The following is a 56,651-nucleotide window of genomic DNA, read 5'->3' on the forward strand; positions in this document are numbered from 1 at the left end:
CCGGCGGCGTGGCCGCGCTGCCGCTGCCCGGCGACGCGCAGGCCGCGCGTTTCCTCGCGCAGGCCGGCTTCGCCGCGAGCGAGACCGACATCGCCGCGCTGAAGTCCATCGGCTACTCGGCCTGGCTGGACCTGCAGTTCATCGCGCCGCGCACCGAGACGCACTGGGACTGGGTCGTGCGCAACGGCTACGCGGTCGACGCCAACAAGTACTACTACTACAACGGCTTCTACAACAGCGTCTGGCGCAAGTTCATCGCCTCGCCGGACCAGCTGCGCCAGCGCATGGTGCTGGCGCTGTCGGAGATCTTCGTCGTCTCCGCGCTGGGGTTCGACTTCGGGTGGCGGACGATGGCGATGGCCGCCTACGCCGACGTGCTCGAGGAAAACGCCTTCGGCACCTTCCGCGGCCTGCTGGAGGCGGTGGCGCTGTCGCCGGCGATGGGCGCCTACCTGGCGATGCGCGGCAGCAAGAAGGAAGACGGCAAGGGCCGCCAGCCCGATGAGAACTTCGCCCGCGAGGTGATGCAGCTGTTCACGCTCGGCCTGGTGAAGCTGAACCTGGACGGCAGCGTGCAGACCAGCGCCGGCCAGCCGGTCGAGACCTATGACCAGGCGACCGTCACGCAGATGGCGCGCGCCTTCACCGGCTGGGACTTCGACGCCGCCGGCAACGCGGGTGGCGCCGAGTACGGCGTGATGCGCCGCCCGATGGTGCACAACGCGGCCAACTTCTCCAGCGGCGCCAAGACGGTGCTCGGCACGACGATCCCGGCGAGCGCCGACGGCCCGGCCGCGCTGCGCCAGGCGTTGGACGTGCTGGCGAATCATCCGAACGTCGGCCCGTTCTTCGGCCGGCAACTGATCCAGCGCTTCGTCTGCTCGAACCCGAGCGCCGCCTACGTGCAGCGCGTGGCGCAGGCGTTCAACGACAACGGGCAGGGCGTCCGCGGCGACCTGAAGGCCGTGCTGCGCGCGGTGCTGCTGGATCCGGAGGCGCGGCTGGTCGACGCCGGCGCCGGCAACTCGGGCAAGTTGCGCGAGCCGGTGCTGCGTTTCGTGCAGGTGGCGCGCAACGTGGCGCTGAGCTCGGCCGGGCAGTGGACGATCTTCGAGACCACCGACGCGGAGACGCGGCTCGGCCAGAGTCCGTTCTTCAGCCCGTCGGTCTTCAACTTCTTCCGGCCGGGCTACGTGCCGCCGAACTCGGCGATGACCGCGGCCGGCGTGACCGCGCCGGAGTTCCAGCTGGTCAACGAGGTGACCGTCACCGGCTACCTCAACTTCATGCAGAAGCTGCTGACCGACGGCCTCGGCGACGCGAAGCCGGATTTCAGCGCCGACCTGGCGCTGGCCGGCGACGCCCGCGCGCTGGTGGCGCGCCAGGCCTTGCTGCTGGGCGGCGGCGGCGTGTCCGACGCGACGCAGCAGCGCATCGCCACCGCGGTCGGGACCATCCCGGCCGCCAGCGACGCCGGCAAGCTCAACCGCGCCCGCGCCGGCTGGATGCTGCTGCTCGCCTGCCCCGAGTACCAGGTGCAGAAGTAGGCCGCGGCATCGACGCGCCGCCTCACCCCTGCCTCACCGCTTCACCGCCTCACCGCCGCCGCGTCGTCCGCGGCGGTCTTCGGAGTCTCCCCGTGGCCCACGTTTCCAAGCTTCCTTCCCTGCATCGTCGCGAGTTCCTCAAGCGCGCCTCGGCGCTGTCGGCCGTCGGCGCCGCCGCGCCCTGGGCGCTGCAACTCGGCGCGATCGGCGACGCCGCCGCCGCGACCACGAGCGGCGGCTACAAGGCGCTGGTGTGCGTGTTCCTGTACGGCGGCAACGACTACGGCAACACCGTGATCCCCTACGACAGCGCCAGCCATCAGGCCTACACCGCCATCCGGCCGTCGCTGGCGATCGCGCGCGACGCGCTCGCGGGGACCGCGCTCGCGCCCTCCGTGGCCTTGCCCGACGGCCGCGAGATGGCGCTGGCGCCGGGCCTGTCGGCGATCAAGCCGGTCTTCGACGCCGGCCGCCTGGCGGTGATGCTCAACATCGGCACGCTGATGGCGCCCACGACGCTGGGCCAGTACAAGGCCGGCGCGGTGCCGCTGCCGCCCAAGCTGTTCTCGCACAACGACCAGGCCAGCCTCTGGCAGTCCTCCCACGTGGAAGGCGCCCGCACCGGCTGGGGCGGCCGCATGGCCGACCTGATGCTGTCGGCCAACGGGCGCTCGGCGCTGACCTGCATCAATGTCTCGGGCAACGCGATCTTCCAGGCCGGCGACAGCGCCTTCCAGTACCAGATGGGCACCGGCGGCAAGCAGGCGATCGCCGGCATCGGCGGCGCGCTGTTCGGGTCGTCGGCCTGTGCCAGCCTGCTGAAGTCGCTGATCACCGAGGACCGCGCCCATGCGATGGAAGGCGAGCTCAACCGCGTGACCGCCCGGTCGATCGACCTGCAGTCGACGATCTCGAGCGCGCTGGCCGGCGGCGCGACGCTGTCGACCGCCTTCGCCGCCGACGCGCTGGCGCAGCAGCTGCGCATGGTCGCCCGGCTGATCGCGGCCCGCTCGTCGCTGGGCACGACGCGGCAGGTGTTCTTCGTCTCGGCCGGCGGTTTCGACCTGCACGACAACCTGTCGACGCGGCATCCGGCGCTGATGCAGCAGGTCGGCGGCGCGATGGCCAGCTTCGACGCGGCGCTGCGGGACCTCGGCATCGCGGACCAGGTCACGGCGTTCACGGCGTCGGATTTCGGCCGCACGCTCAGCAGCAACGGCGACGGCACCGACCACGGCTGGGGCTCGCACCACCTCGTGATGGGCGGGGCGGTCAAGGGCGGGCGCTTCTACGGCACGGCGCCGTCGGTGAGCGTCAACGGCCCGGACGACGTCGGCCAGGGCCGGCTGCTGCCGACGACCTCGGTGGACCAGCTGGCCTCGACGCTGGCGCTGTGGATGGGCGTGCCGGCGACGGACCTGCGCACGGTGCTGCCCAACATCGGCAACTTCGCCGCGCCGGACCTCGGATTCATGGCCTGAGGCGGACGGCGGCGCGCGCCCCGGAAAATCGGCGCGCAACCCGACATGCGCGGCCCCCTAGGGCTGGGGGGCGCCGCGCGGCAAGTTCCGCTACGCAAGTTCCTGACGTTCTCCTAACATCCTCGACAGGCCCCACGCATCCCTCACGGCACGAAGACCGAGGGCGAGACGAGGGCCGCGTTCCCATCGGATCAGCGGAGGCCGACATGGACGGAATGCTGGGGAGGAACCCGGAGCTGGCGCGACTCGTCACCTACCGGGGCCCGGAGCGCCGGCGGGGATCGCCGGACCGGTGGTGGCGCCACGCGCTCGAGGAGATCGACCTGGGGGTCTGTCTCGTCGGCGACGAGGGCCAATTGCTCTACGCCAACAGCACCGCGCGGCGGCAGCTCGACGACACGTCGCCGCTGCAGCTCGTCGACGGCCAGCTGGTGGCGCTGCAGCGCAACGACCAGCTGCGGCTGGAGAGCGCTGGCCGACGTGCAACGCGGGCTGCGGCACCTGATCTGCCTTGGGCGCGGCCCGGGGCGGCTGTCGATGTCGGTGCTGCCGCTGCAGGACGGGCACGGCCGCAGCGCGCAGGCGCTGCTGGTGCTGGGCAAGCGCAACCTCTGCGGCGAGCTGCCGATGCTGGCCTTCGCCCGCGAGCACCAGTTGACCGCCGCCGAGCAGCAGGTGCTGCAGTCGCTGTGCGCCGGCCTGCAGCCGCAGGAGATCGCGCAGCGCCACGGCGTGGCGATCTCCACGGTCCGCACGCAGATCGCCAGCGTGCGCGCCAAGACGGCGACCGAAAGCATCCGCGACCTGGTCGCGATGGTGGCCCAGCTGCCGCCGATGCAGGGCGTGCTGCGCGTGGTGGAGCTGCGCTGAAGTGTCGCGCGCCCGGTGGGCGCGCGAAGGGCTCTCAAAGAATCGCCAGGCGTCGAAGCGACGCCACGAGGCGCTCGATGACCTCCGAGAGAGGACACAAGGGCAGGCGATTCTTCTTCAGGAACGCCAGCCACATGGACGCTTTCACCGGGTTTCGCGCGAATGCCTCGGTCAATCCCGACGGCAGCGCAGCCGACGTCGGATCCGGCGGTGGAGTGCCTCGATTGGCGAAGGTGGCTCGAATGGCCGGATGAAGCGCTCGTATGTCGACCTCGTCGTCGTGAAGCAGGATGTCGAGGTCGTAGTAGTCCTTCATGCGGGTGTTCAAGGCACCGTGCGACCAGATCGCATGCAGCTTCTCCGCGATGGCGGTTGGCTTGGGATACGCCAGGAGTTGAGGCGGCGGAAGATCGCCGAGCAATGGCGGAAAGGTGACGAACATCGGACCGGGCGTGACGGCATCGCCATGGCCGATGTCGATCTGGATCGGGAGCCGAGCGCGGGCCAGGTCGCCCATCAGCGTGATGCGGACGACACCGGCCTTCGAGGTGTTGAGGGCGACACCGCGAACGGAGTCCGGATCGAAAGTGACCCCGTCGTCCGCGGGAACAACGCAGACCTCCTTGAACAACGCGACCAGAAGGTCGACGTCCGTCGGGCTGAAAGCCATGAGGTCAGCGTCGCGCGTGGGACGTCGACGGTCTTGATACCAAAGCGTGAAGAGCAGAGCGCCTTTGAGCAGGAAGGACTGGTTGTGCCGGGAAATCGACAACCGGTAGAGCAGGCGTTCAAGCCCGAACCGGGTCGTGAGGAGATTGAAGTCGGCGGTGGGGCTGATCAGATGCTTGAGCCGCGCACGCACCGAGGCGGCGACATTGCGGCTCATGCGATCAGGCTCTCCATGTAGGGACGCATCACGTTGCCCACGCGGTCGACGAGCGCGCAGTGCCAGAGATCGTCCGCTGTGAAGGCCTTCTGCATCCAGCCATCCTTCAAGGCCTCGATGCCGACATCGAGGCCGACCTTGCTCCGGAACTTGAAGCAGTCGGCGATGGTCTTGGCCACCGAGAACACCGGCACGTTCACGCCGTCGATGTCGTGGGCCACGACGCCTTCGGCAAACGCCTTCTCCGACATGCGCGTGATCCTGATGGACGGCGCGGCAATGCGCGGAGTCGGAGCATTGGAGGGCAGGGCGATCCAGACTTCGAATGGCTGTTGCGATCCGATCTCGTGGAAACGCAGCGCGGACATGAGGCAAACAACCGCGTTCGGCACGCGGGCGCAGACCTCCGCGAGCGACACGTGTTCCGAGTGGTCCCGATCAGGGAGGGCGTAAAGGCCGTGGCTGACGCGTTCGAGTTTGTCGGCTCGCACCATCCGGCTCAACACCATCGACGGAATCCCCTCCTCGACCACCTCGCGGGCGCGCAGCAGCGATCGACGTCGCGCCAGGGCGAGCACGGCCTCTTCATGGGACGGCGGGGGAGGCGGACGACGCGGCATCCAGGTCGGTGTGTTGGAAAAGCAATGCATAAGTCTACAAGTACCTAGAAAACGCAACGACCCGGAGGGCCGTGATGCGATCACGGTGACCGTACTTGTCGGCCGGTTCCCCGGCCATGACTCATTCGCTGGCGATGCGCGCGCGCCTTCCAGCAATTCCAGTGAAACGCTGACCGAACCCTCGGGCCGATCGCCCGCGACACGTCATCCCGACGTCGGCGGCACGCCCTTGGCGATCTCCCGCGGCGTCTGCCCGAGCAGCCGCTTCAGCGAATGCGACAGGTGCGCCTGGTCGGTGAAGCCGAGCTCCGCGGCGACGTGGGACGCGGGCAGTCCCCGGCGCAGCAGCGCCGCCGCCTCGTGCGCGCGGGCGATCTGCTGCAGCGCCTTGGGGCCGAGCCCCGCCACCTCCGCGAAGTGCCGCTGGATGCTGCGCTCGTCGAGCCGCTGCCGCGCGCCCTGCAGCGTGCGCATCACCACCGGATCGCGCTCCAGCACGCCCCGCCGGGCCAACGCCGCGACCAGGTGCTCGGCGTTGTCGAAGGACGGGATCTCGAAACGCTCCTGGCCGATGTGGAAGCGCCCCGCCGCGTCGACCGGGCAGGGCACGCCCTGGCTCACCAGCAGCCGCCCCGGCAGGTGCGGCATGTAGACCTCGGGCCGGAAGGCGATCGACAGGATCTCGTCGCCCGCCCGGCTCTCGACGACCAGCGGCGCCGTGATCTGGCCGGTCTGGATCACCATCGCCGGACCGTCTCCGCGCCGGATGAACAGCAGGTCCCAGGAGCCGTCCGGCAGGGCCATCTCGCAGCCGTCCGCGCGATGGCGGACCCGGCGGATCTTCGCCACCAGGGGCGAGTCCGCCGGTCGTTCCTCCTCAGCGATCGATCCTTCCATCAACGGCCTCTCGCGCGCGCAGCGCGCCGAAGAAGCGGCGGAGATCGTCCACGACCAGTCCGGGATCGGACTCGTTGGCGAAGTGCCCGCCGCGGGGCATCTCCGTCCACTGTACCAACCGGCTGTGCGAGCGCTCCACGAACTTGCGGACCGAGCGGAAGTCGTCCGGGAACACCGCCACCGCCGTCGGCGTCGGGTTGGGCAGGTCGCGATAACCGGCGCCGGTGGCGACGTTGGCGAAGTACATCTCCGCCGCCTGGCCGCCGGTGCCGGTGAACCAGTACAGCGACACATGCGTCAGGAACCGGTCGCGGTCGACCTCGGCCACGCGTTCCCCCTCGAAGCCGAAGAACAGCTCCGCGTTCCAGCTGAGCAGCGCGGCCGGCGAGTCCACCAGCCCGTAGGCCAGCGTGCCGGGGCGCTTGGACTGGATGTCGACATAACCGGCGTACTTGCGGAAGTAGTCCAGCCGTTCGAAACCGGCCATCTCGAAGGGCGTGAGCCCCTCCATCTCGCCGGGCGCGCCGGTGGGGAACGCGAACACCTGCTGCACATGGACGCCGACCAGGCCCTCCGGCGCGAGGATGCCGAGCTCGCGCGACACCAGCGCGCCGCCGTCGCCGCCCTGCGCGCCGTAGCGGGAGTAACCCAGCCGCTTCATCAGCGTGTCCCAGGCCGCCGCGATGCGCGCGGCGTCCCACCCCGCCGACGCCAGCGGCGAGGACAGGCCCATGCCAGGCACCGAGGGGATCACGACGTCGAAGGCCGGGGCGCCGTCCCGGCCATGCGCGCGCGGGTTCGTCAGCGGACCGATCAGGTCCAGGTACTCGGCGGGGGTGCTGGGCCAGCCATGCGTCAGGATCAGCGGGAACGCGTCCGGCTCGGGCGACTTCACGTGGATGAAGTGGACCGGCTGGCCGTCGATCTCGGTCATGAACTGCGGCAACTGGTTGAGACGGGCTTCCTGGGCGCGCCAGTCGAAGCCGTCGCGCCAGTAGTCGGCCAGCTCCCGCACCAGCGACAGCGCCTGCCCGTGGCTGAAGTCCTCGACGACCGGACGCGGCCAGCGCGTGGCGGCCAGCCGCAGGCGCAGGTCGTCCAGCTGGGATTGGGGGATCTCGATCCGGAACGGGCGGATGTCGGTGGTCATCGGGGACTCCTTGCGGGGGTGGTGGTCGATGGACGGACTGTCCAGCAACGCGCCCGCCCGGTCTTGTAGAAAACCGACACGGCGGGCCCGGAACGCCCCGCGCGGGCGCTCCACTACACTTCTCCGCCTTCGCCCCCGACCCACCGCTCATTGCCTCCGCCATGGACAACCATTCGCTGATCGACTGGCATTCGATGTTCATGGGCGTGGCCCTGCTGGCCAGCGCCCGATCCAAGGACAGCCGCAAGCGCAACGGCGCCTGCATCGCGAGCCCGGACTACAAGATCGTCGGGGTCGGCTACAACGGCCTGCCGCGCGGCTGCGACGATACCGATCCCGCCTACTGGTCCGACGACGACGCCGATCCGGCCAATTCGCGCCACAGCTACATCGTCCACGCCGAGGTCAACGCGATCCTCAACTGCGTGGTGCTGCCGCTGACCGGCAGCACGATCTACACGACGCAGTACCCGTGCCCGCGCTGCGTGCAATCGATCATCCAGGTCGGCATCCAGCGCGTCGTCTTCCTGGAGAAGAAGGACCACCAGGTCGGCTTGAACGCGGCCTCGGCCAAGATGCTGGTCGACGCCCGCGTCGACGTGCTGGCGCTGAGCGAGCTCGACGTGCCCGCCGCCGCGTGGTGCAACGAGCTGTCGAGCTTCATCGCCACGCCGCGGCGCTGAGCGGCGCGGCCGATCGCCGGAACTGGGCGGGAAAAGCGGCGCTTTTCCGGCTCAAGTTCCGGGAGTCGCGGTTCATGATCCCGTCCACGCCGACATGAATCGTTCCGAGGCCGCCATGCTGACCACCATCCCGCCGCACCTGATGCCTGAAACCGCGCAAGCCCCCTGGGGCCTGGTGCCGGACCTGGGCCTGACCGTCGCCGGTACCGCCAGCATGGACGAACTGCTGGTGCTGCAGGACCTGATGGCCGACCACGGCCTGACGCTGCAGCCCACCCGCATGCTCTATGACCGGCTGTACGCGCTGGAACGCCTGTCCGCCGCGCACGCCCGGGGCGACGCTCGGCTGCAGGCCGCCGCGCAGGACCTGTTCGACGCCTACCAGCGTCGCGGCGAGTGGATCGGCCTGGTGCACTGACCGGCCCGATGCCCCATGACCAAGGCGCCCCGAGGGGCGCCTTTGTCGTTCCCGCGCGTGGGGCTTTGCGGCCGATGGCTAAGATCGACCGCTCACTTCAGGAGGACCGCATGAATGCTCCGCGCACTCCCCAGGACTTCCCGCCCGGCCTGCACGGCGGGCTCGAGCATGACGACGAGGATCACCGCGTCGGCGAGACCGGCCAGAAGGGGCCGGAGGGCGACGGCGACATCGATCGCGCGCACCACGAGCAGCGCGACCGCGACGACGCGCCGCGCGTCAAGCCGCCGATCCCCGGGCGCTGATTCCCAGGGCTGATCCCCCGGCGCCGATCCGGCGCCAGGCGGCCGCCGTCCGCGCCGCGGGCGAGACGCAAGAGGGCGTCGACCCTCAGTTCCCGCTCGCCGCGCTGGCGGCGTTCGACGCCGCCGCCGGCGCCGCAGCCGACGCGCCGGTCGCCTTGCGCCAGCTCGCCAGCGTGTTGGCGAACTCGATGACCGCCATCGCGTAATAGCTGCTCTGGTTGTAGCGGGTCACCGTGTAGAAGTTCTGCGTGCCCGCGACGTACACCGGCGCGGCGCCGCCCATCTGGAGCTCGATCAGCGCCAGCGGGCCGTTGTGCGCGCGGCCTTGCGGCGAGAGCTGCGCGCCGACCGACTCGAACTGCCGCGCGTCGAGCTGCGGCAGCACGTCGCTGATCAGCAGCTGCGCCCGCGCCGCGGTGTCGTTGGGCACCTGCACCTCGTAATGCGTCGGCATGCCGCGCTGCCAGCCGTGCTCGCGCAGGAAGTTGGCCACCGAGCCGATCGCGTCGACCGGGCTGTTGATCAGGTCCACGTGGCCGTCGCCGTCGAAGTCGATCGCGTAGCGCCGCCAGCTGCCCGGCATGAACTGGCCCCAGCCCATCGCGCCCGCGTAGGAGCCCTTCATCGCCATCGGATCCAGGCCGTTCTCGCGCGCCAGGACCAGGAACTGGCGCAGTTCCTCGCGGAAGAACGGGCTGCGATCGCGCGCGCCGGGCGGCAGCGGCGACGGGTAGTCGAAGCTCAGCGTCGCCAGCGCGTCCAGCACCCGGAAGGTCCCCATGATCCGGCCGTAGAAGGTCTCCACGCCGATCACCGAGGCGATGATCTCGGCCGGCACGCCGTAGGTCGCCTCGGCGCGCGCCAGGGCGGCCTCGTGCGTCGCCCAGAAGGCCAGGCCCGCCTGCAGGCGCTGCGGCTCGACGAAACGCTGCCGGTAGGCGCCCCAGTCCTTCGCCTGTCCGGGCGGCCCCGGCAGGATCAGCCGCTGCACGCTCGGCTGCGGACGCGCCAGCGCCAGCACCGCGCGCAGCTCCTCGCGGCGGTAGCCCAGCGACTCGGCCTGCGCGTCGGCGAAGGCCATCACGTCGGCGCGGTCGCCGTACTCGGGCAGCGGCGCCGCCTTGCGGGCCGCCGGCTTCTTGGCCGAGTGGGCCGGCTTGGCTTTCGCCGCCGGATGCGGCATGCGCGGGGCTTCCGGCGCCTGCGCGGCGGCAGGCGCCGTCGCCAGCGCCGCCATCAGCGGCGCGGCGGCCATCGAGGCCTGCAGCAGGGAACGGAGGAAGACGCGGCGGGGGGAGGAACGGCGGAGGACGGTCATGCGGGCTGGGGCGCGGGCGCCGCGGCGGGAGACGCCGCGGTGCCGGCAAGGCGGTGGAACGGGCGGCCGCTCAACGGGCCAGGGCTTGCCTGAGCGCGGCGCACTGCGTCGCGAACAGGCGCTGCCATTGTGACGTGGCCGCGGCGCGGTCCTGGCGATAGCGCTGCGCTTCCAATTGCAACAGCGCCGCCGCGACCTCGCCGGCCGCGGCGCCATGGCGCTCGACCAGCCGCTCGGCCCAGCGGCGCGGCGTCTCGTCGTCGCGCGTGACCAGGCCCAGGCGGTCGAGCTCGCGGCGCACCCGCGCGCGCTGGCGCGACCACGGGTCGTGCGGGCGCCGCTGCCAGGCCGCCAGGCCGGCGCCGGCCAGCGCGGTGAGGGCCAGCAGGCCGCCGCCCACCTGGCCCAGCGCGGTCCAGTCCGGGTTCTCGAAACCCAGCCGCTTGAGCAGGCTCATCTGGTCGCCGGTGGAGAAGTTCAGGATCGCGCGCTGCCAGCGGCCGTTCATCTGCTCCCAGGCGGCCCGCAGCTCGGTCAGGAGCCCCGGACGCAACTGGTCGAGCGCGCCGGCGAAGACCCCCGGCGGCAGCCGCAGCGGCTGCCCCTGGATGCGCTCGGGCGCCACGGCCGCGGTCGGGTCGGCGCGCTGCCAGCCGCCCGAGGGGGTCCAGAACTCGGCCCAGGCATGCGCCTGGCTCATGCGCACGACCAGGTCGCCGTCCTGCAGTTGCCGGTCGGCCCCCTGGAAGCCGGTGACGATGCGCGCCGGCACGCCCGCCGCCCGCATCAGCACGACGTAGGCGGCGGCGAAGTGCTCGCAGAAGCCGAGCTTGCGGTCGAACCAGAACTCGTCGATCGCGTTCGGCGTGGTCTCGCCATAGGCGCCCGGCGCCAAGGTGTAGCCGAAGTTGCCGCGCCGGATCCGCGTCAGCAATTCGCGGTTGACGGCGGCGGCGCGCGCGTCGTCGTCCAGCGCGGCGAAACGCTCCTGCAGCGATTCGCCGAACGCGCGCGCGCGGGGGTTCAGGCCGGGCGGCAGGCTGAGCGCCTCGGCCCGCTCGGCGCGCCCGAGCCGCGGGCTCCCGTCGACGGCGGGCCAGGCCTCGTTGCGGAAGCGCAGGATCTCGGCCACCGGCAAGGGCACCTGCCAGTGGCCCTGCGGCGCGCGCGTGGCGGTCAGCCGCCCGACGGACAGGCGCGCGCCGGCCTCGCCGGGGCTGTACTCCAGCATCGGGATGACGGTCACGCGCAGCGGCTCCAGCGTGGCCTCGTAGCGATAGGACTTGCCGGTGAGCCGCGGCGGCTCCGGGTTCGTGGCCCAGGTCACGCGCGAGGCGGTCCAGGTCTTGCCGTCGAAGCGGGCCAGCACCTGCGCGCGGAAGTAAAGCTGCGGCTGGGGCGGGGGCGGCCCCTCGAAGCGCAGCCGCATCGCGATCGAGTCGTCGCTGGCGATCTCCGAGAAGGCGCCGAAGCTGATCGAGTCGCCCAGCCCGGTGCGCGCGCCGGCGTCCTTGGGCAGGCCCCACAGCGGCGGGAAACGCGGGAACAGCACGAACAGCGCCACCATCACCGGCAGCCCGATGAGGGTGTTGCGCGCGGCGATGCGGGCCGCCAGCTTCAGGCTGGGCACGCCCTGCGGCATCTGCGCGAGCACCAGCGCCGACAGCAGCGCCCAGACGCAGCCGAGCATCCACAGCGCCACCAGCGGCGACTGCGAGTACAGGAACTGCGTCAGCACCAGGAAGAAGCCGAGGAAGAAGATCACCAGCGCGTCGCGCCGCGCGCGCAGCTCCAGCGTCTTGAGCGCCATCAGCATCGCCAGCATGGTGATGCCGGCGTCGCGGCCGAGGATGGTCTTGTGGGTGGCCAGCGTCAGCCCGATGACCAGCGCGAGCACGGCCAGCAGGCTCCAGCGGCCGGGCAGGGCCTCGCTGCGCCAGGCCAGCCGCGCGCGCCAGCCCAGCATCCCGGCGGTCAGCACGCTGCACCACCAGGGCAGGTGGCCGGCATGCGGCAGCAGCGTGGCCGCGCTGATGGCCAGCAGGAACAGCGTGTCGCGCGCCTCGCGCGGCAGCGGGCTGCGATGGGGCTTCGCGGCGGCGGGAAGGGCGCTCATGGCTGGTCCTGCGCCATCGCCAGCGCCTCCATGCAGGCGCGGAAATGATCGGGGCCGAGGTCGGGCGACAGGGCCACGCCGCGCAGCCGCAAGCCGTAGGGCAGGCCGTCGTCCTCGGCCCGCTGCACCCAGGCCGCCAGGCGCGACAGGCGGGCCTCGAACGGCAGGCCGCGCGTCGCGGCGATGTCCAGCCATTGCTCGCTGGCGCGGCTGCCCAGGCGTTCACGCACCAGCAGCGCCGTGCCGCCTCCGCCGCCCGACGGCGGTCGCGGTTGCGCCAGCGCCAGCGCCGACTTCCTCCACAGGATCTGTCGCGGCGAATCGCCGTGGCGGTAGGGCCGCAGGCCCGGGTCGTCGCCCAGCCCGGGCTGGCCCTGGCCTTGCGGCAGGCCTTCCTCGACCGCGGCGGCGGGCGGCGCGTCGACCTCCGGCGCCGGATAGACCCAGGCCAGCGCCGCCGGGCGCCAGTAGCTCCAGGTCACGAACAGGCCGAGCGGGAAGCGCGATTCGATCCGCAGGCGCGGCAGCGCGTGCCGGCCCCGCGACGGGAAGCTCAGCTGCAGGTGCAACTGCGCATGGCCCTGGGCCGGCGCGTCGGCGAAGGCGGTGTCCGCCGCCTTGCCCTCCGGCAGCCGCACGCCGACGCCGAACCGCGCCTTGCCCGGGTTGTGCAGCCGGATGTCCAGCGTCAGCGGCCGGCCGGCGTGGGTCGGCGCCGGCGTCTTGAGGTCGAGCTTGAGGCCCCGCAGGTTGCCGTGCGTCGTGTGCATCGAGGCCAGCCCCGCGCCCGCCAGCAGGAAGGTCAGCAGGTAACCCAGGCTGAGCTGGTCGTTGATCGACGCCAGCAGCAGCACCAGCAGCGTCGCGACGAACGCCGCGCCGGGGCGGCTGGGCAGGATGTAGAGGTTGCGCTGCGTCAGCGCGGTCGTGTCGCTGGCCGGGTGGCGGGCCTGCCACCAGGCGTCCCAGCGGCGCTGCCACGGCCAGCGCCGGGCGGGCCGCTTCGTCGAGGCGCGGGGCCGGGAGAACAGGGCCATGGCGGCGTCCGGTCGGCGGGGGCGTCGGGGCGGCCGCTCAGGGCAGCGGCACCGCGGCCATCATCGCCCGCACCTGCTCGCGCGCGCCGCGCGCGCTGCCGCCGCGCGGCCGCAGCCGATGGGCGATCGTCTGCGGCAGGATCGCCTGCACGTCGTCGGGCGACACGTAGTCGCGCCCGCTCAGCAGTGCCTTGGCCCGCGCCGCGCGCAGCAGCGCCAGACCGGCGCGCGGGCTCAGCCCTTCCTGGAACCACTCGCCCGAGCGGGTCGCCTCCAGCAGCGCCTGCAGGTAGTCCAGCAGCGCCGGCGAGACATGGATGCGCAAGACCTGGCGCTGCAGCTCGCGCAACTGGTCCGGCGTCATCACCGGGGTGAGCGCGCGCAGCTGCTCGCGGCTGTCCTGGCCCATCAGCAGCTCGCGCTCGGCCTGGCGGTCGGGATAGCCCAGGCTGATGCACATCAGGAAGCGGTCGAGCTGCGATTCCGGCAGCGGATGCGTGCCGAGCTGCTCGCTCGGGTTCTGCGTCGCGATGACGAAGAACGGCAGCGGCAGCGGGTGGGTCGTGCCGTCGACGCTGACCTGGTACTCCTCCATCGCCTCGAGCAGCGCGCTCTGCGTCTTCGGACCGGCGCGGTTGATCTCGTCGGCCAGCAGCACCTGGCTGAACACCGGCCCGGGATGGAACTGGAAGGCGCTGGCGCCGGCCGCCTGCGCGCCCGGCTGGTAGATGCTGACCCCGAGCAGGTCCGACGGCATCAGGTCGGTGGTGAACTGAACGCGCGAGAAGCGCAGCCCCAGCGAGATCGACAGCACATGCGCCAGCGTGGTCTTGCCGACGCCGGGCAGGTCCTCGATCAGCAGGTGCCCGCCGGCCAGCAGGCAGGCCAGGCAGTCCTCCGTCTGCGCCTGTTTGCCCTTGATGATCGTGCTAATCTGCCGCCGCAGGTCGGCCAGCGGCTGGGAGGCGAGGGTCGGGGCGTCGGAACTCATCGGCGCACGATATCCCAGAATCCGCCAGGTCCGACGAGCCCCAGCGCATGCCCCGACCATGTCCACCGCCTTCATCAGCCACCCCGACTGTCATCGTCACGACATGGGCGCCGGTCACCCGGAATGCCCGCAGCGCCTGGGCGCGATCGAGGACTGGCTGATCGCCCACGGCATGGACGCCGCGCTCGACCGCCACGAGGCGCCGCGCGCCGAGCTCAAGGACCTGGAACGCGCCCACTCGGCCCGCTACGTCGCCGAGCTGAAGGCGGAGCTCGAGGCGCTCGAGCAGCAGGCCCGGCAGGGCGTGCCCAACCCGATGAAGGCGCTCGATCCCGACACCTGCGCCAACGCGCACACCTGGTCCGCGGCGCTGCGCGCGGCCGGCGCCGCGGTGCGGGCCACCGACCTGGTGCTGGACGGCGCCGCCGAGAACGCCTTCTGCGCCGTGCGCCCGCCGGGTCACCACGCCACGCGCGAGCAGGCGATGGGCTTCTGCTTCTTCAACAACGTCGCCGTGGCCGCCCGCCACGCGCTGGACGTCCGCGGCCTGGACCGCGTCGCGGTGATCGACTTCGACGTCCACCACGGCAACGGCACCGAGGACATCCTGGCCGGCGACGACCGCGTGCTGATGGTCAGCATCTTCCAGGACCCGCTGTATCCGTACTCCGGCACCGAGCCCAAGGGCGCCAACATGCTCAACGTGCCGGTGCCGCCGTACACGCGCGGGCCCGAGGTGCGCGAGATGATCGAGGCGCTGTGGATGCCCGCGCTGGAGCGCTTCAAGCCGCAGATGGTGTTCGTGTCGGCCGGCTTCGACGCGCACCGCGACGACGACCTGGCGCAGCTCGGCCTGGTCGAGGCGGATTACGAATGGATCACGCTGCGCATCATGGACATCGCGCGCCGCCATGCGAAGGGCCGCATCGTGTCCTGCCTGGAAGGCGGCTACGACCTGGGCGCGCTGGCGCGCAGCGTCGGCATCCACCTGCGCACGCTGGCCGGCATCTGAACCGGGGCGCGACCGCCCCATGACCCCGAACGCCGCGGCCGTCCCGCGGCGCTTTCCTTGAATCGTCCGACGAAGGATCCGCCCTGACTGCCTCGCTGAACCACACGCTGAGCCTCGCTGAACTGCGCGCCCTGGGGTCCGCACTCGCGAGCGTGAACGCGCTCATCGAACTCGTGCTGCTGCTGGCCTGCCTGGGCCTGTCCTGGCTGATCGTCCACAACATCGGCAAGCGCTTTCGCAGCGTCGACCAGCAGCGCTCGGTGCTGCTGGGCCGCCACGTCTTCGACGGGCTGCTGTTCCCGGTCGTGGCGCTGCTGCTGGCGCTCGGCGCGCGGCGCGTGATGCCGCTGATCGAGCTGCCGGCCGCGCTGTTCAAGGTGGTGATCCCGGTGCTGATGTCGCTGGTGGTCATCCGCTTCGTCGCCCGCGTGCTGCGCGCCGCGTTCCCGAGCTCGCTCGGCACCCGGCTGCTCGAACGCAGCGTGTCCTGGGTCGCCTGGCTGGGATCGATCCTGTGGATCATCGGCGTGCTGCCGGTGGTGATGGACGAGCTCGACGACATCAAGCTCGGCTGGCTGGCCCAGAAGGGCACGCGGGCGGCGGACGCGCCGTCGCTGCTGGACGTGCTGCAGGTGGGGCTGCAGGTCGGGCTGCTGATGATCGTGGTGCTGTGGCTGTCCTCGGCGATCGAGTCGCGCATGCTGCGCGGCAAGTCCATCGACCTGTCGATGCGCAAGATCGTCGTCAACATCACCCGCACCGTGCTGCTGGCCGTCGGCGCGCTGGTGGCGCTGAACATGCTGGGCCTGAACCTGAGCGCGCTGTCCTGGCTGGGCGGCGCGGTCGGCGTGGGGCTGGGCTTCGGGCTGCAGAAGATCACCTCGAACTACGTCTCCGGCTTCATGATCCTGGCCGAGCGCTCGCTGCGCATCGGCGACATGGTGAAGGTCGACAACTTCGAAGGCCGCATCAGCGACATCAAGACCCGCTACACCGTGATCCGCGCGCTCAACGGCCGCGAGGCGATCGTGCCCAACGAGTCGCTGATCACCACGCGCGTCGAGAACCTCTCGCTGGCCGATCCGCAGGTCTACGTGCCCACGGTGGTCCAGGTGGCCTACGGCACCGACCTGGACGCGTTGTTCCCGCAGCTGGTCGAGGACATCAAGCGCGTACCCCGGGTGCTGTCCGACCCGGCGCCGTCGGTGGCGCTGAGCAACTTCGCCGCCGATGGCCTGGAGCTGACGATCGGCTTCTGGATCTCCGATCCGCACAACGGGCAAGGCGGGGTGCGGTCCGAGGTGAACCTGGCGATCCTGCGGCTGCTGAACCGGCTCAAGATCGACATCCCGTTCCCGCAGCGGGTGGTGCGCACGGTGGTGGAGACGCCGGCGGCGGAAGGGACACCGGCCTCGGCGGCGGCGTCGGTCGGGGAGTCGCCTTCGGCGCCCGCGCCGACGACGACTGCGGCCGCGCCGCCCGACGCCGCGCCACGCTGATTCCGCCTACGCCGCAGGGAAGCGGATCACGCGATGCGGCGCCGGTTTCTCCGACCGGCGCAGGATCGCCTCGCCCTCTGGCGCGGGCCGCCACCGGGCCTTGCCGAGGAGGGCCAGGTCGTCGTAGCCGCCGAGACGCTCGAAGCGCTCGAAGACGAAGGGCAGGCCTTCTCCGGCATTCGGCGCCGCTTCGTCGCACAGGTGCAGATGCAGGTGAGGGCCGGTGGAATCGCCGGTGAACCCGAGGGCGCCGAGCACCTGGCCGCGCCGGACCCGGTCGCCGGGGCGCACCGTCAGGCTGCCGGGGCGCAGGTGCTCGTAGATCACATGCCGCCCGCCGTCCAGCGACAGCACGACATGGTTGCCCGGCGCGTCGGCCAGCGGATGGCGGGGATTGCCGGCGACCGACGCCGCCTCGGCCATGCCGTCGCGCGCGGCGGTCACGACGCCCGCCGCGACGGCGAGCACCGGCGCGCCATGGCCGAGGTGATGCGCGGGCCGGTCGGGGTCGCCCCGCGCGATGCGGCCGTCCTCGTCGACGCGCACGAAGTCGATCGCATGCCGGCCGGGGATGGTCCAGCGGTCCGCGCGCTGGAAGCCGACGCGTCGGTGACCGCGTGCCCAGGAGGGATCGTGGATCGCGACCCAGAGACCGTCGCCCAGCGGCGCGCCGAAGACCGGCGCGGCGGGGCCGGGAAGCGTGAGCGCCTCGCCCGCGAGGACGCGATCGGCGCGGGCCGCGTCGGTGCCGGCGGCGTCGACGCCCGCCCATAGCACCGGACGCAGGCGGCCTGGCAATGGCCGGCCCGGCGCCGAACTCAACTCCACATGGCACACGAGCCGCTGGCCGTCGATGCGCGCGAGGCGCGGCGCAAGCGCGGTGCCGTCGAACGCTTCGAAGACGTCGCCGCGGTCCTCGTCGAGCAGCCGCAACGCGGTTGGCGGCGCCGAGTCGGCGGGCCAGTCGACGTGGACTTCGGCGACGAGCTCGTCGCGACCCTCCACCAGCACCGGCCCGCCGGCGGCGACCAGTCGTGGCCGCCCGGACGGCGCCGCGGGCGCCTCGCCGCTGGTGGCCCATGAAGCGGGCGGCGTGGCGGCCAGGGCCAGGACGGCTCCGGTGAAACGCCTGCGCGCGAGGGCAGGGCGTGCGTCGGCGGGATCGATCATGGCGGTTCCTTTCCCGGCATCCCGGGCATCGGCGGCTTGAACGGACACTCCGGCGCTCGCCGCTCGCCGCTCGCCGCTCGCCGCTCGGCGCTCGGCGCTCGGCGCTCGGCGCTCGGCGCTCGGCGCTCGCCGCGGCTGTCGGCTTTCGGCTTTCGGCTTTCGGCCGGCGCGGCCGGCGCGGCCTTCGGACCGAGGGACCTTCGGGTCGCGCGCAGTGTCAGCGAGCGGCCGCCACGTCATGGAAGTGCCGGAAGCCATGCGCGGGCGGATGCCGACCTCACCGAGGCACCAAACAGGGGCGTGAATCCCGCACACCTGATCGCTTCACGAACCAGCAATGTTGCTTAACCTTCCCGGCATTCAGCGCCACCACAAGGCGCATCGACCAGGGAGGATTCCATGGGAATCAGTTCGACCGGTCTGGGCAGCAACCTCAATGTCGAGGCGATCGTCCAGAAACTGGTGTCGGTGGAGCGCAAGCCCATCGACAACCTCAACGTGGCCAGCGACAAGATCAAGACCAAGATCTCGGTCTTCGGGAAGATCCAGGCCTCGCTGAGCGCGCTCCGCGACGCGGCGGCCAAGCTCACCAAACCCGACACCTGGCAGGGCGTGACGGCGACCTCGTCCGACACCACCGTCGTGTCCGCCAGCGGCGGCTCCGGCGCGGCCGAGGGCAGCTACGCGATGAACGTCGAGCGGCTGGCCGCGGCGCAGAGCCTGTCCAGCCCGATGTTCAAGAAGGGCGACAAGCTCGGCGGCGGCACCCTCAAGCTGGAACTGGGCGAGTGGAACACCGACCACTCGTCCTTCACCGCCAAGACCGGCAGCTCGCCCAAGACCGTCACGATCGATCCGCCGCGCGATTCGCTCGAGGACGTGCGCGACAAGATCAACGCGTCGGGCGCCGGGGTGGTGGCCTCGCTGGTCAACGACGTCAGCGGCTCGCGCCTGGTGCTGCGATCGCGCGAGACCGGCGCGGAGAACGGCTTCCGGCTGACGGCCACGACCGCCACTCCGCCGGAGGACGGCAAGCCCTCGCTGGCGGACCTGAGCTTCGGCGGCGCCGGGCAGCCGTCGCGGATGACCGAGGACCTGCGCGCGGCCAACGCCAAGCTGACGGTCAACGGGCTGGCGATCACCTCGGCCACCAACACCATCGAGTCGGCGATCGACGGCGTCACCTTCACCGTGCAGAAGACCGGCGCGGCGACGATCACGGCGAGCCAGGACAAGGAGTCGCTGAAGAAGACGGTCAGCGAGTTCGTGACCGCCTACAACGCCGCCATCGGGCTGCTGCGCGACAACACCAAGTACGACGCCGAGAACAAGACCGCCGCCGCGCTGCAGGGCGACAGCACCGCGGTCAGCCTGACCAGCCGGCTGCGCGGCGCGGTGGCCTCGGGCACGACGCTGCCGGGCGCGTTCGCGCACCTGCCCGACATCGGCCTGACGATGGGCGTCAACGGCGCGATCACGATCAACGACACGAAGTTCAACAAGGCGATCGGCCAGCGCGCCGACCTGAAGCAGCTGTTCATGGGCGTCGACAAGGACCATCCGGACAACAGCGGCATCGCGGTGAAGCTGCGCACGCTGACGGACCAGATCCTGGGCATGGACGGCGCGCTGACGACCCGCACCAAGGGGCTGCAGGAAAACCTGAAGACCAACGGCAAGCGGGTGGACGCGCTCGAGGACCGGGTCGCCGCCTACGAGAAACGGCTGCGGCGACAGTACACGGCGCTGGACACCTCGATGTCCGAGCTCGGCCAGAAGCAGGGCATGGTCGACAAGCTGTCGAGGATGTACGGCTGAGGCCTCGACCCAACGCAAGAAGGCCACCTCGCGGTGGCCTTCGTCGTTTGGGGGGCGGGCGTCCGGTCGCCCGGATGCCGGTTGCCCGGTGGCCTGGCCATCGGGGAGCGGCGCGGGCCGCCCGCCGGTCAGCCGGCGGCGACCGGGATCTTGATCGCCTTGCCGGAGGCGATGCGCTGCTGCCACTCGGCCGGGCCGGTGACGTGCGCGCTGGTGCCGCCGGCGTCGACGGCGACGGTCACCGGCATGTCGACGACGTCGAACTCGTAGATCGCTTCCATGCCCAGGTCCTCGAAGCCGACGACCTTGGCCGCCTTGATCGCCTTGGACACCAGGTAGGCCGAGCCGCCGACCGCCATCAGGTAGGCCGACTTGTGGTTGCGGATCGACTCGATCGCGACCGGGCCGCGCTCGGCCTTGCCGATCATCGCGATCAGGCCGGTCTTCTCCAGCATCATGTCGGTGAACTTGTCCATGCGCGTGGCGGTGGTCGGGCCGGCGGGGCCGACGACCTCGTCGCGCACCGGATCGACCGGGCCGACGTAGTAGATGACGCGGTTGGTGAAGTCCACCGGCAGCGGCTCGCCCTTGGCCAGCATGTCCTGGATGCGCTTGTGCGCGGCGTCGCGGCCGGTGAGCATCTTGCCGTTGAGCAGCAGCGTGTCGCCCGGCTTCCAGCTGGCGACCTCGTCCTTGGTCAGCGTGTTCAGGTCGACGCGCTTGCTCTTGTTGTAGTCCGGCGCCCACTTGACGTCGGGCCACAGATCCAGGCTCGGCGGCTCCAGGTAGCTCGGGCCGGAGCCGTCGAGCACGAAGTGCGCGTGGCGCGTGGCGGCGCAGTTCGGGATCATCGCGATCGGCTTGGAGGCCGCGTGCGTCGGATAGGTCTTGATCTTGACGTCCAGCACGGTGGTCAGGCCGCCCAGGCCCTGCGCGCCGATGCCCAGCGCGTTGACCTTCTCGTACAGCTCGATGCGCAGTTCCTCGAGCTTGTCCTTGGGACCGCGCTCGAGCAGCTCATACATGTCGATGTCGTCCATCAGGGCTTCCTTGGCCAGCAGCGCGGCCTTCTCGGCCGTGCCGCCGACGCCGATGCCCAGCATGCCCGGCGGACACCAGCCCGCGCCCATCGTCGGCACGGTCTTGAGCACCCAGTCGACGATGTTCTCGCTCGGGTTGAGCATGTAGACCTTGCTCTTGTTCTCCGAGCCGCCGCCCTTGGCCGCGACGATCACGTCGACGGTGGCGCCGGGGACGACCTCCATGAAGATCACCGCGGGCGTGTTGTCCTTGGTGTTCTTGCGCTCGAAGATCGGATCGCTGAGCACCGAGGCGCGCAGCTTGTTGTCGGGGTGGTTGTAGGCGCGGCGCACGCCCTCGTTGACGGCGTCCTGGATGGAGCCGGGGAAGTCCGCCCAGCGCACGTCCATGCCGATCTTCAGGAACACGTTGACGATGCCGGTGTCCTGGCAGATCGGACGGCGGCCTTCGGCGCACATCTTCGAGTTGGTCAGGATCTGGGCGATCGCGTCCTTGGCGGCCGGGCTCTGTTCGCGCTCGTAGGCGCGGGCCAGGTGCTGGATGTAGTCGGCCGGGTGGTAGTAGCTGATGTACTGCAGCGCGGCGGCGACGCTCTCGACAAGGTCGGCGTAGCGGATCGTGGTGGTCATGGTCGTGGACAGGCTGGTCACGGTAGGCGGGCATTATCCGTTACCCGATGAAATCCCCGTCGCCATCGGCCCTTGGCGGATGCGCAACGCACGCTTGTGCGAGGCGCGCTTTTCCCGGGCGGCGCGCATTCGCTGCGATGATGCGGTTTTCGCGGGAGGACCCTTTCTTGACCCCAGGACTCAAACGCTTCTTCGCCGGCGAATCGGCCGGCGGCATCGTGCTCGCGATCGCCGCCGTCGCCGCGCTGATCCTGTCCAACTCGCCCTGGCGCGAGCTCTACACGGCCTTCACCCGCATCGAGGGGGAAGTGCGCATCGGCGGCGACTGGCTGGTGCTGGCCAAGCCGCTGCTGGTCTGGGTCAACGACCTGTGGATGGCGGTGTTCTTCTTCCTCGTCGGGCTGGAGATCAAGCGCGAGTTCGTCAGCGGCGAACTCTCCGAGCGCTCCCAGGCGGTGCTGCCGATGGTGGCGGCGCTGGGCGGCATGGTTGCGCCGGCGCTGATCTACGCCGCGATCAACCTGGGCGATCCGGTCGGCCTGCATGGCTGGGCCATCCCCGCGGCGACCGACATCGCCTTCGCCATCGGCATCGTCATGCTGCTGGGCAGCCGCGTGCCGGCCTCGCTGAAGGTCTTCCTGACGGCGGTGGCGATCATCGACGACCTCGGCGCCATCGTCGTCATCGCGCTCTTCTACACGAGCCAGCTGTCGCTGACCATGCTGGCCGGCGCCGGGGCCTGCCTGGTCGCGCTGTTCGCGCTGAACCGCGCCAAGGTCACGCGCGCGGACCTCTACATCGTCGTCGGCCTGGTGATGTGGACCTGCGTGCTGAAGTCCGGCGTGCACGCGACGCTGGCCGGCGTCGCCACCGCGCTGTTCATCCCGTCGGACGACGGCAAGGGTCACTCGCCGGCCGAGGACCTCGAGCACGGCCTGCACCCGTGGGTCGCGTTCCTGATCCTGCCGATGTTCGCGTTCTCCAACGCCGGCGTGTCGCTGCTGGGCCTGAACGCCGGCGACCTGCTGCACCCGGTGTCGCTGGGCATCGCGCTGGGCCTGCTGCTGGGCAAGGCGGTCGGCGTGTTCGGCAGCTCCTGGCTGATGATCCGGCTGGGCTTGGCGCAGAGACCGGGCGGTGCCGACTGGACGCAGTTCTTCGGGGTGTGCGTGCTGTGCGGCATCGGCTTCACGATGAGCCTGTTCATCGGCGGCCTGGCCTTCGCCGGCCACGGCCCGGACTACGAGACGCGGGTCAAGCTCGGCGTGCTGGGCGGCTCGATCCTGTCGGGCGTCGCGGGGACGCTGATCCTGCTGCGCAGGCGCGGCTGACCGGTCGCCGTGAAAGCAGAGAAGGGGCCCGCGGGCCCCTTCGTCGTTGCGGCGCGGGTCGGACCGCGCGGCGGGTGGGATCAGTGCTTCTCGGGCGGGTGCGACAGCAGCCGGTCGGTCATCGCGATGGCCAGGGCGGACAGCAGGAAGGCCAGGTGGATGGCGGTCTGCCAGATCAGCGTCTTCTCCTGCAGGTTCTGGACGTTGATGAAGGTCTTGAGCAGGTGGATCGACGAGATGCCGATGATGGCCGTCGCCAGCTTGACCTTCAGGACCGAGGCGTTGACGTGGTCCAGCCACTCGGGCTGGTCGGGATGGCCCTCGAGATGCAGGCGCGAGACGAAGGTCTCGTAGCCGCCGACGATCACCATGATCAGCAGGTTGGAGATCATGACCACGTCGATCAGCGCCAGCACGGCCAGCATGATGATGGTCTCGTTGAGCTTGGTGACCTTGACGCCGGGGTCGTAGCCCACGCTGCTGACCAGCAGCTGCAGGGCTTCCTGGTTGCCGAAGGCGGCCTCGACGAGGTGAACCAGTTCGGTCCAGAACTGGAAGACGTAGACCGCCTGCGCCAGGATGAGGCCGATGTACAGCGGGAGCTGGAGCCAGCGGCTGCCGAACATCAGGTGGGCCAGCGGGTGCATGCGCTTGGGCGTGGCGTCGGCCGGGTCGTTCGGGCGATCGGTCATCGGGGGAGTCCTTCGAGTCGTAACTGGCGGGAACCGCCAAACCGGGCGATTTTAGTGAGAGCATCCGCCCCGGCGAACCGCTGAAGGCGAGGCGCCGAGTTCGGGGGGCACCGGTCCCCCTCGAAGCGAATGCCGAGCGTGCGGAGGCGTCTGAGCGCAGAGGGGGACCGGTGCCCCCGAACGAGCGAACGCCAGGAGAAGCTCTTCTACAAGAGTAAGCACATCGTCAGTGTGAAAGCGGAGAGTTCGCCCGGATTCGAGACCCTGCCTGTACGGAGACAAAGGCCATGAGCGACAAGATCAGCGACAAGATCTACACCCCCCCCGCGTCCGCCGTCCAGGGCGCGCACGTGTCCGGCATGGCCGCCTACGAGGCCTTGTGCAAGGAAGCCGAGGCTGACTACGAGGGCTACTGGGCGCGCCTGGCGCGTGAGCTGCTGAGCTGGAAGCAGCCCTTCACGAAGGTGCTGAACGATGCCGACGCGCCGTTCTTCAAGTGGTTCGAGGACGGCCGGCTCAATGTCTCCTACAACTGCCTGGACCGCCATGTCGAGGCTGGCCGCGGCGACCACGTCGCGATCATCTTCGAGGCCGACGACGGCACCACCACTCGGGTCACCTACGCCGAGCTGCTGGCCAAGACCGCGCAGCTGGCCAACGCGCTGAAGGCGCGCGGTGTGAAGAAGGGCGACCGCGTCGTCATCTACATGCCGATGTCGGTCGAGGGCGTGGTGGCGATGCAGGCCTGCGCGCGCATCGGCGCGACGCACTCGGTGGTGTTCGGCGGCTTCTCGGCGCAATCGCTGCGCGACCGCGTGCAGGATGCCGGCGCGGTGATGGTGCTGACCGCCGACGAGCAGGCGCGCGGCGGCAAGGCGCTGCCGCTGAAGGCCATCGTCGACGAGGCGCTCGCCGACAACAGCTGCCCGACGATCCGGCAGGTCCTCGTCTACAAGAGAACGGGCGGCGCGATCGTCTGGGTCGACGGCCGCGACGAATGGCTGCACGACGCGGTCGCCGGCCAGTCCTCGAGCTGCGAGCCCGAGTGGGTCGAGGCCGAGCATCCGCTGTTCCTGCTCTACACCTCGGGCTCGACCGGCAAGCCCAAGGGCGTGCAGCACAGCACCGGCGGCTACCTGCTGCATGCGGCGCTGACCACCAAGTGGACCTTCGACCTGAAGGATTCCGACATCTTCTGGTGCACCGCCGACATCGGCTGGGTGACCGGCCACACCTACATCACCTACGGCCCGCTGGCGCTGGGCGGCACGGAGATCGTCTTCGAGGGCGTGCCGACCTATCCCGACGCCGGCCGCTTCTGGCAGATGATCCAGAAGCACAAGGTCACGATCTTCTACACGGCGCCGACGGCGATCCGCTCGCTGATCAAGGCCGCGGAGACCAACGAGACCGTCCACCCGAAGAACTACGACCTGAGCTCGCTGCGCATCCTGGGCTCGGTGGGCGAGCCGATCAACCCGGCCGCCTGGGAGTGGTACCACCAGCATGTCGGCGGCGGCCGCTGCCCGATCGTCGACACCTTCTGGCAGACGGAAACCGGCGGCCACATGATCACGCCGCTGCCGGGCGCCACGCCGCTGGTGCCGGGCTCGTGCACGCTGCCGTTCCCCGGCATCACCGCCGCGATCGTCGACGAGACCGGCAACGACGTGCCCAATGGCCAGGGCGGCATCCTGGTCGTCAAGAAGCCGTGGCCGTCGATGATCCGCACGATCTACGGCGATCCGGAGCGCTTCAAGAAGAGCTACTACCCGCCGGAGCTCAAGGGCTACTACCTGGCCGGCGACGGCGCCATCCGCGACGCCGACAACGGCTACTTCACGATCACCGGCCGCATCGACGACGTGCTCAACGTCTCGGGCCACCGCATGGGCACGATGGAGATCGAGTCGGCGCTGGTGAGCTGCACCGAGCTGGTGGCCGAGGCCGCGGTCGTCGGCCGTCCGGACGACACGACCGGCGAGGCGATCTGCGCCTTCGTCGTGCTCAAGCGCCCGCGCCCGAGCGGCGACGAGGCCAAGGCCATCGCTAAGCAGCTGCGCGACTGGGTGGCCAAGGAGATCGGCCCGATCGCCAAGCCCAAGGACATCCGCTTCGGCGACAACCTGCCCAAGACCCGCAGCGGCAAGATCATGCGGCGCCTGCTGCGCTCGGTCGCCAAGGGCGAGAGCGTCACGCAGGACACCTCGACGCTGGAGAACCCGGCGATCCTGGAGCAGCTCGGCCAGGCCTATTGAGCCCGGCCGCGCCGGCGGCGCGGGATGCGCGTGGCATCCCGGTTGTCGGCGGTTCCCTGGACCGTTCTCCTCTGAGCCCCGCTTCGGCGGGGCTTTTTCTTGCGCTCGCGCAAGCCGACAACCGGGCCGGACTGCCTCGACACGGGGAGTTGCTGACCTGCGCTTGGCACAAACCGCGGCAAGCACACTTCCGAGGGTTGTGGAACCTTGGGCGCCACCGGCGAAGAATGCGCGCTCCGCTCCGGTTGGGGGGCGGGCCCGCGTTCATAGAAGGAGTCGCTTGTGGAATATGTGTTCACGCTCAAGTACCAGCTGCCGCCGCAGGAGTGCGAGGAGGAACCGCTGATGCAGCGCCTGGCGTCCGTGGGCTGCCGGGACGCGCGGGTGATGGTGGGCCTGCGCGGCCGGCTGATGCTGAGCTTCGTCAGGGCCGCGGAGCGGGCCGAGCAGGCGCTGCTTGGCGGCTTGCGCGACGTGCGCCGCGCCATGCCCGGCGCCCGGCTGATCGAGGCGGGGCCCGACATGGTCGGCCTGACCGACGTGGCGACGCTGGTGGGCGTGTCGCGCCAGAACATGCGCAAGCTGATGCTGACGCACCCGATGAGCTTCCCGTCGCCGATCCACGAGGGCAACTCGTCCTCGGTCTGGCACCTGTGGGACGTGCTGCACTGGATGCACGGGAGAGGCGGCTACAAGATCGACCAGGCGGTGCTGGAGCTCGCGACGGTGGCCAAGGCGGTCAACCTCGCCCGCGACAGCCGCCAGCTCGACGACCGCCGCCGCGACGAGCTGGTCCAGCTGGTGGCCTGAGCCCCGCGCCTCCGGTGCCCGCGCGCACGGGCCCGGACAAGAAAAAAGGCCCCGGAGGGCCTCGATCGGAGGGGGCGACGAATCATTTCGTCGACATCACCCATTGGGCGAGTTGCTCGGCCTCGGCCGGGCTGACCTGCGTGTTGGCAGGCATCGGGACCGGGCCCCAGACGCCGGAACCGCCCTTGATGATCTTCTCGGACAGCTTCTTCACCGCGTCCTTGTCCTTGGCGTACTTGGCCGCGACGTCCTTGTAGGCCGGGCCGACCAGCTTCTTGTCGACGGCATGGCAGGCCATGCAGTTCTTCTTCTGGGCCAGTTCCTGGCTGGCGAAGGCGCTGGGCGCGGACAACGCGGCCACCAGGGCCGCGGAGACGAACAAGGCGTTTTTCATGGCATCCTTTCAGGTCCTGCCGGGGGAGAATCGGCACCGGCCAGCATCGAGGACCGCCGCGCGAGGCGGCATGTCGGCTGGGGGGTGTCCGGGCTCGGACGATTGTAGTGTTGGGGACCGCGCGAGACGGCGCGGCCAGAGGAGAACGACGATGTGGTTCGTGGTGATCGCGGTCTTGTTGATCCTGCTCAAGCTGATCGAGTTCGGACCGATCGCTGACCTGTCCTGGTGGTGGGTGCTGTCGCCCTTGGTGCTGGCGATCCTGTGGTGGGAATTCGCCGACAAGTCCGGCTACACCAAGCGCAAGGAGATGGACAAGATGGATGCCCGCAAGGAGGCGCGCCGCCAGCGGTCGCTGGAGGCGCTGGGCCAGGGCGAAAAGCAGCGCAAGCGCTGAGCGCCTGGTCGGCGCACGGCGCGCCAGGATGACGAACGGGGCCCGCGAGGCCCCGTCGTCGTTGGTGCCGCCGGCCCGCCGGGCCGGCGTGGCTCACTCGAACTTGTCGAGCACCGCGCCCGAGCTGGCGCTGGAGGCGTTCTTCGCGAACTTCGCCAGCACGCCCCGGGTGTAGCGCGGCGCCGGCTGCCGCCAGGCGGCCTTGCGGCGCGCGAGTTCGGCGTCGTCGACATGCAACTGCAGCACCAGCCGATGCGCGTCGATGGTGATCGAGTCGCCCTCGTGCACCAGCGCGATCGCGCCGCCTTCATAGGCTTCCGGCGCGACGTGGCCGACCACCATGCCCCAGGTGCCGCCGGAGAAGCGGCCGTCGGTGATCAGGCCGACGCTTTCGCCCAGGCCCTGGCCGATCAGCGCGCCGGTCGGCGCCAGCATCTCCGGCATGCCCGGACCGCCCTTGGGGCCGAGGTAACGCAGCACCATCACGTCGCCGGCCTTGATCTGGCCGGCCATGATCGCGGCCAGCGCCGACTGCTCGTCGTCGAAGACGCGCGCCGGGCCGGTGATGACGGGGTTCTTCAGGCCGGTGATCTTGGCGACGCAGCCTTCGGGCGACAGGTTGCCCTTGAGGATCGCGAGGTGGCCCTGCGCGTAGATTGGGTCGGCGACGGCGCGGATCACCTCCTGGTCGGGCGAGAGGTCCGGCACCTCGGCCAGGTTCTCGGCCACGGTCTTGCCGGTGATGGTGATGCAGTCGCCGTGCAGCAGGCCGGCCTTGAGCAGCTGCTTCATGACCGCCGGGATGCCGCCGGCCTTGTGCAGGTCCACCGCGAGGAAACGGCCGCTGGGCTTGAGATCGCACAGCACCGGGATCTTGCCGCGCATGCGCTCGAAGTCGTCGATGGTCCACTCGACCTCGGCCGCGTGGGCGATCGCCAGGAAGTGCAGCACCGCGTTGGTCGAGCCGCCCGTGGCCATGATCACCGCGACCGCGTTCTCGATGGCCTGCTTGGTGACGATGTCGCGCGGCTTCAGGTCGGCCTTGACGGCCTGCACCAGGTAGTCCGCGGCGCGCTTGGTGTTCTCGACGACCTCGTTCTCGACGTTGGACATGCTCGACGAGTAGGGCAGCGACATGCCCAGCGCCTCGAAGGCCGAGCTCATCGTGTTGGCGGTGTACATGCCGCCGCAGGAGCCGCTGCCGGGAATGGCGCGCTTCTCGATCTGGCAGAAGTCCTCTTCGCTCATCTTGCCGGCGCTGAACTGGCCGACGGCCTCGAAGACGCTGACGATGTTGAGGTCCTGGCCCTTGTAGTGGCCGGGCTTGATCGTGCCGCCGTAGATGTAGATGGCCGGCACGTTGGCGCGCAGCATGCCCATCATCCCGCCGGGCATGTTCTTGTCGCAGCCGCCGATGACCATCACGCCGTCCAGCCACTGGCCGCCGACGCAGGTCTCGACGCAGTCGGCGATGACCTCGCGCGAGACCAGCGAGTACTTCATGCCCTCGGTGCCCATGGCCATGCCGTCGGAGATCGTCGGCGTGCCGAAGAGCTGCGCGTTGGCGCCCGCCGCCTTCAGGCCGACCACCGCCGCGTCGGCCAGCTTCTGCAGGCCGGAGTTGCAGGGCGTGATCGTCGAGTGGCCGTTGGCCACGCCGATCATCGGCTTGCCGAAGTCGCTCTCCTGGTAGCCCATGCCGTAGTACATCGAGCGGTTGGGCGCGCGGGCGACGCCCTCGGTGATGTGCTTCGAGCGGCGGTTGGGGGCGTCGTCGTGCGGGGCGTTCTTGGCGTCGGTCATGGCGTCGATCCTGGCGGGGAATGCTTGGAGCGCGCCAGTATGCGCCGCGTGATCTTGCGGGTCCAATATATAGTCGACGTCGTTTTGATTCACGACGTGTATCGATGATCGAGCTCCGCCCCCTGCGCCAGTTCCTGGTGCTGGCCGAGGAACTGCACTTCGGCCGCGCCGCCGCCCGGCTGCACATGACGCAACCGCCACTGAGCCTGGCGGTGCAGAAGCTGGAGGCCCAGTTGGGCGTCAGCCTGCTGGCGCGCGGCGGACGCACCGTCGCGCTGACGGCGGCGGGGCAGGCGCTGGTCGAGGCCGGCGCGCGGCTGCTGGACCAGGCCGAACAGCTGCCCGCCCGCGTGCGCGCGGCGGCCGGTGGCGAGGCGGGGCGGCTGAACCTGGGTTTCGTCTCCACGGTCGGTTATGGCGACATGCCGCGCTGGCTGCGGCTGTTCCGCGAGGCGCTGCCCGACGTGCAGCTCGCGCTGCGCGAGGCGACGCTGGACGTGCAACTGCGGGGCTTCGAGTCGGGCGAGCTCGACGCCGGTTTCGTGATCCACGCGCCCGGCGCCGAGCCGGCCGGCTTCGAACGGCTGATCGTCTCGACCGAGCCGCTGGTGCTCGCGCATGCCGAGGACTGGGGGCTGGACGGCCGCGGCGCGGCGTCGCTCGACGCGGTGCTGTCGCAGCCGCTGGTGGTGTTCCCGCGCGAGATCGCGCCGTCGCTGTTCGATGCGCTGCTGGGCTTCTATCGGGCGCACGGCGCGACGCCGCGGATCGCGCAGGAGGCGATCCAGATGCAGACCATCGTGAACCTGGTCTCGGCCGGCATGGGCGTGGCCTGGGTGCCGCGCTCCGTGTGCGCGCTGCAGCGCCCCGGCGTGCGCTACCGGCCGTGGCCGGCGGTGAAGGTGCCGGCCTGCGACACCAGCCTGATCTGGCGCGCCGACGCCTCGCCGGTCGTGCGGCGCTTCGTCGCCCATGTGCGGGGGCAAGTGCAGACGCCGCGCAGTTCTGCGACCATGCGGCGATGAAAGGAAGCGCCCCGTGAAACCTCCCCGTCACTCCCGCGATGCCGAACGCCGCGGCCGCCTGCGCCGCCTCATCGGGGCGATCTGCGTCGTCACCGGTTTCTCGATGCTGATGAGCGTGGCCTTCGCCACGGCCGCGCAGGCCGCGGTGCTCAAGGACCCGGCGCTGCAATCGCTGCTCGACGCCGGCCGGGCCGACGACCTGGAGAAGCTGGCCGGCCAGCGGCTGCAGGCGAAGCCGGACGATCCGCAGGCGGTCGCCGCGCTGGCGCTGGCGCAGCTCGACCTGGCGGACGCGTCGGTGCTCAAGCAGAACATCCAGCGGCTGGAGCAATGCGTGCAGCGCTCGCCCGAGGACGGCGCCTGCCCCTACGCGCTGGCGCTGGCGCTGGTGATGCAGGCGCGCGGCGGCAGCAAGTTCAAGGCGCTGGGCTCGCTGGGCCGGGTCAGCGAGTTGGCGCAGCGCGCCATGACGCTGCTGCCCGACGCGCCCGAGCCGCGCAGCGCGCTGCAGCAGTACTACCTGGCGCTGCCGAGCTTCATCGGCGGCGGCGAATCCAAGGCGCGCGCGCTGGAGCAGGACGTCAAGGATCCGGCGCAGCTGCACCTGATGCGCGCGCGGGTGGCGGCATCGAAGAAGGACTGGCCGTCGATGGAGAAGGAATTGCGCGCGGTGCGCACGCAGCGTCCGGAGCTGCTGCTGGAGCAACGCGTGCTGTGGAGCGATTACGGCCGCAACCTGATGTTCGGCGATCGCAAGGACAAGGCGGTGCCGTGGTTCGAGGAGCTGCTCAAGCAGCAGCCCGAGCAGGCGATGGGCGCCTACAACCTGGGCCGCGCGTACGACGCGCTGGGGCAGTACGACAAGGCGGTGGCTTCGTTCGAGCGCGCCCGCGGGATGCTGGGCGCGGAGCAACTGGGCCTGGACCGGCGGCTGGCCGGTTCGCTGGCGGCCAAGGGCGACAAGGCGGGCGCGCGCGCGGCGCTGCAGCGCTGCGTGGACAACCGCCGCGGCGGCAACGGCGACATCGAGGACTGCCGCAAGCAGCTGGCGGCGCTGGGTCCGGCGGGCTGAGCCGGCGAGGCGGACCGCCCGTCCCGGCGGTCCGGCCCCTTTATGATTCGCGCCTTCTCCGCGCGGTAACCGTATTCCATGTTGGTCCATCCCAAGTTCGACCCCGTCGCCTTCTCGATCTTCGGCTGGCCCATCCACTGGTACGGGCTGATGTACCTGACGGCCTTCGGGCTGTTCATGTTCCTGGGCAACCGGATGGTCAACAAGCCCTGGAACGCGGCGCGCGGCTGGACCCGCCGCGACATCGACGACCTGCTGTTCTACGGCGTGCTGGGCGTGGTGCTGGGCGGCCGGCTGGGCTACGTGTTCTTCTACAAGCCCTCGCACTACCTGAGCCATCCGCTGGAGATCTTCGCGGTGTGGCAGGGCGGCATGGCCTTCCACGGCGGCCTGCTGGGCGTGCTGGTGGCGCTGGCGTTCTTCGCCTGGCGGCGCGGCTTCCACTTCCTCGAGGTCGGCGACATCGTCGCGCCCTGCGTGCCCACCGGGCTGGCGGCGGGTCGCCTCGGCAACTTCATCAACGGCGAGCTGTGGGGCCGCGCCGCGGACCCCGGCCTGCCGTGGGCCATGATCTTCCCGCAGGCCGGGGACGGCAATCCGCGCCACCCGTCGCAGATCTACCAGTTCCTCGGCGAGGGCGTGCTGCTGTTCATCGTGCTGTGGCTGTTCGCGCGCAAGCCGCGGCCGATGGCGGCGGTGTCCGGGCTGTTCCTGCTGGGCTACGGCGTGGCGCGGTTCGTCGTCGAGTTCTTCCGCGAGCCCGACAGCTTCCTCAAGCTCGACGACCAGCCGCTGCACCTGAGCCAGGGCCAATGGCTGAGCGTGCCGATGATCGTCGCGGGCGCGCTGATGATGCTGTGGGCCTATCGGCGCGCGGCGCGCCTGAAGGCGACGCCGGCCGCCGCGGCCCGCTGATCGCGGGCCGCCTCCGGCGACACAGAGACATCCCGAGACACCGAGACCTCGCCACATGCGTCAGATCTTCTTCGATACCGAAACCACCGGCCTGAATCCCGAATCGGGCGACCGCGTCGTCGACATCGGCTGCGTGGAGATGGTCAACCGTCAGCTGACGGGCCGCCATCTGCACTTCTACCTGAACCCCGAACGCGACATGCCCGAGGAGGCGTTCCGCGTCCACGGCCTGAGCAGCGAATTCCTGGCGGACAAGCCCAAGTTCGCGCAGATCGTCGACGAGTTCCTCGAGTTCATCCGCGGCGCGGAGCTGATCGCGCACAACGCGGCGTTCGACGTGGGCTTCATCAACGCCGAGCTCAAGCGCTGCGCCCGCGCGCCGCTGCACGAATGCGTGGACGGCGTGCGCGACACGCTGCTGATGGCGCGGGACATGTTCCCGGGCAAGGCGAACTCGCTGGACGCGTTGTGCCGCCGGCTGGAAGTCGACAACAGCAACCGCGGCCTGCACGGCGCGGTGAAGGACGCGGAGCTCCTGGCCGAGGTCTACATCCGGCTGACGCGGGGCCAGGACTCGCTGGTCATCGACGACAGCGCCGCGGCCACGCCGGGGCAGGGCGGCGACCTGGCGGTGGCGGCGATCGACTTCAGCGCGTTCGCGCTGCCGGTGATCGCGGCGACGGCGGAGGAACTCGCGCTGCACGACAAGGTGCTGGCGGAGCTGGACAAGGCCAGCGGCGGCAAGCGCATCTGGCAGGTGCCGGCGGCGGCGGACGCCGTGCCGGCGGCGTGAGCGAAGAAGTTCAAAGACTTCTTGAGTCGCGTCAAATCTTCATGGCATAATCTTCGACTTTCCCGGACATCCTGATTGCGGCGCAAGCGGCGGTCGAGGACGACAAGACCGGGCGGTTAGCTCAGCGGTAGAGCACTGCCTTCACACGGCAGGGGTCGCAGGTTCGAACCCTGCACCGCCCACCACAGTCTTGTTGAAGTTCCGAGAGATCCGGCAACCCGGTCCGTATACCGGGCGGTTAGCTCAGCGGTAGAGCACTGCCTTCACACGGCAGGGGTCGCAGGTTCGAACCCTGCACCGCCCACCAGATCAACCCCGTCAGCGCAGGCTGGCGGGGTTTTTTCTTGGGCGCCGGGACGCCCATGGGGTCACGGCTTCAGGTACTTGAACAAGCCGAAGATCAGCGATGCCAGCACGGTGATCGTGGCCGCCTGGCTGCCGACCATCCATCGCACCAGATCGGTCTTGGTGTTGGCGAGTTCCTGCTTGACCTCGCCGCGCAGCAGCGCCATGTCGCCCCGCACGCTGGCGATCTCCTGCTTCATCTCGCTTCGCACGCCGGCGATCTCCTGCTTCATCTCGGCCCGCAGGATGGTGACCTCGCCACGCACGCTGGCGACCTGGGACTTGAGGTCCGCCATGTCGACCTTCAAGGCCTGGAGGTCGGTGAGCCTGGCGTACTGCCCCTGTCGGTCGGTCATGCGTTTCTCCAGCGCGCCGTCGATCGATTCGGCGGCGATGTGGGCTTCGTGGTCGCTGGCGCCGACCTGGCGGAATGCTTGGTGCAAGGCGAGCTTCATCGAGCGGCTCCTTCGCGTCACTGACGGCGTGTTCGTGCTGAACGAGGCGGCGATCATCCTGCGTTCAAGGGGTCTCGTCTCTCGCACATTCCAGTCAATCTCGGGGGAGGCGCCCCGACAATCGCGCGATGCCTTCCCTGCTGCCGCCCTCGCTCGTCGCCGTGATGCCGCGCTGCCTGCAACTCGCGCGGCAGCCGCTGCCGGAGGGGTTGATCCCCCTGCGCCTGGGCGAGGCGACGATCGGCCGCGTGCATCCGATGCGCCAGGTCTTGCTCGCCGAGTGCTGGCCCGAACTCGCGTGGCATGACGGCGCGCTGTGCTGGGACGCCGAGGCCCTCGAGACCGACGTGCGCTCCGAGCGCATCGGCGCCGTCGCGCTGGCGCTCAGGGAACGCGGCGCCATCGCCGGCTGGCGCGGCGAACGCTACGCCTGCGAGCGCCCCGTCGACGACCCCTGCGCCGCGCGCGGCGAGGTGCTGTTCCGGCTCGAGCGCGCCGCGTTCCGCTTCTTCGGGCTGATGAGCCGGGCGGTCCACGTCAACGGTTTCCTGCCCGGCGCGCGGCTGGTCTGCGGCCGCCGTGCGATGACGAAGGCGACCGATCCCGGCCGGCTCGACAACCTCGCCGCCGGCGGGTTGACCGCGGACGAGGACCTCGTCGACTGCGCCCGTCGCGAGTTGCTCGAGGAGGCCGGCGTGCCGATGGCGATCAGCGCGTCGGTGCAGCCGCGCGGCGCGCTGCGCAGCACGCGCATGGAGCCCGAAGGCCTCCACGACGAAGTGCTCCACGTCTTCAGCCTGCCGCTGCCCGCCGGCTTCGCGCCGCGCAACGGCGACGGCGAGGTGAGCGAGTTCCTGACGCTGGACCTCGAATCGCTCGCGCAGCGGCTGGCCGCCGGCGAGTTCAGCCACGACGCCGCGGCCGTCAGCGCGTTCGGGCTCCAGCATCCGCGGGCGCTGGCCGACCTGCGCGGCTGATCCGCCGAACCCGCGCTGCGGGTTCCCCGTAGCGATCGGGGGAAGGGCGCTCGGCACAATCGCCGCCCATGGATCAAGTCGATGCAGTGGTGATCGGGGCCGGCGTGGTCGGCCTCGCGGTGGGACGGGCGCTGGCGATGCGCGGCCTGGAGACGCTGGTGCTGGAGCGCGAGCACGCGATCGGCACCGGCGTGAGCTCGCGCAACAGCGAGGTCATCCATGCTGGCCTCTACTACCCGGCGGGCTCGCTGAAGGCGCGGCTGTGCGTGCGCGGCAAGCAACTGCTCTACGCGTTCTGCGAGTCGCATGGCGTCGCGCACCGGCGCTGCGGCAAGCTGGTGGTGGCGACCTCGCCGGAGCAGGTGGAGGGCCTGCGCGCGCTGCAGCGCAAGGCCGGCGTGAACGGCGTCGACGACCTGCGATGGCTCAGTCGCGAGGAAGCGATCGCGCTCGAGCCGCAGTTGCGATGCGAGGCGGCGCTGCTGTCGCCGTCGACCGGCATCGTCGACAGCCACGGGCTGATGCTGGCGCTGCAGGGCGATCTGGAACGGCATGGTGGCGCGGTCGCCTTCGGCGCGGCGGTGACGGCGGTGCGGCGCGATCGGGACAGCGGCGGCGACCGGCACGTCGTGACGACCGCCGACATGGACCTCGGCGCCCGGATCGTCGTCAACGCGGCGGGGCTGCATGCGCCACTCGTCGCCGCCGCGATCGACGGCCTGCCCACGCCGCCGGCCGCACGCTTTAGCAAGGGCTGCTACTTCGCGCTGCAGGGCCGGGCGCCGTTCTCGCGGCTGGTCTACCCGCTGCCGCAGGACGCGTGGCTCGGCGTGCACCTGACGCTGGACCTCGGCGGGCAGGCGCGCTTCGGGCCGGACGCGCAATGGTTGGATGTCGACCGCCCCGAGGACATCGACTACACCGTCGATCCCGCCCGCGCGGACGTCTTCTACGACGACGTGCGCCGCTACTGGCCGGCGCTGCCCGACGGCGCGTTGCAGCCCGCCTACAGCGGCGTGCGACCGAAGATCCACGCGCCGCATGAACCGGCGCCCGACTTTCGCGTCGACGGTCCCGCGCAGCATGGCGTGCCGGGGCTGGTCAACCTGATGGGCATCGAGTCGCCGGGCCTGACCAGCGCGCTGGCGATCGCGGAAGAGGTCGTCGAGCGCCTGGGCTGACGCACGCCGAGCTCGCCGCCGAACCGGCGCCGAACCGATGCCGAACCGATGCCGAACGCGGGTCTGGCGCCGCTTGTCGCGAGGGCGTCGCCCGAGCGCTCCGGCGCTCAGTCCGCCGGCACGCGCAGCGCGCGTTCGCGCTCCTTGGCGATGCGCGCGGCGAAGTCCGCCGCGCTGCCGCCGGTGGGCAGGTTGCTGACGTCCAGGATCTTCGAGCGGATCTCGGGTTGGCGCAACGCCTCGTTGACCACCGCGTTGATCAGCCGCAGCCGCTCCTCGGGCACGCCGCGCGGCGCGAACAGCCCGAAGGTCGACACCAGGTTCGCCTCCGGGAAGCCGAGTTCCGCCAGCGTCGGCACGTCGGGCAGCACCGGCAGCCGCACCGGCGAGCCGATCGCCAGCGCCTTGAGCCGGCCCTGCCGCACGAACTGCAGTTGCTGCGACGCGACGTTGGACGACAGCAGCTCGAACTGGCCGCCGATCGCGTCGGTGAGCTGCTGGCCGCCGCCCTTGTAGGGCACGTGGATGATGTCGACGCCGGCCGCGGCGCGGACCTGCGCCAGCACCATGTGGCCGACCGTCGCGTGGCCCGAGGTCGCCCAGCGCAGGCGACCCGGCGCGGCGCGCGCGGCTGCGATCGTCGCGGCGAAATCCCGCGGCTTGAACGACGGGTGCGCCAGCACCAGCACCGGCGTGTCCATGATGCTGACCACGGGCACGATGTCGCGCAGCGGTCCGTCGCCGCGCGCGGCCGGCGGCGTCGCGCTCGCCGGCGCCCCGGGCGCGAACACCAACGGCGAGATCGCGCAGTAGGCCAGCGCATGGCCGTCCGGCGCGGCGCGCGCGAGCGACTCCAGCGCCGTCAGGCCGCCGGCGCCGGCGCGGTTCTCGACGATCACCGGCACCTTCAGCCGCGCGCTCATGAACTGCGCCAGGCCGCGCGCGGTCTCGTCGCTGACGCCGCCGGGCGGGTAGGCGACGATCAGGTGGATCGGGCGCGACGGCCAGGGCTCCGCGCCAGACGCGGCCGCCTGCGCCCTGGCGCCGCCGGCGATCGCGGCGCCACCGAGGCCCGCCACCACGCGTGCGCCGGGCGCCGCGATCCTCGCGGCGATCGCGGCGGTGGCGACCCCCAGCAGCGCGCGCCTACGCATCGCGGTGCGCCATCGCGATGCGGCGGGCGAGGGCGAGGAAGGTCGCCATCGGTCCGTCCTGGTCGTGCGTGCGGTAGGCCAGCGTCAGCGGCGCCTCCAGCCGCGCGTGTTTCTCCATCGGCCGGAACACGATCGAATGCGCGTGCACGCCCCGCATCGACGCCGGCACCACGGTGATCCCGGCGCCGGCCGCGACCAGGTTGAGGTTCATCATCATCCGGTCGACCTCGATGAAGCTGCGCGGCTTGACGCCGTCGCGCTCGCACAGCGCCAGCAGGTTGGCGTAGAGGCCGGGCGCGCCGGGGCGGCGCACGAGGATCAGGTCCTCGTCCTCGAGCTCGGCCAGCGGCACCGGCGTCGTCGCCGCGCGCGGCACCGACGCGAGCCGGTGGTCCAGCGGCAGCGCCAGCAGCGCGGGCTCGGTCAACAGCGTCTCGAAGCTGATGCCCTCGGGCCGGGCGACCGGCACGCGCAGGAAACCGCAATGCAGCCGCGCCTTCACGATCGCCTCGATCAGTCCGGCGGCGTGGTTCTCGGTCATCGTCAGCGCGATGCCGGGATGTTCGCCGCGACAGGCGCGCAACACCGCCGGCGTGTAGGCATGCGCGGCCGCCGAGCTGGTGAAGCCGATCGCCAGCAGCCCGTGCTGGCCGCCGGCCAGGCGCTCCATGCGGTCGCGCATGTCGGCGTAGTCGCGCAGCAGGCGCCGGGCCTCGTCCAGGAACTGCCGCCCGCCGTCGGTCAGGCTCACGCCCTTCGGATGGCGATGCAGCAGCGCCAGGCCCAGCTCCTGTTCCAGCGTCTTGATCTGCTGGCTCAGCGGCGGCTGCTGCATCCCGAGCAACGCGGCGGCGCGGGTCATGTGGCCGGTCTCCGCGACCGTCACGAAGTAGCGCAGGTGTCGCAGGTCCATGTCTTGTCTCCAGGTCCGAAGGCTCGCCGCTGCCGTCCCCCGCCGAGGTGAGGAAAGCTACGTACGTCCCATATCGAAAACGTCTCGGACTCCGCGAATCAGTGTATTTGACGCTATGAATCGCCGTCTCTAAGGTCGGCCCCGGATCCCAAGAACCGTCCGAGAACGGTCCGGCGGTCAGTACGACGAACGGTCCCGGCGAGGACACGACAACAACCACACGGAGACAACGTGAAGCAGACGAATCGACTTTCGGGAGCCGCCTCGGCGGCGCGCGCGGCCCTGGCCTTGGGCGCGGCGTTGGGGGCGGCCGGCGCGCAGGCGCAGACGAGCAGCGTGCAGCTGTTCGGGCTGATGGACATCGGCGTGCAGGCGCTCAAGGCCAGCGGCACCGACACCCGCTACCTGGTCAACAGCGACGGCAACACCTCCAGCCGCTTCGGCGTGCGCGGCACCGAGGACCTGGGCGGCGGGCTCAAGGTCGGCTTCTGGCTGGAGTCGGCGGTGGCCGTCGACGACGGCACCAGCGGCGCGACCAGCACCAACAACAAGGACTCGGTCAGCGGCGGGCTGACCTGGGGCCGGCGCGCGACGGTGCAGGTCTCGGGCCACTGGGGCGAGTTGCGGCTGGGCCGCGACTACGTGCCCTCGTTCGGCAACCTGACGACGTCGATGCATCCGTTCGGCACCAACGGCGTGGGCAGCTCGGGGATCATGTTCTATCCGGTGCCCGCCAACGGCACGACGGCGCGGACCAACGTGCGGGCGTCCAACTCGATCGGCTACTTCACGCCCTCGGGCATCAACGGCTTCTACGGCCACGCGATGCTGGCGCTGGGCGAGCAGGGCGCCGGGCCGACGCGCAAGGACGGCCAGTTGACCGGCATTCGCATCGGCTGGCGCAACGAGACCTTCAACGGCTCGGCGGCGATCTCCAAGACCCGCTACGCCACCGGCGACTACACGCAGAGCAACGTCGGCATGTCCTACCAGTGGGGGCCGGCCAAGCTGATGGCGCTGTGGGGCCGCAACGAGGTCGGCATCACCAGCACCACCGCGACGATGCTGGGCACGCAGTGGCAGGTGTGGCCGCAGGGCGAGCTGCGCTTCGCCTACACCTGGCTCAAGGCGAAGAACGTCGCCAGCGACGCCACGCACATCGCCATCGGCTACGTGCACGACCTGTCCAAGCGCACCGCGCTGTACACCAACCTGGCCAAGGTGGACAACAAGGGCCGCGGCACGCGCTTCAACGTCGGCCTGGCGACGACGCAGCCCGGCGGCGACAGCGGCGGCTTCGAGGCCGGCGTCCGCCACAACTTCTGACACGCGCTTCAACCCCCAGCAACGAAGGAGCACGACCATGCCGTCCACCATGATGAAGTTTTCCTGGCGCCTGGCCGGCGCGGTCGCGCTCGCGGCCGCGGCGCTGGCGCCGTCCGGCGCGCGCGCCGAGGCCACGAAGATCCTGTTCGTCGGCAACAGCTACACGTTCGGCCGCATCGATCCGGTGATGAGCTACAACGCCGCCAACGTGCACGACCTCACCGCGTCGATGTACGCCACCAACCCGAGCGGCGCCAACGGCTTCGAGCCCCATCCCTGGGGCGGCGTCGCGGGCATCTTCAAGCAGTTCACCGTGCAGGTCGGGCTGGACTACGACGTGTCGATCTCGGCGCGCAACGCGGCCTCGCTGCGCGGGCAGTTCCTCAACACCAACAACGCCGGCTGGGATCTGCGGGGCAACATCGGCTCGCAGGCCTGGGACAAGGTGGTGCTGCAGGAGCAGAGCGACGAGCCGCTGACCAAGCAGGCCGGGCTGTCGTCCAACCCGGCCTACTTCAACACGTACACCAACCTGATCGAGAACTGGGTCCACCAGGGCAACGCGCTGAGCTACCGCGAGCGCGACCTGATCGGCGGCACCAACGCGAAGTGCGCCGAGATCACCGGCGCGTCGACCGGCACCTGCTCGCTGCTGCGCAACGTCGCGGCCAACGCCAATGCCAACGCGGCGGCCGACGTGTACCTGTACCAGACCTGGGCGCGACCCAACCTGGTCAACGCGCCCAGCACGACGGTGACCGACGAGAACACCGGCGAGATCATCCCGACCGGGCAGCCGGCGCCGTCGTTCTATCCGACGCTGCAGGCGATGACCGACGACCTGAAGCAGGCCTACGCGGCGGCGGCGCTGCTGGCGGGGGCGGACGGCTCGGGCGGCATCAAGGGGATCGCGCCGGTGGGCGAGGCCTTCATGCGGGCGATCGCCGCGGGCTTCGCGACGCCGGACATGTACGCGGCCAACGCGGCCACCGACGGCCTGCTGGACCTGTGGTTCGACGACGGCACCCATGCGAGCAAGTACGGCTCCTACCTGAGCGCGCTGACGCTGTTCGGCACGATCACCGGGCTCGATCCGTCGGTGCTCGGCTTCAACGAGATCGCCGCCCGCGACCTCGGCATCAGCGCGCGCGACGCGCTGCTGCTGCAACGCGTGGCGAGCGAACAGCTCGGCTTCGCCGCCGCGGTGCCGGAGCCAGGGTCGTTCGCGCTGGCCGGGCTGGGCGTGGCGATGTTGTGGATGTGGCGTCGCCGTCGCCACGAGCGCACGGCGACCGCGGGCGCGGTGCCCGCCATGCCGGCTTGACCGCCCTCGCGGACGAGCCGGATTCCTGAAGGGAGATGAGGATGACGATGAAGCAGGGCGCCGCGACTGGCGCCAGGAAGACACGCGCCGGAAAGACCGGTGACGGGAAGATGGGTGCCGGGAAGACGGGCGCGCTGGCGTTCGCCGCGGCGATGGCGCTCGGCGCGCTCGGCCTGATGGCCGGCACGTCGGCGGGCGCGAAGACGCCTGATGGCGCGAAGGCTCCGGAGGGCGCGAAGTTCGACATGGCGGCCGAGGCCGCGCCCGCGACGACGGCCTGCCCATCGGGCGTGGGCGAGGGCGCGCGCTGCCTGACGGGCCAGGACAGCGCGGGCGCGTTCTACATGATCGTGATGCCCAAGGCCTGGAACGGCGACCTGGTGGTGCATGCGCATGGCGGGCCGTTCCTTGGCGCGCCCACGCTCAAGCGGGTGACCGAGGACGTCGAGCGCTGGACCATCATGCCGAGGCTGGGTTACGCGTTCGCGGCGTCGAGTTACCGGCAGGGCGGCGTCGCGGTGACGGCCGCGGCGGAGGACAACGAGCGCCTGCGGCGGCTGTTCATCGACAAGGTCGCCAAGCCCAGGCACGTCTACCTGCACGGGCAGTCGTGGGGCGCGAGCGTCGCGGCCAAGGGCGCGGAGCTGTTCGCCGACGGCAAGCCGTACGACGCGGTGCTGCTGACCTCGGGCGTGCTGGGCGGCGGGACGCGCAGCTACGACTTCCGGCTCGACCTGCGGGTCGTCTACCAATCCCTGTGCCGCAACCACCCGCTGCCCAGCGAGCCGCAGTACCCGTTGAACATCGGGTTGCCGCTGGATTCGACGATGAAGCAGCACGACCTGGCCAAGCGCGTGGACGAGTGCCTCGGGCTGAACAAGCCGGCGGCGGAGCGCACGCCGGAGCAGGCAGCGAAGGTGAAGACGATCGTCGACGTGGTGCACATCCCGGAGCGCAGCATCCAGTCCCACCTGAACTGGGCGACCTGGCACTTCCAGGACATCGCGTTCAAGCGCACCGGCGGCGCGAGCCCGTTCGGCAATGTCGGCGCGGTGTACGCGGGTTCCGCCGACGACGCCGCGCTGAACGCCGGCGTCGCGCGCTACACGGCCGATCCGAAGGCGGTGGCGACCCTGTCGGCGGATGCGGACCTGGGCGGGCGGATTCCGGTGCCGGTGCTGACGGTCCACGCGATCCATGATCCGACGGCGATGGTGGAACTGCAGGAGAGCTTCGGCCGCACGATGGCCGCGGCCGGACGCGGCGACGCGCTGGTGCAGACCTTCACCGGCGACAAGGACCACAGCTACCTGAGCGATCCGACCTACGCGGCGCTGATGTCGGCGCTGTCGACCTGGGCGACGCAGGGAAAGAAACCGACGCCCGAGTCGATCGCCGCCGGCTGCGAGAAGGCCAGGGAGAAGCTGGGGCAGACCTGCCGTTTCGAGCCGAAGTACCAGGTCCAGCCGCTCGAGTCGCGGGTGGCGAAGCGGGATCGGCCCTGATCGTCCCCCGACGGTGTCCCCACTTTGGGAGAAGCCAATCCCCGCTTGGAGGGGAAGAATCGACGGCTCCGATCCAAGGAGCCTGCCATGTTCACCGACCTCATCCGCATCGGCCGCGAGGACGCGCCGCAAGGCAACCGCCGCGATTTCATGGAGGCCGCGGCCGCGCTCGGGCTGAGCGTGATGGCCGGGCCGGTGCTGGCGCAGGCGGGACAGGGCGGCGCGCCTGAGCTGATCCTGCGCAACGGCCGCGTCACGACGATGGATCCCGCCAGGCCCGAAGCCAGCGCCATCGCGCTGCGCGATGGTGTCGTGATGGCCGTCGGCACGGATGCCGAGATCGGCAGGCTCGCCGGCTCGAAGACCCGCATCGTCGACCTCGAGAAGCGCCGCGTGATCCCGGGCCTGACCGACTCCCACATGCACATCATCCGGGGCGGCCTCAACTTCAACATGGAGCTGCGCTGGGACGGCGTGCGCTCGCTCGGCGCGGCGCTGCTGATGCTCAAGGAGCAGGCGGCGCGCACGCCGGCGCCGCAGTGGGTCCGGGTCGTCGGCGGCTGGAACGAGTTCCAGTTCGACGAGAAGCGCATGCCGACGCTGGCCGAGCTCAACGCAGCCGCGCCCGACACGCCGGTGTTCGTGCTCAACCTCTACAACCAGGCCTTCCTGAACCGCGCGGCGCTGCGCGCGGTCGGCTACACGAAGGACACGCCGCAGCCCGCCGGCGCGATCATCGAGCGCGACGCGCGCGGCGAACCCACCGGGCTGCTGCTCGCCGAGCCGAACGCCTTCATCCTCTACAACACGCTGAACCTCGGCCCCAAGCTCGATCCGGAGCAGCAGCTCAACTCGACGCTGCACTTCATGCGCGAGGAGAACCGGCTCGGCGTGACCTCGGTGGGCGACGCCGGCGGCGGCTTCCAGAACTACCCGGACGACTACGCGATCATCGACAAGCTCGCCAAGGAAGGCCGGCTGACGGTGCGCATCGCCTACAACCTGTTCCCGCAGAAGGCGAAGCAGGAACTGGCCGACTTCCAGCGCTGGGCCCGCAGCGGGCGTCCTGGCGACGGCACCGACTTCTACAAGCTCAACGGCGCCGGCGAGATGCTGGCCTTCAGCGCGGCGGACTTCGAGGACTTCCTGGTGCCGCGGCCGGAGATGCCGGCGTCGATGGAAAGCGACCTGGAGGGCGTGGTGCGTTTCCTGGCCGGCAACGGCTGGCCCTGGCGCATGCACGCGACCTACAACGAGACGGTGTCGCGCAGCCTGGACGTGTTCGAGAAGGTCCATCGCGATCACCCGATCGACAAGCTCGGTTGGTTCTTCGACCACTGCGAGACGGTGACGCCGCAGAACCTGGAGCGGATCAAGCGCCTGGGCGGCGGCATCGCGGTGCAGAACCGGATGTCGATGCAAGGCGAGTACTTCATCCGGCGCTACGGGCTGAAGGCGACGGCGGAGACGCCGCCGGTCAAGCGGATGCTGGAGATGGGGCTGCCGGTGTCGCTGGGCACCGACGCGACGCGGGTGAACAGCTACAACCCGTGGCAGGCGCTGTACTGGCTGGTGTCGGGCCGCACGATCGGCGGCACGGTGCTGTATCCGGAGGAACGCCGGCTGGACCGCCTGGCCGCGCTGCGGCTGATGACGGCGGACGGGGCCTGGTTCTCGCGCGAGACCGGGAAGAAGGGCGTGCTCAAGGCCGGGGCGTTCGGCGACCTGGCGGTGCTGGACCGCGATTTCCTGACGGTGCCCGAGGACCAGATCCAGGACATCACCTCGGTGCTGACCGTGGTGGCGGGCAAGCCGGTGCATGGTAGCGGGGCCTACGCGGCGCTGGCGCCGGCGCTGCCGCCGGCGATGCCGGACTGGTCGCCGGTGCGCAGCTATGGCGGCTACCAGGCGCGCAAGGGCTCGACCTCGTCATCGACGAGCGACGCGGAACGCCGCTACCAGTACGCCGCGAGGTGCGGCTGCGCCAGCGCCTGCGGCGTGCACGGCCACGATCACGCGGCGGTGGCCAGCGCCGCGCGCGATGCGTCGGCGGCGCAGGCCTTCTGGGGCGCGATGGGGTGCAGTTGCTACGTGTGAGGGCGCTTCCGCAAGCGCGTCATCAGGGCGAAACCGTCATCCGTGTCTCGCCCGGCCTGAAGTGCCGCAGCAGCTTGCAATCGACGGGGGACGGATGGCAGAGACGGGCCGTGATCGACCGATCCGCTTCCGGGCTGAGCACGAGTTCGTGATCGTGTGGAGCGAAGCTGAGCAACGCCTTCTCGAGCGCGGGCCGGGGAAGGTCCGGCAGCCGTTCAGCGATCCAGTTCAGGTTGACGAGGTGGCCGCTCAGGAGTCCGCCGGGATCGAGCACGGGGACGCCGTCGTGGATCGATAGCGTGGCGCCCGCATGCAGCACCGGCGATTGGGACACCAGCGCGAGGTGGGTACAAGCGGTGCCGCAGCGGCCGCGCACGTCGACCTGGCGGAACGCCAGCGCGCGATCGAGGGATAGACGCGCATACAGCGGGTCGCCGCCGTCGACGTCTTCGAAGTGCACGGTGTCGATGCGCATGTGGGTCTCGAAGAGCCGCTCCAGGCGGCGGATGTCGGCGTCCTTGAGATGACCGTTCCGAATCCAGAGATCTCGATCCTGGATCGTGATGGACACCGAGGAGACGTTGAATGGCGCGAAGGCACGAACGACCAGGAGGATCGCCGTCAGGGCGATGACGAGCAGGACAGTGAGCTTCATGCCGGCAGTCTCCGGGCCGGCTACTCACGAGCGCCTTCAGGGTTTGCGTGACGAATCGCTTTCCCGATGAATTCGATGGGTGGAAGGCGTGGCACGCACTGACCATTGCAAGTGGGATGCGTCCATCGAATCGGCGATCCGCTTCGGACGGCCTTCGGGAATGTCCCAGGCGAATGGCGCATCGGCGCCACGGTCTCAATGACCCGACAAGACACTCCGCCTTGGAACCGAACGTCGAACGTCAGTACGCGTCTTCTGGCGCGCGGTCAGGGCGCGTCGGCGATCCCGAACAGCCTCGCCGCATTGCCCCAGGCGATCTTCCTCGCCGTGTCCGCGGGCAGGTCGCCGAGCCACGTCCGGTACGACGTCATCGTCGCGTCGTAGGCCTGCCAGCGCTGATTCACCCAGGTGTCGGAGCCGATGAGGAACCGGTCCGGATACTTCACGATCAGCGCCCGCCAGTCGGGGCAGAGCCGGCCGTCCTCGCAGGTCAGGCCGGGCCGGTAGGACAACTCGCCCATCAGCTTCGGGTACTTCGCGAGCAAGGCCGCCACGCGCTCGATCGGCGCGCCGTCGATGCCGGTGTGCGCCCAGATCAGCATCGCCTCGCGGCCCTTGCTGGGCGTCGCGTCCATCAGCAGCTCGATCGCCTCGTCGTCCACGTGCGCCAGCACGACCAGCGCCTTCTCTTCCGCGAGCGCCATCAGCTTGCGCGCCACCGGACCGCGTGCATTCGCGCTGTCGTAGAGGTGGAACTCGCCGATCCCGCGGTACGGGCCCGACGCGGTGCCGCGCGCCAACTCCTCCTGGACCATGCGATGGATGCTCTCGTCGCGGAACCAGTTGTCGTAGTCCGCTCGCGTGCGATAGAGCCGGATGAAGGGCACGACCGTCACGCCGGCGGCACGCGTCTCCGCCAGCGATGCCAAGGCGCGCGTGCCGTCGTTGGGACGCGAGTTCGACAGGATCGCCTTCACCCCGTTGCGCTTCATCCGCGCGAGCACGTCCGCCGGCGGATGCGGGCCCTCGCGGCCGTTCCAGGCTTCCTCGTTGTAGTGCAAGTGCGCGTCGAAGATCGGGCCCGTGTACTCTGCGGCTCGGACATCGCGCGCCGCAGCGAGGGACATCGCCATCGCGGCGAGGAACGGCAGCAGCAGACGCGGGGCAGGGCGCATGGGGAGCTCCGGGGCGGTCGGGTTTCGGCAGATTCTGCGCGGGAACCAGCCTTGCCCGCCACGGGCGACATCGCCAGTCGCCTCATGGAGTCTCGTCATGCCTCATTTCCCGCTCCGCAGCCTTCGCCCCGCCGATCTCATCCGTGAATCGCTGATCGCCGGCCTCGCCTCCGGGCTGCTCTCGGCCCTCGCCGTGTCCTGGGGAAGCCGCGCCGGCGGCCATCGCGCCGTGGCCGGCCTCAACGCACCCAGTCATTGGCTGTGGGGCGACGAGGCCCTGGCGTCCGACGAACTGAACCTGCGCCACACCGCCGTCGGCGTGACCACGCACCTGGGCTCGGCGCTGTTCTGGGGCAGCATTTACGCGCTGATGCGCGGCTGGCATCGCCGCCCGACGCCGGTCAACGCCGCCACCGACGCGATCACCCTCACGGGCGTCGCGCTCGTTACCGACTACCTGCTCGTGCCCAAGCGCCTGACGCCGGGCTTCGAGGCGCGGCTCACGCCGCCGCGCCTGGGTGTCGTCTACCTCGCGCTGGCCGGCGGGCTGCTGCTCGGCGCGTTGTGCAGCGAACGGGATTGACCAGGGCGTGACGGCCCGGGCCGTGGCCGTCCCGGCAACCGCGTGGCCGCCGCCGGCCTCAGCGGCCGTGGCGGCGGCATCGGTCGCGCGAAGGATTCACTCGATCGACAGCACGGTCACCGACCGCGCCGGCAGTTTCAGCGTCCGGCCCAGCGTGAGCCGTTCGCCCGACATCACGTCCAGCGCCGACTCGCCGCCGCGCAGCATCTCCGGGAAGCGCGCCAGGTCGAGCTCCCGCGCCTCGCGCGCCTTGTTCATCACCAGCATCACGCGCCGGCCAGCCAGGCCCTTGGCCGCGTCGTAGCGGAACAGCACATAGCTCTCGGCCATCGGCGCGTACTGCATCAGCGCGCCGTCATGCACCAGCCGCTCGCCCTTGCGCCAGTTCAGCAGGCGCTTGAGCCACGCCTGCGCGCCGGCCTGTCGCTCGCCCAGCCCCGCGCCGGTGAACGCGTTGACCGCGTCGCCGGCCCAGCCGCCGGGGAAGTCCGCCCGCACCGCGCCGTCGTCGCGGTGGCGCGGGCTGGTCATCAGGATCTCCGAGCCGTAGAAGAACTGCGGAATGCGCCGCACCACGCCCAGGTAAGCCCAGGCCATCTTCGTCAGGTCCAGGTCCTCGTGCAGGACGCTGTAGGTCCGCGGCGTGTCGTGGTTGCCCTCGAACAGCACCAGGTTGGCCGGGTCCGGATAGACGAAGTCGTGCGCCAGCGCCTCGTACAGCCGCGTGAAGCCGCCGTCGTGCGAGTCCGGCTGGTTCAGCCCCGCCAGCAGCGCCTCCTGCAACGGGAAGTCCATCAGGCTGGGCAGCGACGACACGTAGCCGTCGTGGTTGCGCTTGCCCGCCTGCCAGTACGACACCACCGCGGGATGCGGGCTCCACTCCTCGCCGACGATGTTGAGCCGCGGGTACTCGTCCTTGAGCCGCTTCGACCACGCGGCCAGGAAGTCCTTGTCCGAGTAGCTGTAGGTGTCCGTGCGCACGCCCGCCAGGCCGGCCGTCTCGATCCACCACAGGCTCATCTGCGTCAGGTAGGTCGCCACCAGCGGCTGGCGCTGGTTCAGGTCGGGCATGCCCGGGCTGAACCAGCCGTCGCTGAAGCGCTTGCGGTCGCTCGGCGCCGCGTACGGGTCCTGCAGCGACATCCGCGCGTGATGCGTCTCGGTGTACTGGGGCCAGGTATTGACCCAGTCCGCCGTCGGCAGGTCCGACATCCATGCGTGATGCCCGCCGATGTGGTTCAGCACGATGTCCTGGATCAGGCCCAGCCCATGGCGCTTGGCCTCGGCGGACAGGCGCACGTAGTCGGCGTTGGTGCCGAAGCGCGGATCGATCTTGTAGAAGTCGGTCGCGCCGTAGCCGTGATAACTCCACTGCGGGCTGTCGTTCACCGACAGCGGCGTCGGCCACAGCATCGTGAAGCCCATCGCCGCGATGTAGTCCAGGTGCGCCGTCAGGCCCGCCAGGTCGCCGCCGTGCCGGCCGCCCGGGTCGTCGCGGCGCAGGCCCTCGGCCATGCCGGGCACCTCGTCGTTGCCGGGGTCGCCGTTGGCGAAACGGTCCGGCACCACCAGGTAGATCGCGTCCTTCGGCCCGAAGCTCTCGCGCTGCGCCGATCCCGGCGCGCGCTCGCGCAGCGGGTAGCGGTGCTCGGCGACGAGCTGGCCGTCACGCTTGAAGCGCAGCGTCAGCGTGCCGGGCCGGGCGGTGGGCAGGAGACGCAGGTCGACGAACAGGTAATTCGGGCTGTCCCCGCGCCGCGTGCCCGCCAGCGCCACGCCGGGCACCGGGTCGAGCTCGATCTGCAGCGCGCCGATGCCGGCGCCGTGCAGCATCAGCTGCAGTTCGGGCGACTTCATGCCGACCCACCAGTCCGGCGGCTCGACGCGGTCGATCGTCACCGCGGCGGTGGAGGAGACGGGAGCGGCCGTCGCGGCGGCGGCGGGAGTGTGCGTCATGACGAGAAGGCTCAAGGCGAGGGAAACGAGGGGCAGCGGAAGGCGGGTCAGGGCGGTCATCCTGCACGGCCTTCAGCGAAGACGGAAGACCTGCACCGACTGCGGCGCGACGGTCAGCATCAGGCGGCCCCGCGCGTCGACGACCGGTGCCGCCCCGCGCGACGCGCCCTTGGCGGGGACTGCGCTCGCGGCGGCAGCGCCGACTGTACGGTCCGTGCCGACCGCGCCACCCGTGGCGGCGGCGGTCGAGGCGGCGTGCAGCACGCGCAGCCGCGCCTTCGGCGGCAGCCCGGGCAGTGCGATGTCCGCCGCCTGCTGCCCATAGTTGATGACGACCAGCACGCGCTGGCCCTGGAAGACGCGCTGGAAGCTCAGCACGCGGCCTTGCGCGAGCGGCGCCTCGTAGCGGCCGCGGGCGATCGCCGGCTGGCTGTTGCGCAGCGCCAGCATCGCCTTGTAGAAGTTCAGCAGCGAGCCCGGATCGGCCGCCTGCGCCCGCGCGTTGTGCGTGGCGATGTTGGGCGAGATCGGCCGGAACGGCGTGCCGCCGGAGAAGCCGCCGGCGTCGGCGGTCCAGCTCATCGGCGCGCGCAGCGGCGCGTCGCCGGGCAGGCCTGGCACGCCGGCCTGGCCGATCTCCTCGCCGTAGTAGAGGAAGGGCGTGCCCGGCAGCAGCAGGTAGGTCGCGGCGGCCAGCTTGTAGCGCGCCTCGTCGCCGTCGAACTGGTCCCACGGCCGCTTGCCCGCGAAGATGTCGTGATTGCTCAGCATCGTCGCCATCGACAGCGGCGACTCGGCGAAGAACCGCGCGACCTGCGCCACGGCCTCGTCCGCGCCGTCGCCGCCCTTGGCCGCGTCGATCACCGCGCGCTCCAGCCCGAAGGCGAACGCGCTGCCGCACAGGTCCTGGCGCGTGTAGACCTTGGGCTCCGCGGTCGCCTCGCAGACGACGAAACGATGCGGATAGCGCTTGATCTGCCGCGTGAACCAGCCGGTCAGCGCGCGGCTCTCGGGCTGGTCGTTCCAATCCTTGGCGTTGTTCTCGATCAGGTGCGGCACCGCGTCGAGCCGGTAGCCGTCCAGCCCGCGGTTGAGCCAGAAGCGCAGGTTGTCGGCGTGGTACTTCACCACCGCCGGGTTGCGCATGTCGAAGTCCGGCATGTGCGGCCCGAACGTGGCGAAGTAGCGCGGCGTGCCGGCCGGCGCGTCGGGCTTGGGCGGGGCGCTCGCGCCTTCGGCGACCTCGGGCACTTCCTCGCCGGGCAGGTACCACGGCGTCTTGCCCCAGATGTCCCAGTCCTTGAGCGCGGGCAGGGGCTCGGTCGTCCACACGAACCAGTCGCGCCAGGGGCTCGCCGGATCGGACACCGCGGAGCGGAACAGCGGGTGCTCCCGCGCGCCGTGGTTGATCACGTAGTCCATCACCACGCCGATGCCGCGCCGGTGGGCCTCGCGGATCAATGCGTCGAAATCGGCCAGCGTGCCGTATTGCGGCTCGATGGCGCGGTAGTCCGTCGTCGCGTAGCCGTGGTCGCGGTCGGCGCTGGCGGTGATCGGCATCAGCCAGATTCCCTTGATGCCGAGGTCCTTCAGGTAGTCCAGCCGCTGGGTCACGCCGCGCAGGTCGCCGATGCCGTCGCCGTCGCTGTCCTGGAAACCGCGGACGAAGATCTCCATGAACGCGCCGTGCTGCCAGCCCTCCGGCAGCGTGCCGCGGCCGCGGACCTCGGGCACCGGGGACAGGTCGACCGGCGCGGCGACGCGGGCCGCCGCCGCGGTGGGCGCGACGCTCGCCGCGTCGGCGGGGCGGCCGGCGGCCAGCGCGGCCGTCCCGCTCAGGACGGCCAGCAGGGCGGCGACGGTCGGGCGGTGAGTCATCTCACGGTCTCCAGATTTTGTTCTGTAGCAAAAGTACAAAAGCGGCCAGAGTCTCCGAAAGCCGCCGCGCCGCAGCATAGAAGGAATGACCTATGAAGGGAAGTCCTGATCGTTCGGCGATGTAGTTTTGCTACTATCCAAAACCAATCAGCGGTGACGACCCCGGTCGGCGCCGAACTCGAAAAACAACACTTCGTTGGAGACCCGATGGGCCCGCGTTCGACCTCGTCCCGACCCTGGCCGTTGATGGCCGCGCTGATCCTTGGCGGACTGGTCGCGCAGCCGGCGGCGGCCGGCCCGGCGGGGGCCTCAAGCCTCTCAAGCGCCTCGAGCCCCTCGAGCTCCTCAGGCCCCTCAGGCTCCTCAGGCTCCTCGGGCGACGCGGACGCGTCGCTCGCCGCCTGCGTGGCCGAGCTGGCGACGATGCTGGCGGCGCAGTCGGCCACGCTCACCGTGACGCAGCCGTCGCCCCAGCCGGTGTGGCTCGACGCCCGCCGGCTGCGCTGGCCGGGCGTCACGCTGGCGGCGGGGGAGGTCGTGCGCCTGCATCACGCCGCGACGGGCGCGCTGAGCCTCTCGCAGGGGCGGCTCGCCGGCGCGGACCGCAGCGTGACGCTGGTGCCGTCGACCCAGCCGCTGACCGGCGAGCTCGCCGCGAAGACCGCCTACCTGGGCGCAGGCGCGGAACTCGCGCTGCCGGACGCCGGCGCGCCGGGGGAGGTGGCCGCGCTGCATCGGGGGCAAACGCTGCTCACCGTCGAGGATGCGCAAGGGCGGGTGCTGCGCTGGAGCGCGGCGCAGGCGGCGCTGGCGCTCGACGAGCTGTACGCCGCTGCCGAGAACGAGCCGGCACTCGGCGTGGCGCTGACGCCCAAGGGCGCCGCCTTCAAGCTGTGGGCGCCGACGGCCGACCGCGTCGAGCTGTGCGCCTACGACGGCCCCGACAGCGCCGCCCGCGCGCGCTTGCCGCTGACCCGCGACGACGCGACCGGCATCTGGGCGGCGCAGGCGACCGGCGTGCCGGCCGGTGCGTACTACCGCTACCTGGTCGAGGTCTTCGTCCCCGGCCTGGGCCGCGTCCGCAACCTGGTGACCGACCCGTACTCGGTGAGCCTGTCGGCGGACTCCGCGCGCAGCTACGTCGCCGATCTCGGCGAGTCGCGCCTGAAGCCGCCCGGCTGGGACGCGAGCCGCATCCCGGATCGGGTGAAGACGCCGACCGACATGGTCATCTACGAGCTGCACGTGCGCGACTTCTCGCGCGACGACCGCAGCGTGCCGGCCGCGATGCGGGGCAAGTACCTGGCCTTCACGCAATCGCAGTCGCAAGGCATGCGCCATCTGCGCGCGCTGGGGGCCGCGGGCCTGACGGACGTGCACCTGCTGCCGGTGTTCGACTTCTCCTCGGTGTCCGAGCGGACCTGCGCCAGCCCGGGCTCGGTGCAGGCGATCGGCGAGCGCAGCTGCTTCAACTGGGGCTACGACCCCTTCCACTACACGGCGCCGGAAGGCAGCTACGCCAGCGACGCCAACGACGGCGCGGTGCGCGTGCGGGAGCTGCGCGCGATGGTGATGGGCCTGCATGCCGCCGGCCTGCGCGTGGGCATGGACGTGGTCTACAACCACACCAGCGCGTCCGGCCAGGCCCCGCATTCGGTGCTGGACCGCATCGTGCCGGGTTACTACCAGCGGCTGGACGCGGCCGGCAAGGTCGAGCAGTCCACCTGCTGCGACAACACCGCCACCGAGCACCGGATGATGGGCAAGCTGCTCGTCGACTCGGTGCTCACCTGGGCGCGGGCGTACAAGATCGCCTCCTTCCGCTTCGACCTGATGGGCCACCAGCCGCGCGCGGTGATGGAGCAGCTGCAGGCGCGGCTCAAGCGCGAGCTGGGCCGCGAGGTGCAGTTGATCGGCGAGGGCTGGAACTTCGGCGAGGTCGCCAACAGCCGGCGCTTCGTGCAGGCGTCCCAGCTGTCGCTCAACGGCACAGGCATCGGCACCTTCAGCGACCGCGGCCGCGACGCGGTGCGCGGGGGCTCGGCCGGGGATTCGATCGCCGACACCATCGACAACAAGGGCTTCGTGGTCCCGCTGGCGGCGGAGCAGGCCGGCCAGGGCGGCGCCCCGGGCGGTGCGGCGCGCCGCGAGGAGCTGCTGCGCCAGGGCGACCTGCTCAAGCTGGCGATGGCGGGCACGCTGCGCGGGTATGCGTTCCAGACCGCCGACGGCCGTCGCGTCACCGGCGAGCAGCTGCCGTACGGCGACCAGCCCGGCGGCTACGCGTCGGTGCCGGCCGAGGTCGTCAACTACGTCGAGAACCACGACAACATGACGCTGTTCGACGCGCTGATGGCCAAGCTGCCGCGCGACACCAGCGACACGGACCGCGCCCGCACGCAGGCGGTGGCGCTGGGCATCAATGCGCTGAGCCAGGGCATCGCCTACTTCCATGCCGGGGGCGAACTGCTGCGGTCCAAGTCGATGGACCGGAACAGCTACGACTCGGGCGACCGGTTCAACCGGCTGGACTGGAGCCTGCAGGACAACGGCTTCGGCGAAGGGATGCCGTGGTCGGCCTATCAAGGGGTGACGCACCTGGGCCCGTCGTCGGCGTATCACGGGCTGATGGACCCGTCGCGCAAGCCCTGGCCGAGCGTGATCGCCTGGACGAGCCGGGTGTTCCTCGACCAGCTGCGCCTGCGCGCCAGCACGCCGTTGTTCCGGATGGCGGATCCGGCGGAGATCCAGCGCCGGCTGGTGTTCCACAACACCGGGCCGGGGCAGGTGCCTGGGGTGATCGTCGGGCGGATCGATGGCCAGGGAAGGGCGGACGCGGTGTTCGACCGCGTGCTGTTCGTCGTCAACGCCGGGGCGGCGCCGGTCGCGCTGAGCCTGCCCGCCGAGGCCGGCTTCGCCTGGCGGCTGCATCCGGTGCAGCGCGCGGCCGGCGCCGCGGACCGCGTCGTGCGCGAGCAGGCGAGGGCGGACGGCGCGCGAGGCGACTTCCGGGTGCCGGCGCGCAGCGTGGTCGTGTTCGTCGTCGAGCGGCGCTGAGGGTCGTCGCAGGCGCTCGCCACCCCGATTCGCGCCTCGTAAGACCCCTTCCGTCGCGCCGCCGTGCGCGGGCCGCCCGGCGGGACTAGCATCCCATTCCAGCGGCCCTGTCAGAGGCCGCGTTGGAGACGGTCATGGGAACGACGACCCCCGCGTTCGACGCGGCGCCCGCCCGGCGGGCTTCCATCCATTCGGCCTGGCTGGGTGCCGCGCTGGCGGTCCTGGCCGCGCTCGCCGCCTCGGGCTGCGCCCCGATGCCCGAGGTGCCGCCCCGCATGGACACCGCGCCGCTGATCCACGACGAGCTCTTCCCGCCCAGCCCCGACGTCATCGACCCCGACAAGGTGATCTCGTTGACGCCGCAGATGCGCGAGTTCCTGCACCGCAAGATCCCCAACGCCACCTCGCGCACCACGCTGCTGCTGGACTCGCGCGACATGCGCCACACGCTGCTGGACGCGCTCTACACCCGCGGCGAGCTGCAGCTGCAGTACGACGCCGAGACCACCCGCACCGCCGCCGAGGCCTTCGACGCCAAGGCCGGCAACTGCCTGTCGCTGGCGATGATGACCGCTGCCTTCGCGCGCGAGATGGACATGCCCTTCGTCTTCCGCCAGATCTACGACGAGGAGCAGTGGAGCCGCGTCGGCGACCTGCAGGTGGTCTCCAATCACGTCAACATCGCGCTGGGCCGGCGCAAGAACCAGTTCCTGGTGCTGGGCACCGAGGACCCGTCGCTGGTCGTGGACTTCCTGCCCGGCGCGCAGATCTCGCGCCAGCGCGCGATGCCGCTGGACGAGCGCATGGTCGTGGCGATGTACATGAACAACCGCGCCGCCGAGGTGATGGCGCAGGGCCAGCTGGCGCGCGCCTACTGGTGGGCCCGCGCCGCCTGGCTGCACGAGCCGCGGCTGCTGACGGCGCTCAACACGCTGGGCGTGATCTACCGCCGCCACGGCGACACCGCGCTGGCCGAGCGCGCCTTCCGCGGCGTGCTCGCGCGCGAGCCGGCCAACGTGCAGGCGATGGCCAACCTGGCGCAGGCGTTGCGCTTCCAGGGCCGCGTCGAGGAAGCGCAGCGCTTCGAGACCCGGCTGGCGGAACTCCAGCCCTATCCGCCGTTCAAGTTCTTCGACCTCGGCGTCGCCGCGATGAAGGCCGGCGAGTACGCCAAGGCTCGCGACCTGTTCGCCAAGGAGATCGACCGCTCCGCCTACTACCACGAGTTCCACTTCTGGATGGCGCTGGCCAACGTCGGCCTCGGGCGCTGGGACGTCGTGCGCGACGAGCTCAACAAGGCCGAGGAGTACAGCGTCACCACCGGCCAGCGCCAGCTCTACGCGGCCAAGCTCGACAGCCTGAAGGCGAAGATGGAGAAGACCTCGGTGAAGGTCCGCTGAAGGTCCGTTGATGGCCTGCTGATGGCCTGCTGATGGCCCGCTGATGGTCCGCTGACGGTCCGACGAGGCGGCCGGGCCGTCAGCGCGCGGGGAAGGCGATCGGCGCCTCGAGCGGCGGCAGGCCGTGGCGCGCGCGGGCCCGCGTGCAGGCCTCGTCGCCCAGCCCCAGCGGCGCGCGCATGCCGAATTCACGGCACGGCGACGGCCGCCACTCGTAGATGCCACAGCCGGCACGTTCGCCGACCCGGCCTTGCAGCGCCGCGCAACGCGGCTTCGCATGGTCGGTGCCGCGCATCCGGCAGGTCGAGCCGGTGACCTCGACCGCCAGTCCGTCCGGCACGCTGCCGCCCTCGCTCAGCAGTTCATGGCGCGAGAAGTCGACGCGGAAGCTCGCGCAGCAGGCACCGCAACGGGTGCAGGGGTTGTCGGCGAAGGCGGACATGGCGGGCAGGCGGGGCAGGGAACGAAGGAGGGCGGAAAGGGCAGGAAGACGCTGGAAGACGCGAGCGGCGGGCGGATTCGCGCCGCGGGCTCAGCTCGACGCGGACGGGCTGATCAGCGTGTCGTCCTCGGGCGGCGCGTCGGGCAGCACCGGCTCGCGCACGACGGTGACGGTGCAGGCGCATTGCGACACCACCTGCGCCGACACGCTGCCCAGGTAGCGCCGCATCATCGAGCTGGCGCGCGCGCCCATCACGACATGGTCGACGCCGGTCTTGGCGGCGAACTCGATCAACGCGTCGGCGGCGTCCGGCGCCTCCAGCACGTGGAAGGTCAGCCGGCCGTCCTCCAGCGCCAGTTCGCGCGTCATCGGATGCGCCCAGTTCTTCAGCGCGATGAGCTGCTGCACATGGTGGCTGCGGCCCTGCGCGTCGGTCAGCTCGTCCATGCCGATGCGGTTGGTGCGCATCACGCCGACGCAGGCCAGCCGCGCGCCGGGTTCGGTCTGCATCAGGCGGCGCACCACCTCGCGCAGTGCCTCGAGCAGCGCCGGCGTCGCGCCCTGGACGTCGACGGCGGCCATGATCACCGGGCTGCGCGCGACCTGCGCGCCGACGGAGGCGGGCGCGCGTGGTTCCTCGCCCATCGCCAGGAACCAGCGCTTGAAGCGCCGCACCATGCCGCTGCGCTGCAGCTTGTGCGCGCGCGCCGTCAGCGGCACGGCGTCTGGCCGCTGCAGGTCCAGCGCCAGCTGCGCGGCGCTCTGGTAGCGGCGTTCGGCGCGGACCTCCAGGCAGTGCAGCACGATCTCCTGGAACCAGGGCGGCAGCTCGGGCCGGATCGCGCGCGGCGGGATCGGGTCGACGTACAGGCGCCGGCGCAGCTGCCGCACCGAGGTCGGCTGGCCGAACGGGCGCTCGCCCGTCGACAGGTGATAGAGCATCACGCCCAGCGCGAACAGGTCGCTGCGCGGGTCGTTGCGCACGAACTGGACCTGCTCGGGCGACATGTACGGCCCGGTGCCCATCGGCAGCGAGAACTCCTCCTCGAGCAGGTCGGGCAGGAAGTCGTGGCGCGACAGGCCGAAGTCCACCAGCACCACCGAGCCGTCCTTGCGCAGCAGGATGTTGCTGGGCTTGATGTCCAGGTGCACCAGGTGCTGGCGATGCAGGTCGGTCAGCGCGTGCGCGACCTGGATGCCGATCTCCACGACCTCCACCAGCGGCAGCGGTGCCTGGTCCAGGCGCGGGC

General features: G+C 70.8%; 48 protein-coding genes and 2 tRNA genes (1 of these 50 running past the window's edge). 28 read left to right on the forward strand and 22 right to left on the reverse strand.

The features are described 5' to 3' along the window. The 3 genes from N5D62_RS15510 to N5D62_RS15520 form a co-directional block, all read left to right on the forward strand. Window positions 1–1,547, forward strand: a 1,547-nt coding sequence (locus tag N5D62_RS15510; protein WP_347881816.1) for a DUF1800 domain-containing protein, incomplete at its 5' end; no start/stop codon positions are given. A 92-nt stretch (window positions 1,548–1,639) separates the two neighbouring features. Next, the gene (locus N5D62_RS15515) at window positions 1,640–3,028 is read left to right on the forward strand and encodes a DUF1501 domain-containing protein (RefSeq protein ID WP_279758750.1); all 1,389 of its coding nucleotides are present in this window, start codon (window positions 1,640–1,642) and stop codon (window positions 3,026–3,028) included. Between the two features lie 480 nt (window positions 3,029–3,508). Then, window positions 3,509–3,898: a LuxR C-terminal-related transcriptional regulator gene (locus N5D62_RS15520; protein ID WP_279758751.1), complete on the forward strand. Its 390-nt coding sequence runs from the start codon at window positions 3,509–3,511 to the stop codon at window positions 3,896–3,898. Between the two features lie 34 nt (window positions 3,899–3,932). Here N5D62_RS15520 and N5D62_RS15525 read toward each other — a convergent pair whose 3' ends face one another. The 4 genes from N5D62_RS15525 to N5D62_RS15540 all read right to left on the reverse strand — a co-directional run bounded on the left by N5D62_RS15525 (window position 3,933) and on the right by N5D62_RS15540 (window position 7,451). Continuing rightward, window positions 3,933–4,784 (reverse strand): nucleotidyl transferase AbiEii/AbiGii toxin family protein, encoded by an 852-nt coding sequence (locus N5D62_RS15525; RefSeq protein WP_279758752.1) that lies wholly within the window; start codon window positions 4,782–4,784, stop codon window positions 3,933–3,935. Beyond that, entirely contained in the window at window positions 4,781–5,404 is a 624-nt protein-coding gene (locus tag N5D62_RS15530; protein WP_279758753.1) for a type IV toxin-antitoxin system AbiEi family antitoxin domain-containing protein, read from the reverse strand. Before N5D62_RS15530 ends, N5D62_RS15525 begins: the two co-directional genes overlap by 4 nt. A gap of 204 nt (window positions 5,405–5,608) precedes the next feature. After that, complete coding sequence (locus N5D62_RS15535; RefSeq protein ID WP_279758754.1) at window positions 5,609–6,253, reverse strand: helix-turn-helix domain-containing protein; 645 nt, start codon at window positions 6,251–6,253, stop codon at window positions 5,609–5,611. Between the two features lie 28 nt (window positions 6,254–6,281). Further along, complete coding sequence (locus N5D62_RS15540) at window positions 6,282–7,451, reverse strand: epoxide hydrolase (protein WP_279758755.1); 1,170 nt, start codon at window positions 7,449–7,451, stop codon at window positions 6,282–6,284. Between the two features lie 161 nt (window positions 7,452–7,612). Here N5D62_RS15540 and N5D62_RS15545 point away from each other — a divergent pair, with 161 nt between their 5' ends. From N5D62_RS15545 to N5D62_RS15555, 3 genes are all read left to right on the forward strand, one after another. After that, window positions 7,613–8,134, forward strand: coding sequence for a deaminase (locus N5D62_RS15545; protein WP_279758756.1), 522 nt, complete (start codon window positions 7,613–7,615; stop codon window positions 8,132–8,134). Window positions 8,135–8,249: 115 nt separating this feature from the next. After that, the gene (locus N5D62_RS15550; RefSeq protein WP_279758757.1) at window positions 8,250–8,552 is read left to right on the forward strand and encodes a hypothetical protein; all 303 of its coding nucleotides are present in this window, start codon (window positions 8,250–8,252) and stop codon (window positions 8,550–8,552) included. Between the two features lie 110 nt (window positions 8,553–8,662). Continuing rightward, window positions 8,663–8,857 carry a hypothetical protein gene (locus N5D62_RS15555; RefSeq protein ID WP_279758758.1) on the forward strand — a complete coding sequence of 65 codons (195 nt, stop codon included), beginning with the start codon at window positions 8,663–8,665 and terminating at the stop codon, window positions 8,855–8,857. A gap of 85 nt (window positions 8,858–8,942) precedes the next feature. On the opposite strand, the gene mltB is transcribed toward N5D62_RS15555, so the two are convergent. The 4 genes from mltB to N5D62_RS15575 all read right to left on the reverse strand — a co-directional run bounded on the left by mltB (window position 8,943) and on the right by N5D62_RS15575 (window position 14,319). Next, complete coding sequence (gene mltB, locus N5D62_RS15560) at window positions 8,943–10,175, reverse strand: lytic murein transglycosylase B (RefSeq protein WP_279758759.1); 1,233 nt, start codon at window positions 10,173–10,175, stop codon at window positions 8,943–8,945. Window positions 10,176–10,245: 70 nt separating this feature from the next. Then, window positions 10,246–12,291, reverse strand: coding sequence for a DUF3488 and transglutaminase-like domain-containing protein (locus tag N5D62_RS15565; protein WP_279758760.1), 2,046 nt, complete (start codon window positions 12,289–12,291; stop codon window positions 10,246–10,248). Beyond that, the gene (locus N5D62_RS15570) at window positions 12,288–13,328 is read right to left on the reverse strand and encodes a DUF58 domain-containing protein (RefSeq protein WP_279758761.1); all 1,041 of its coding nucleotides are present in this window, start codon (window positions 13,326–13,328) and stop codon (window positions 12,288–12,290) included. Before N5D62_RS15570 ends, N5D62_RS15565 begins: the two co-directional genes overlap by 4 nt. A gap of 37 nt (window positions 13,329–13,365) precedes the next feature. Next, window positions 13,366–14,319: a MoxR family ATPase gene (locus N5D62_RS15575; RefSeq protein ID WP_279758762.1), complete on the reverse strand. Its 954-nt coding sequence runs from the start codon at window positions 14,317–14,319 to the stop codon at window positions 13,366–13,368. Between the two features lie 58 nt (window positions 14,320–14,377). Here N5D62_RS15575 and N5D62_RS15580 point away from each other — a divergent pair, with 58 nt between their 5' ends. Both N5D62_RS15580 and N5D62_RS15585 read left to right on the forward strand, forming a co-directional pair. Beyond that, window positions 14,378–15,331 carry a histone deacetylase family protein gene (locus N5D62_RS15580; RefSeq protein WP_279758763.1) on the forward strand — a complete coding sequence of 318 codons (954 nt, stop codon included), beginning with the start codon at window positions 14,378–14,380 and terminating at the stop codon, window positions 15,329–15,331. 152 nt (window positions 15,332–15,483) lie between these two features. Further along, window positions 15,484–16,830, forward strand: coding sequence for a mechanosensitive ion channel domain-containing protein (locus N5D62_RS15585; RefSeq protein WP_279758764.1), 1,347 nt, complete (start codon window positions 15,484–15,486; stop codon window positions 16,828–16,830). 6 nt (window positions 16,831–16,836) lie between these two features. Here the strand turns inward: N5D62_RS15585 and N5D62_RS15590 are convergent, their stop codons facing one another. Beyond that, on the reverse strand, window positions 16,837–18,258 hold the full coding sequence (locus N5D62_RS15590) for a peptidoglycan DD-metalloendopeptidase family protein (protein WP_279758765.1): 1,422 nt from the start codon (window positions 18,256–18,258) through the stop codon (window positions 16,837–16,839). A gap of 141 nt (window positions 18,259–18,399) precedes the next feature. Here N5D62_RS15590 and fliD point away from each other — a divergent pair, with 141 nt between their 5' ends. Next, window positions 18,400–19,818: a flagellar filament capping protein FliD gene (gene fliD, locus N5D62_RS15595; RefSeq protein ID WP_279758766.1), complete on the forward strand. Its 1,419-nt coding sequence runs from the start codon at window positions 18,400–18,402 to the stop codon at window positions 19,816–19,818. Window positions 19,819–19,946: 128 nt separating this feature from the next. On the opposite strand, the gene N5D62_RS15600 is transcribed toward fliD, so the two are convergent. After that, entirely contained in the window at window positions 19,947–21,488 is a 1,542-nt protein-coding gene (locus N5D62_RS15600) for a fumarate hydratase (RefSeq protein ID WP_279758843.1), read from the reverse strand. A 167-nt stretch (window positions 21,489–21,655) separates the two neighbouring features. On the opposite strand from N5D62_RS15600, the gene nhaA reads away from it, so the two are divergent. Continuing rightward, window positions 21,656–22,819, forward strand: coding sequence for a Na+/H+ antiporter NhaA (gene nhaA / locus N5D62_RS15605; RefSeq protein WP_279758767.1), 1,164 nt, complete (start codon window positions 21,656–21,658; stop codon window positions 22,817–22,819). An 80-nt stretch (window positions 22,820–22,899) separates the two neighbouring features. Here the strand turns inward: nhaA and N5D62_RS15610 are convergent, their stop codons facing one another. Then, on the reverse strand, window positions 22,900–23,511 hold the full coding sequence (locus N5D62_RS15610; protein WP_279758768.1) for a TIGR00645 family protein: 612 nt from the start codon (window positions 23,509–23,511) through the stop codon (window positions 22,900–22,902). A 287-nt stretch (window positions 23,512–23,798) separates the two neighbouring features. Here N5D62_RS15610 and acs point away from each other — a divergent pair, with 287 nt between their 5' ends. Both acs and N5D62_RS15620 read left to right on the forward strand, forming a co-directional pair. Further along, complete coding sequence (acs, locus tag N5D62_RS15615) at window positions 23,799–25,769, forward strand: acetate--CoA ligase (protein WP_279758769.1); 1,971 nt, start codon at window positions 23,799–23,801, stop codon at window positions 25,767–25,769. A 282-nt stretch (window positions 25,770–26,051) separates the two neighbouring features. Then, on the forward strand, window positions 26,052–26,579 hold the full coding sequence (locus N5D62_RS15620; protein WP_279758770.1) for a DNA-binding protein: 528 nt from the start codon (window positions 26,052–26,054) through the stop codon (window positions 26,577–26,579). A gap of 82 nt (window positions 26,580–26,661) precedes the next feature. Here N5D62_RS15620 and N5D62_RS15625 read toward each other — a convergent pair whose 3' ends face one another. After that, complete coding sequence (locus N5D62_RS15625) at window positions 26,662–26,973, reverse strand: c-type cytochrome (protein WP_279758771.1); 312 nt, start codon at window positions 26,971–26,973, stop codon at window positions 26,662–26,664. A 151-nt stretch (window positions 26,974–27,124) separates the two neighbouring features. Here N5D62_RS15625 and N5D62_RS15630 point away from each other — a divergent pair, with 151 nt between their 5' ends. Next, window positions 27,125–27,370 carry a TIGR04438 family Trp-rich protein gene (locus tag N5D62_RS15630; RefSeq protein ID WP_279758772.1) on the forward strand — a complete coding sequence of 82 codons (246 nt, stop codon included), beginning with the start codon at window positions 27,125–27,127 and terminating at the stop codon, window positions 27,368–27,370. Between the two features lie 93 nt (window positions 27,371–27,463). Here N5D62_RS15630 and ilvD read toward each other — a convergent pair whose 3' ends face one another. Further along, entirely contained in the window at window positions 27,464–29,173 is a 1,710-nt protein-coding gene (gene ilvD, locus N5D62_RS15635) for a dihydroxy-acid dehydratase (RefSeq protein WP_279758773.1), read from the reverse strand. Between the two features lie 104 nt (window positions 29,174–29,277). On the opposite strand from ilvD, the gene N5D62_RS15640 reads away from it, so the two are divergent. From N5D62_RS15640 to N5D62_RS15665, 6 genes are all read left to right on the forward strand, one after another. Beyond that, window positions 29,278–30,198 carry a LysR family transcriptional regulator gene (locus N5D62_RS15640; protein WP_279758774.1) on the forward strand — a complete coding sequence of 307 codons (921 nt, stop codon included), beginning with the start codon at window positions 29,278–29,280 and terminating at the stop codon, window positions 30,196–30,198. Window positions 30,199–30,211: 13 nt separating this feature from the next. After that, window positions 30,212–31,270, forward strand: a complete 1,059-nt coding sequence (locus N5D62_RS15645; protein ID WP_279758775.1) for a tetratricopeptide repeat protein — start codon at window positions 30,212–30,214, stop codon at window positions 31,268–31,270. Between the two features lie 78 nt (window positions 31,271–31,348). Next, a complete protein-coding gene (gene lgt / locus N5D62_RS15650; RefSeq protein ID WP_279758776.1) occupies window positions 31,349–32,185 on the forward strand; it encodes a prolipoprotein diacylglyceryl transferase in 837 nt (278 codons plus the stop codon). A gap of 55 nt (window positions 32,186–32,240) precedes the next feature. After that, window positions 32,241–32,978, forward strand: coding sequence for a DNA polymerase III subunit epsilon (gene dnaQ / locus N5D62_RS15655; RefSeq protein WP_279758777.1), 738 nt, complete (start codon window positions 32,241–32,243; stop codon window positions 32,976–32,978). A gap of 110 nt (window positions 32,979–33,088) precedes the next feature. Continuing rightward, a tRNA-Val gene (locus N5D62_RS15660) sits at window positions 33,089–33,163 on the forward strand. A gap of 47 nt (window positions 33,164–33,210) precedes the next feature. Next, window positions 33,211–33,285, forward strand: a tRNA-Val gene (locus N5D62_RS15665). Window positions 33,286–33,346: 61 nt separating this feature from the next. Here the strand turns inward: N5D62_RS15665 and N5D62_RS15670 are convergent. Further along, window positions 33,347–33,778 carry a hypothetical protein gene (locus N5D62_RS15670; protein WP_279758778.1) on the reverse strand — a complete coding sequence of 144 codons (432 nt, stop codon included), beginning with the start codon at window positions 33,776–33,778 and terminating at the stop codon, window positions 33,347–33,349. A 128-nt stretch (window positions 33,779–33,906) separates the two neighbouring features. Here N5D62_RS15670 and N5D62_RS15675 point away from each other — a divergent pair, with 128 nt between their 5' ends. Further along, window positions 33,907–34,755: a DUF4743 domain-containing protein gene (locus tag N5D62_RS15675; protein ID WP_279758779.1), complete on the forward strand. Its 849-nt coding sequence runs from the start codon at window positions 33,907–33,909 to the stop codon at window positions 34,753–34,755. Between the two features lie 68 nt (window positions 34,756–34,823). After that, window positions 34,824–35,936: an NAD(P)/FAD-dependent oxidoreductase gene (locus N5D62_RS15680; RefSeq protein ID WP_279758780.1), complete on the forward strand. Its 1,113-nt coding sequence runs from the start codon at window positions 34,824–34,826 to the stop codon at window positions 35,934–35,936. Between the two features lie 107 nt (window positions 35,937–36,043). Here N5D62_RS15680 and N5D62_RS15685 read toward each other — a convergent pair whose 3' ends face one another. Further along, window positions 36,044–37,090, reverse strand: a complete 1,047-nt coding sequence (locus N5D62_RS15685; RefSeq protein WP_279758781.1) for a tripartite tricarboxylate transporter substrate binding protein — start codon at window positions 37,088–37,090, stop codon at window positions 36,044–36,046. Further along, entirely contained in the window at window positions 37,083–38,003 is a 921-nt protein-coding gene (locus N5D62_RS15690) for a LysR family transcriptional regulator (protein ID WP_279758782.1), read from the reverse strand. The genes N5D62_RS15685 and N5D62_RS15690 overlap by 8 nt, the downstream gene beginning before the upstream one ends. 231 nt (window positions 38,004–38,234) lie before the next feature. Here N5D62_RS15690 and N5D62_RS15695 point away from each other — a divergent pair, with 231 nt between their 5' ends. From N5D62_RS15695 to N5D62_RS15710, 4 genes are all read left to right on the forward strand, one after another. Then, complete coding sequence (locus N5D62_RS15695; protein WP_279758783.1) at window positions 38,235–39,329, forward strand: porin; 1,095 nt, start codon at window positions 38,235–38,237, stop codon at window positions 39,327–39,329. A 37-nt stretch (window positions 39,330–39,366) separates the two neighbouring features. Further along, window positions 39,367–40,653, forward strand: a complete 1,287-nt coding sequence (locus N5D62_RS15700; RefSeq protein ID WP_279758784.1) for a PEP-CTERM sorting domain-containing protein — start codon at window positions 39,367–39,369, stop codon at window positions 40,651–40,653. Between the two features lie 110 nt (window positions 40,654–40,763). Next, window positions 40,764–42,158, forward strand: a complete 1,395-nt coding sequence (locus N5D62_RS15705; protein WP_279758844.1) for a hypothetical protein — start codon at window positions 40,764–40,766, stop codon at window positions 42,156–42,158. Between the two features lie 183 nt (window positions 42,159–42,341). Next, a complete protein-coding gene (locus N5D62_RS15710) occupies window positions 42,342–44,255 on the forward strand; it encodes an amidohydrolase (protein WP_279758845.1) in 1,914 nt (637 codons plus the stop codon). Between the two features lie 22 nt (window positions 44,256–44,277). Here N5D62_RS15710 and N5D62_RS15715 read toward each other — a convergent pair whose 3' ends face one another. Together N5D62_RS15715 and N5D62_RS15720 are read right to left on the reverse strand one after the other, a co-directional pair. Then, window positions 44,278–44,910, reverse strand: a complete 633-nt coding sequence (locus N5D62_RS15715; protein WP_279758785.1) for a hypothetical protein — start codon at window positions 44,908–44,910, stop codon at window positions 44,278–44,280. Window positions 44,911–45,176: 266 nt separating this feature from the next. Further along, complete coding sequence (locus N5D62_RS15720) at window positions 45,177–46,043, reverse strand: amidohydrolase family protein (protein ID WP_279758846.1); 867 nt, start codon at window positions 46,041–46,043, stop codon at window positions 45,177–45,179. A 139-nt stretch (window positions 46,044–46,182) separates the two neighbouring features. Between N5D62_RS15720 and N5D62_RS15725 the strand changes: the two genes are divergently transcribed. Then, on the forward strand, window positions 46,183–46,668 hold the full coding sequence (locus N5D62_RS15725; RefSeq protein WP_279758786.1) for a hypothetical protein: 486 nt from the start codon (window positions 46,183–46,185) through the stop codon (window positions 46,666–46,668). A 96-nt stretch (window positions 46,669–46,764) separates the two neighbouring features. Here the strand turns inward: N5D62_RS15725 and N5D62_RS15730 are convergent, their stop codons facing one another. Together N5D62_RS15730 and N5D62_RS15735 are read right to left on the reverse strand one after the other, a co-directional pair. Further along, entirely contained in the window at window positions 46,765–48,624 is a 1,860-nt protein-coding gene (locus N5D62_RS15730; protein ID WP_279758787.1) for a glycoside hydrolase family 13 protein, read from the reverse strand. Window positions 48,625–48,696: 72 nt separating this feature from the next. Next, window positions 48,697–50,502, reverse strand: coding sequence for an alpha-amylase family glycosyl hydrolase (locus N5D62_RS15735; protein WP_279758788.1), 1,806 nt, complete (start codon window positions 50,500–50,502; stop codon window positions 48,697–48,699). Between the two features lie 207 nt (window positions 50,503–50,709). Between N5D62_RS15735 and N5D62_RS15740 the strand changes: the two genes are divergently transcribed. Then, a complete protein-coding gene (locus tag N5D62_RS15740; RefSeq protein WP_279758789.1) occupies window positions 50,710–53,559 on the forward strand; it encodes an alpha-1,6-glucosidase domain-containing protein in 2,850 nt (949 codons plus the stop codon). 134 nt (window positions 53,560–53,693) lie between these two features. Then, entirely contained in the window at window positions 53,694–54,959 is a 1,266-nt protein-coding gene (locus N5D62_RS15745; protein ID WP_279758790.1) for a tetratricopeptide repeat protein, read from the forward strand. Window positions 54,960–55,038: 79 nt separating this feature from the next. On the opposite strand, the gene N5D62_RS15750 is transcribed toward N5D62_RS15745, so the two are convergent. Further along, the gene (locus N5D62_RS15750) at window positions 55,039–55,401 is read right to left on the reverse strand and encodes a YkgJ family cysteine cluster protein (RefSeq protein WP_279758791.1); all 363 of its coding nucleotides are present in this window, start codon (window positions 55,399–55,401) and stop codon (window positions 55,039–55,041) included. A 90-nt stretch (window positions 55,402–55,491) separates the two neighbouring features. Next, on the reverse strand, window positions 55,492–56,651 hold the 3' portion of the coding sequence (locus N5D62_RS15755) for a bifunctional serine/threonine-protein kinase/universal stress protein (protein WP_279758792.1). Its footprint extends 355 nt past the window's final position; the window shows 1,160 of its 1,515 coding nt (coding positions 356–1,515); its start codon lies beyond the right edge, outside the window; its stop codon occupies window positions 55,492–55,494.

The organism is Mitsuaria sp. GD03876 (genome assembly GCF_029840635.1).
GTDB lineage: Bacteria > Pseudomonadota > Gammaproteobacteria > Burkholderiales > Burkholderiaceae_C > Roseateles.

What these genes read in the sequence shown, in the direction of transcription:
- N5D62_RS15525 (WP_279758752.1), bottom strand. Translation starts at nt 4,784, where the DNA reads ATGAGCCGCAATGTCGCCGCCTCGGTGCGTGCGCGGCTCAAGCATCTG.
- N5D62_RS15530 (WP_279758753.1), bottom strand. Translation starts at nt 5,404, where the DNA reads ATGCCGCGTCGTCCGCCTCCCCCGCCGTCCCATGAAGAGGCCGTGCTC.
- N5D62_RS15540 (WP_279758755.1), bottom strand. Translation starts at nt 7,451, where the DNA reads ATGACCACCGACATCCGCCCGTTCCGGATCGAGATCCCCCAATCCCAG.
- N5D62_RS15545 (WP_279758756.1), top strand. Translation starts at nt 7,613, where the DNA reads ATGGACAACCATTCGCTGATCGACTGGCATTCGATGTTCATGGGCGTG.
- N5D62_RS15550 (WP_279758757.1), top strand. Translation starts at nt 8,250, where the DNA reads ATGCTGACCACCATCCCGCCGCACCTGATGCCTGAAACCGCGCAAGCC.
- N5D62_RS15555 (WP_279758758.1), top strand. Translation starts at nt 8,663, where the DNA reads ATGAATGCTCCGCGCACTCCCCAGGACTTCCCGCCCGGCCTGCACGGC.
- mltB (WP_279758759.1), bottom strand. Translation starts at nt 10,175, where the DNA reads ATGACCGTCCTCCGCCGTTCCTCCCCCCGCCGCGTCTTCCTCCGTTCC.
- N5D62_RS15565 (WP_279758760.1), bottom strand. Translation starts at nt 12,291, where the DNA reads ATGAGCGCCCTTCCCGCCGCCGCGAAGCCCCATCGCAGCCCGCTGCCG.
- N5D62_RS15570 (WP_279758761.1), bottom strand. Translation starts at nt 13,328, where the DNA reads ATGGCCCTGTTCTCCCGGCCCCGCGCCTCGACGAAGCGGCCCGCCCGG.
- N5D62_RS15575 (WP_279758762.1), bottom strand. Translation starts at nt 14,319, where the DNA reads ATGAGTTCCGACGCCCCGACCCTCGCCTCCCAGCCGCTGGCCGACCTG.
- N5D62_RS15580 (WP_279758763.1), top strand. Translation starts at nt 14,378, where the DNA reads ATGTCCACCGCCTTCATCAGCCACCCCGACTGTCATCGTCACGACATG.
- N5D62_RS15590 (WP_279758765.1), bottom strand. Translation starts at nt 18,258, where the DNA reads ATGGCTTCCGGCACTTCCATGACGTGGCGGCCGCTCGCTGACACTGCG.
- fliD (WP_279758766.1), top strand. Translation starts at nt 18,400, where the DNA reads ATGGGAATCAGTTCGACCGGTCTGGGCAGCAACCTCAATGTCGAGGCG.
- N5D62_RS15600 (WP_279758843.1), bottom strand. Translation starts at nt 21,488, where the DNA reads ATGACCACCACGATCCGCTACGCCGACCTTGTCGAGAGCGTCGCCGCC.
- N5D62_RS15610 (WP_279758768.1), bottom strand. Translation starts at nt 23,511, where the DNA reads ATGACCGATCGCCCGAACGACCCGGCCGACGCCACGCCCAAGCGCATG.
- acs (WP_279758769.1), top strand. Translation starts at nt 23,799, where the DNA reads ATGAGCGACAAGATCAGCGACAAGATCTACACCCCCCCCGCGTCCGCC.
- N5D62_RS15625 (WP_279758771.1), bottom strand. Translation starts at nt 26,973, where the DNA reads ATGAAAAACGCCTTGTTCGTCTCCGCGGCCCTGGTGGCCGCGTTGTCC.
- N5D62_RS15630 (WP_279758772.1), top strand. Translation starts at nt 27,125, where the DNA reads ATGTGGTTCGTGGTGATCGCGGTCTTGTTGATCCTGCTCAAGCTGATC.
- ilvD (WP_279758773.1), bottom strand. Translation starts at nt 29,173, where the DNA reads ATGACCGACGCCAAGAACGCCCCGCACGACGACGCCCCCAACCGCCGC.
- N5D62_RS15640 (WP_279758774.1), top strand. Translation starts at nt 29,278, where the DNA reads ATGATCGAGCTCCGCCCCCTGCGCCAGTTCCTGGTGCTGGCCGAGGAA.
- lgt (WP_279758776.1), top strand. Translation starts at nt 31,349, where the DNA reads ATGTTGGTCCATCCCAAGTTCGACCCCGTCGCCTTCTCGATCTTCGGC.
- dnaQ (WP_279758777.1), top strand. Translation starts at nt 32,241, where the DNA reads ATGCGTCAGATCTTCTTCGATACCGAAACCACCGGCCTGAATCCCGAA.
- N5D62_RS15670 (WP_279758778.1), bottom strand. Translation starts at nt 33,778, where the DNA reads ATGAAGCTCGCCTTGCACCAAGCATTCCGCCAGGTCGGCGCCAGCGAC.
- N5D62_RS15675 (WP_279758779.1), top strand. Translation starts at nt 33,907, where the DNA reads ATGCCTTCCCTGCTGCCGCCCTCGCTCGTCGCCGTGATGCCGCGCTGC.
- N5D62_RS15680 (WP_279758780.1), top strand. Translation starts at nt 34,824, where the DNA reads ATGGATCAAGTCGATGCAGTGGTGATCGGGGCCGGCGTGGTCGGCCTC.
- N5D62_RS15685 (WP_279758781.1), bottom strand. Translation starts at nt 37,090, where the DNA reads ATGCGTAGGCGCGCGCTGCTGGGGGTCGCCACCGCCGCGATCGCCGCG.
- N5D62_RS15690 (WP_279758782.1), bottom strand. Translation starts at nt 38,003, where the DNA reads ATGGACCTGCGACACCTGCGCTACTTCGTGACGGTCGCGGAGACCGGC.
- N5D62_RS15700 (WP_279758784.1), top strand. Translation starts at nt 39,367, where the DNA reads ATGCCGTCCACCATGATGAAGTTTTCCTGGCGCCTGGCCGGCGCGGTC.
- N5D62_RS15705 (WP_279758844.1), top strand. Translation starts at nt 40,764, where the DNA reads ATGGGTGCCGGGAAGACGGGCGCGCTGGCGTTCGCCGCGGCGATGGCG.
- N5D62_RS15710 (WP_279758845.1), top strand. Translation starts at nt 42,342, where the DNA reads ATGGCCGGGCCGGTGCTGGCGCAGGCGGGACAGGGCGGCGCGCCTGAG.
- N5D62_RS15715 (WP_279758785.1), bottom strand. Translation starts at nt 44,910, where the DNA reads ATGAAGCTCACTGTCCTGCTCGTCATCGCCCTGACGGCGATCCTCCTG.
- N5D62_RS15720 (WP_279758846.1), bottom strand. Translation starts at nt 46,043, where the DNA reads ATGGCGATGTCCCTCGCTGCGGCGCGCGATGTCCGAGCCGCAGAGTAC.
- N5D62_RS15725 (WP_279758786.1), top strand. Translation starts at nt 46,183, where the DNA reads ATGCCTCATTTCCCGCTCCGCAGCCTTCGCCCCGCCGATCTCATCCGT.
- N5D62_RS15730 (WP_279758787.1), bottom strand. Translation starts at nt 48,624, where the DNA reads ATGACGCACACTCCCGCCGCCGCCGCGACGGCCGCTCCCGTCTCCTCC.
- N5D62_RS15735 (WP_279758788.1), bottom strand. Translation starts at nt 50,502, where the DNA reads ATGACTCACCGCCCGACCGTCGCCGCCCTGCTGGCCGTCCTGAGCGGG.
- N5D62_RS15740 (WP_279758789.1), top strand. Translation starts at nt 50,710, where the DNA reads ATGGGCCCGCGTTCGACCTCGTCCCGACCCTGGCCGTTGATGGCCGCG.
- N5D62_RS15745 (WP_279758790.1), top strand. Translation starts at nt 53,694, where the DNA reads ATGGGAACGACGACCCCCGCGTTCGACGCGGCGCCCGCCCGGCGGGCT.
- N5D62_RS15750 (WP_279758791.1), bottom strand. Translation starts at nt 55,401, where the DNA reads ATGTCCGCCTTCGCCGACAACCCCTGCACCCGTTGCGGTGCCTGCTGC.